This is a genomic window from Salibacterium lacus, from assembly GCF_042684865.1.
Lineage (GTDB): Bacteria > Bacillota > Bacilli > Bacillales > Marinococcaceae > Salibacterium > Salibacterium lacus.
Map to the genome: position 1 here is coordinate 1 of NZ_JBHUML010000008.1, position 55646 is coordinate 55646.

At 48.4% G+C, this 55646-nt stretch carries 70 protein-coding genes and 2 other annotated features (1 of these 72 running past the window's edge); of the genes, 2 read left to right on the plus strand and 68 right to left on the minus strand.

The features are described from left to right. Window positions 1-423 precede the first annotated feature (423 nt). Complete coding sequence (pdaB, locus tag ACFSUB_RS17570; protein WP_380714590.1) at window positions 424-1191, plus strand: polysaccharide deacetylase family sporulation protein PdaB; 768 nt, start codon at window positions 424-426, stop codon at window positions 1189-1191. Between the two features lie 44 nt (window positions 1192-1235). Here pdaB and ACFSUB_RS17575 read toward each other — a convergent pair whose 3' ends face one another. After that, window positions 1236-1847 (minus strand): KinB-signaling pathway activation protein, encoded by a 612-nt coding sequence (locus ACFSUB_RS17575; protein WP_380714591.1) that lies wholly within the window; start codon window positions 1845-1847, stop codon window positions 1236-1238. Between the two features lie 163 nt (window positions 1848-2010). On the opposite strand from ACFSUB_RS17575, the gene gerD reads away from it, so the two are divergent. Next, window positions 2011-2613 carry a spore germination lipoprotein GerD gene (gene gerD, locus ACFSUB_RS17580; protein ID WP_380714592.1) on the plus strand — a complete coding sequence of 201 codons (603 nt, stop codon included), beginning with the start codon at window positions 2011-2013 and terminating at the stop codon, window positions 2611-2613. Window positions 2614-2672: 59 nt separating this feature from the next. On the opposite strand, the gene ACFSUB_RS17585 is transcribed toward gerD, so the two are convergent. The 67 genes from ACFSUB_RS17585 to ACFSUB_RS17915 form a co-directional block, all read right to left on the minus strand. After that, window positions 2673-3737: an Mrp/NBP35 family ATP-binding protein gene (locus ACFSUB_RS17585; RefSeq protein WP_380714593.1), complete on the minus strand. Its 1065-nt coding sequence runs from the start codon at window positions 3735-3737 to the stop codon at window positions 2673-2675. 81 nt (window positions 3738-3818) lie between these two features. After that, window positions 3819-4535 (minus strand): N-acetylmuramoyl-L-alanine amidase CwlD, encoded by a 717-nt coding sequence (gene cwlD, locus ACFSUB_RS17590; protein ID WP_380714594.1) that lies wholly within the window; start codon window positions 4533-4535, stop codon window positions 3819-3821. 74 nt (window positions 4536-4609) lie between these two features. After that, window positions 4610-5056 (minus strand): DUF2521 family protein, encoded by a 447-nt coding sequence (locus ACFSUB_RS17595; RefSeq protein WP_380714595.1) that lies wholly within the window; start codon window positions 5054-5056, stop codon window positions 4610-4612. A 639-nt stretch (window positions 5057-5695) separates the two neighbouring features. Then, the gene (gene rpsI, locus ACFSUB_RS17600; RefSeq protein ID WP_380714596.1) at window positions 5696-6088 is read right to left on the minus strand and encodes a 30S ribosomal protein S9; all 393 of its coding nucleotides are present in this window, start codon (window positions 6086-6088) and stop codon (window positions 5696-5698) included. Between the two features lie 21 nt (window positions 6089-6109). After that, entirely contained in the window at window positions 6110-6547 is a 438-nt protein-coding gene (gene rplM / locus ACFSUB_RS17605; RefSeq protein ID WP_380714597.1) for a 50S ribosomal protein L13, read from the minus strand. 177 nt (window positions 6548-6724) lie between these two features. Continuing rightward, window positions 6725-7465 (minus strand): tRNA pseudouridine(38-40) synthase TruA, encoded by a 741-nt coding sequence (truA, locus tag ACFSUB_RS17610; protein ID WP_380714598.1) that lies wholly within the window; start codon window positions 7463-7465, stop codon window positions 6725-6727. Window positions 7466-7477: 12 nt separating this feature from the next. After that, window positions 7478-8275: an energy-coupling factor transporter transmembrane component T family protein gene (locus tag ACFSUB_RS17615; RefSeq protein WP_380714599.1), complete on the minus strand. Its 798-nt coding sequence runs from the start codon at window positions 8273-8275 to the stop codon at window positions 7478-7480. Then, on the minus strand, window positions 8268-9140 hold the full coding sequence (locus ACFSUB_RS17620) for an energy-coupling factor transporter ATPase (RefSeq protein ID WP_380714600.1): 873 nt from the start codon (window positions 9138-9140) through the stop codon (window positions 8268-8270). The genes ACFSUB_RS17615 and ACFSUB_RS17620 overlap by 8 nt, the downstream gene beginning before the upstream one ends. Continuing rightward, window positions 9137-9946, minus strand: a complete 810-nt coding sequence (locus ACFSUB_RS17625; protein WP_380714601.1) for an energy-coupling factor transporter ATPase — start codon at window positions 9944-9946, stop codon at window positions 9137-9139. The genes ACFSUB_RS17620 and ACFSUB_RS17625 overlap by 4 nt, the downstream gene beginning before the upstream one ends. 212 nt (window positions 9947-10158) lie before the next feature. Continuing rightward, window positions 10159-10524: a 50S ribosomal protein L17 gene (rplQ, locus tag ACFSUB_RS17630; RefSeq protein ID WP_380714602.1), complete on the minus strand. Its 366-nt coding sequence runs from the start codon at window positions 10522-10524 to the stop codon at window positions 10159-10161. A gap of 43 nt (window positions 10525-10567) precedes the next feature. Then, the gene (locus tag ACFSUB_RS17635) at window positions 10568-11512 is read right to left on the minus strand and encodes a DNA-directed RNA polymerase subunit alpha (protein ID WP_380714603.1); all 945 of its coding nucleotides are present in this window, start codon (window positions 11510-11512) and stop codon (window positions 10568-10570) included. A gap of 182 nt (window positions 11513-11694) precedes the next feature. Further along, the gene (gene rpsK, locus ACFSUB_RS17640; protein ID WP_380714604.1) at window positions 11695-12087 is read right to left on the minus strand and encodes a 30S ribosomal protein S11; all 393 of its coding nucleotides are present in this window, start codon (window positions 12085-12087) and stop codon (window positions 11695-11697) included. Between the two features lie 22 nt (window positions 12088-12109). Beyond that, window positions 12110-12478 carry a 30S ribosomal protein S13 gene (gene rpsM / locus ACFSUB_RS17645; protein ID WP_380714606.1) on the minus strand — a complete coding sequence of 123 codons (369 nt, stop codon included), beginning with the start codon at window positions 12476-12478 and terminating at the stop codon, window positions 12110-12112. Window positions 12479-12498: 20 nt separating this feature from the next. Beyond that, window positions 12499-12612: a 50S ribosomal protein L36 gene (gene rpmJ, locus ACFSUB_RS17650; protein WP_026702374.1), complete on the minus strand. Its 114-nt coding sequence runs from the start codon at window positions 12610-12612 to the stop codon at window positions 12499-12501. Between the two features lie 88 nt (window positions 12613-12700). After that, window positions 12701-12919 (minus strand): translation initiation factor IF-1, encoded by a 219-nt coding sequence (infA, locus tag ACFSUB_RS17655; RefSeq protein ID WP_026702375.1) that lies wholly within the window; start codon window positions 12917-12919, stop codon window positions 12701-12703. A 3-nt stretch (window positions 12920-12922) separates the two neighbouring features. Next, on the minus strand, window positions 12923-13228 hold the full coding sequence (locus tag ACFSUB_RS17660) for an RNA-binding protein (RefSeq protein ID WP_380714607.1): 306 nt from the start codon (window positions 13226-13228) through the stop codon (window positions 12923-12925). Window positions 13229-13246: 18 nt separating this feature from the next. After that, window positions 13247-13993: a type I methionyl aminopeptidase gene (map, locus tag ACFSUB_RS17665; RefSeq protein ID WP_380714608.1), complete on the minus strand. Its 747-nt coding sequence runs from the start codon at window positions 13991-13993 to the stop codon at window positions 13247-13249. Beyond that, window positions 13990-14643, minus strand: coding sequence for an adenylate kinase (locus tag ACFSUB_RS17670; RefSeq protein WP_380714610.1), 654 nt, complete (start codon window positions 14641-14643; stop codon window positions 13990-13992). The genes map and ACFSUB_RS17670 overlap by 4 nt, the downstream gene beginning before the upstream one ends. Before the next feature lie 74 nt (window positions 14644-14717). Next, window positions 14718-16007, minus strand: a complete 1290-nt coding sequence (gene secY / locus ACFSUB_RS17675; RefSeq protein WP_380714612.1) for a preprotein translocase subunit SecY — start codon at window positions 16005-16007, stop codon at window positions 14718-14720. Beyond that, a complete protein-coding gene (rplO, locus tag ACFSUB_RS17680; RefSeq protein WP_380714614.1) occupies window positions 16007-16447 on the minus strand; it encodes a 50S ribosomal protein L15 in 441 nt (146 codons plus the stop codon). Before rplO ends, secY begins: the two co-directional genes overlap by 1 nt. Window positions 16448-16478: 31 nt before the next feature. Then, window positions 16479-16667 carry a 50S ribosomal protein L30 gene (gene rpmD / locus ACFSUB_RS17685; protein ID WP_380714616.1) on the minus strand — a complete coding sequence of 63 codons (189 nt, stop codon included), beginning with the start codon at window positions 16665-16667 and terminating at the stop codon, window positions 16479-16481. A gap of 13 nt (window positions 16668-16680) precedes the next feature. After that, window positions 16681-17178 (minus strand): 30S ribosomal protein S5, encoded by a 498-nt coding sequence (gene rpsE, locus ACFSUB_RS17690; protein ID WP_380714617.1) that lies wholly within the window; start codon window positions 17176-17178, stop codon window positions 16681-16683. 19 nt (window positions 17179-17197) lie between these two features. Next, the gene (gene rplR, locus ACFSUB_RS17695) at window positions 17198-17560 is read right to left on the minus strand and encodes a 50S ribosomal protein L18 (RefSeq protein WP_090927751.1); all 363 of its coding nucleotides are present in this window, start codon (window positions 17558-17560) and stop codon (window positions 17198-17200) included. Between the two features lie 36 nt (window positions 17561-17596). Continuing rightward, window positions 17597-18133: a 50S ribosomal protein L6 gene (gene rplF / locus ACFSUB_RS17700; protein WP_380714618.1), complete on the minus strand. Its 537-nt coding sequence runs from the start codon at window positions 18131-18133 to the stop codon at window positions 17597-17599. A gap of 31 nt (window positions 18134-18164) precedes the next feature. Further along, window positions 18165-18563, minus strand: coding sequence for a 30S ribosomal protein S8 (rpsH, locus tag ACFSUB_RS17705; RefSeq protein WP_093338620.1), 399 nt, complete (start codon window positions 18561-18563; stop codon window positions 18165-18167). A gap of 29 nt (window positions 18564-18592) precedes the next feature. Continuing rightward, window positions 18593-18778: a type Z 30S ribosomal protein S14 gene (locus ACFSUB_RS17710; protein ID WP_090927748.1), complete on the minus strand. Its 186-nt coding sequence runs from the start codon at window positions 18776-18778 to the stop codon at window positions 18593-18595. Window positions 18779-18807: 29 nt separating this feature from the next. Next, entirely contained in the window at window positions 18808-19347 is a 540-nt protein-coding gene (gene rplE / locus ACFSUB_RS17715; RefSeq protein WP_380714619.1) for a 50S ribosomal protein L5, read from the minus strand. A gap of 30 nt (window positions 19348-19377) precedes the next feature. Then, window positions 19378-19701, minus strand: coding sequence for a 50S ribosomal protein L24 (gene rplX / locus ACFSUB_RS17720; RefSeq protein WP_380714620.1), 324 nt, complete (start codon window positions 19699-19701; stop codon window positions 19378-19380). Window positions 19702-19737: 36 nt separating this feature from the next. After that, window positions 19738-20106 (minus strand): 50S ribosomal protein L14, encoded by a 369-nt coding sequence (gene rplN / locus ACFSUB_RS17725; protein ID WP_090927745.1) that lies wholly within the window; start codon window positions 20104-20106, stop codon window positions 19738-19740. A 35-nt stretch (window positions 20107-20141) separates the two neighbouring features. Beyond that, entirely contained in the window at window positions 20142-20405 is a 264-nt protein-coding gene (gene rpsQ, locus ACFSUB_RS17730) for a 30S ribosomal protein S17 (protein ID WP_380714621.1), read from the minus strand. A gap of 25 nt (window positions 20406-20430) precedes the next feature. After that, window positions 20431-20634: a 50S ribosomal protein L29 gene (gene rpmC, locus ACFSUB_RS17735; protein ID WP_090927743.1), complete on the minus strand. Its 204-nt coding sequence runs from the start codon at window positions 20632-20634 to the stop codon at window positions 20431-20433. Further along, the gene (gene rplP, locus ACFSUB_RS17740; RefSeq protein WP_090927742.1) at window positions 20624-21058 is read right to left on the minus strand and encodes a 50S ribosomal protein L16; all 435 of its coding nucleotides are present in this window, start codon (window positions 21056-21058) and stop codon (window positions 20624-20626) included. Before rplP ends, rpmC begins: the two co-directional genes overlap by 11 nt. Window positions 21059-21061: 3 nt before the next feature. Further along, entirely contained in the window at window positions 21062-21721 is a 660-nt protein-coding gene (gene rpsC, locus ACFSUB_RS17745) for a 30S ribosomal protein S3 (RefSeq protein WP_380714622.1), read from the minus strand. 3 nt (window positions 21722-21724) lie between these two features. Beyond that, window positions 21725-22066, minus strand: a complete 342-nt coding sequence (rplV, locus tag ACFSUB_RS17750) for a 50S ribosomal protein L22 (protein ID WP_090927740.1) — start codon at window positions 22064-22066, stop codon at window positions 21725-21727. A 20-nt stretch (window positions 22067-22086) separates the two neighbouring features. Continuing rightward, a complete protein-coding gene (rpsS, locus tag ACFSUB_RS17755; RefSeq protein WP_090927739.1) occupies window positions 22087-22365 on the minus strand; it encodes a 30S ribosomal protein S19 in 279 nt (92 codons plus the stop codon). Between the two features lie 55 nt (window positions 22366-22420). Continuing rightward, window positions 22421-23260, minus strand: a complete 840-nt coding sequence (gene rplB / locus ACFSUB_RS17760) for a 50S ribosomal protein L2 (RefSeq protein WP_380714623.1) — start codon at window positions 23258-23260, stop codon at window positions 22421-22423. A gap of 26 nt (window positions 23261-23286) precedes the next feature. Next, window positions 23287-23577, minus strand: coding sequence for a 50S ribosomal protein L23 (rplW, locus tag ACFSUB_RS17765; RefSeq protein WP_380714656.1), 291 nt, complete (start codon window positions 23575-23577; stop codon window positions 23287-23289). Then, window positions 23574-24197 carry a 50S ribosomal protein L4 gene (gene rplD / locus ACFSUB_RS17770; protein WP_380714624.1) on the minus strand — a complete coding sequence of 208 codons (624 nt, stop codon included), beginning with the start codon at window positions 24195-24197 and terminating at the stop codon, window positions 23574-23576. The genes rplW and rplD overlap by 4 nt, the downstream gene beginning before the upstream one ends. Before the next feature lie 25 nt (window positions 24198-24222). Then, window positions 24223-24852 (minus strand): 50S ribosomal protein L3, encoded by a 630-nt coding sequence (rplC, locus tag ACFSUB_RS17775; RefSeq protein WP_380714625.1) that lies wholly within the window; start codon window positions 24850-24852, stop codon window positions 24223-24225. 28 nt (window positions 24853-24880) lie between these two features. Next, a complete protein-coding gene (gene rpsJ, locus ACFSUB_RS17780; protein ID WP_380714626.1) occupies window positions 24881-25189 on the minus strand; it encodes a 30S ribosomal protein S10 in 309 nt (102 codons plus the stop codon). Between the two features lie 483 nt (window positions 25190-25672). Further along, a complete protein-coding gene (tuf, locus tag ACFSUB_RS17785; RefSeq protein WP_380714627.1) occupies window positions 25673-26863 on the minus strand; it encodes an elongation factor Tu in 1191 nt (396 codons plus the stop codon). Window positions 26864-26985: 122 nt separating this feature from the next. After that, window positions 26986-29064 (minus strand): elongation factor G, encoded by a 2079-nt coding sequence (fusA, locus tag ACFSUB_RS17790; RefSeq protein ID WP_380714629.1) that lies wholly within the window; start codon window positions 29062-29064, stop codon window positions 26986-26988. A 63-nt stretch (window positions 29065-29127) separates the two neighbouring features. Next, window positions 29128-29598 carry a 30S ribosomal protein S7 gene (gene rpsG / locus ACFSUB_RS17795; RefSeq protein WP_090927732.1) on the minus strand — a complete coding sequence of 157 codons (471 nt, stop codon included), beginning with the start codon at window positions 29596-29598 and terminating at the stop codon, window positions 29128-29130. Between the two features lie 36 nt (window positions 29599-29634). Beyond that, window positions 29635-30048 (minus strand): 30S ribosomal protein S12, encoded by a 414-nt coding sequence (gene rpsL / locus ACFSUB_RS17800; RefSeq protein WP_380714630.1) that lies wholly within the window; start codon window positions 30046-30048, stop codon window positions 29635-29637. A gap of 107 nt (window positions 30049-30155) precedes the next feature. After that, window positions 30156-30407, minus strand: a complete 252-nt coding sequence (locus ACFSUB_RS17805; protein WP_380714631.1) for a 50S ribosomal protein L7ae-like protein — start codon at window positions 30405-30407, stop codon at window positions 30156-30158. 77 nt (window positions 30408-30484) lie between these two features. Continuing rightward, window positions 30485-34102, minus strand: coding sequence for a DNA-directed RNA polymerase subunit beta' (gene rpoC / locus ACFSUB_RS17810; RefSeq protein ID WP_380714632.1), 3618 nt, complete (start codon window positions 34100-34102; stop codon window positions 30485-30487). Between the two features lie 100 nt (window positions 34103-34202). Further along, window positions 34203-37739, minus strand: coding sequence for a DNA-directed RNA polymerase subunit beta (gene rpoB / locus ACFSUB_RS17815; RefSeq protein WP_380714633.1), 3537 nt, complete (start codon window positions 37737-37739; stop codon window positions 34203-34205). Between the two features lie 367 nt (window positions 37740-38106). Beyond that, a complete protein-coding gene (locus ACFSUB_RS17820; RefSeq protein WP_380714634.1) occupies window positions 38107-38706 on the minus strand; it encodes a class I SAM-dependent methyltransferase in 600 nt (199 codons plus the stop codon). Window positions 38707-38840: 134 nt separating this feature from the next. Further along, window positions 38841-39203, minus strand: a complete 363-nt coding sequence (gene rplL, locus ACFSUB_RS17825) for a 50S ribosomal protein L7/L12 (protein WP_380714635.1) — start codon at window positions 39201-39203, stop codon at window positions 38841-38843. A gap of 60 nt (window positions 39204-39263) precedes the next feature. Continuing rightward, window positions 39264-39761, minus strand: coding sequence for a 50S ribosomal protein L10 (gene rplJ / locus ACFSUB_RS17830; RefSeq protein ID WP_380714636.1), 498 nt, complete (start codon window positions 39759-39761; stop codon window positions 39264-39266). 37 nt (window positions 39762-39798) lie between these two features. Further along, window positions 39799-39938, minus strand: a sequence feature (ribosomal protein L10 leader region). Between the two features lie 61 nt (window positions 39939-39999). Continuing rightward, window positions 40000-40698: a 50S ribosomal protein L1 gene (gene rplA, locus ACFSUB_RS17835; protein WP_380714637.1), complete on the minus strand. Its 699-nt coding sequence runs from the start codon at window positions 40696-40698 to the stop codon at window positions 40000-40002. 116 nt (window positions 40699-40814) lie between these two features. Continuing rightward, the gene (rplK, locus tag ACFSUB_RS17840; RefSeq protein ID WP_090927723.1) at window positions 40815-41237 is read right to left on the minus strand and encodes a 50S ribosomal protein L11; all 423 of its coding nucleotides are present in this window, start codon (window positions 41235-41237) and stop codon (window positions 40815-40817) included. Window positions 41238-41479: 242 nt separating this feature from the next. Next, on the minus strand, window positions 41480-42013 hold the full coding sequence (nusG, locus tag ACFSUB_RS17845; RefSeq protein ID WP_380714638.1) for a transcription termination/antitermination protein NusG: 534 nt from the start codon (window positions 42011-42013) through the stop codon (window positions 41480-41482). A gap of 57 nt (window positions 42014-42070) precedes the next feature. Then, window positions 42071-42265, minus strand: coding sequence for a preprotein translocase subunit SecE (gene secE, locus ACFSUB_RS17850; protein ID WP_380714639.1), 195 nt, complete (start codon window positions 42263-42265; stop codon window positions 42071-42073). Between the two features lie 365 nt (window positions 42266-42630). Beyond that, window positions 42631-43332, minus strand: a complete 702-nt coding sequence (gene sigH, locus ACFSUB_RS17855) for an RNA polymerase sporulation sigma factor SigH (protein ID WP_380714640.1) — start codon at window positions 43330-43332, stop codon at window positions 42631-42633. 34 nt (window positions 43333-43366) lie between these two features. Then, the gene (locus ACFSUB_RS17860; RefSeq protein ID WP_380714641.1) at window positions 43367-43879 is read right to left on the minus strand and encodes an NYN domain-containing protein; all 513 of its coding nucleotides are present in this window, start codon (window positions 43877-43879) and stop codon (window positions 43367-43369) included. Between the two features lies 1 nt (window position 43880). Continuing rightward, window positions 43881-44630, minus strand: coding sequence for a 23S rRNA (guanosine(2251)-2'-O)-methyltransferase RlmB (rlmB, locus tag ACFSUB_RS17865; RefSeq protein ID WP_380714642.1), 750 nt, complete (start codon window positions 44628-44630; stop codon window positions 43881-43883). Beyond that, window positions 44627-45043 carry a Mini-ribonuclease 3 gene (locus ACFSUB_RS17870; protein WP_380714643.1) on the minus strand — a complete coding sequence of 139 codons (417 nt, stop codon included), beginning with the start codon at window positions 45041-45043 and terminating at the stop codon, window positions 44627-44629. The genes rlmB and ACFSUB_RS17870 overlap by 4 nt, the downstream gene beginning before the upstream one ends. Beyond that, a complete protein-coding gene (cysS, locus tag ACFSUB_RS17875; RefSeq protein ID WP_380714644.1) occupies window positions 45040-46443 on the minus strand; it encodes a cysteine--tRNA ligase in 1404 nt (467 codons plus the stop codon). The genes ACFSUB_RS17870 and cysS overlap by 4 nt, the downstream gene beginning before the upstream one ends. Further along, window positions 46444-47109 carry a serine O-acetyltransferase EpsC gene (gene epsC / locus ACFSUB_RS17880; protein WP_380714657.1) on the minus strand — a complete coding sequence of 222 codons (666 nt, stop codon included), beginning with the start codon at window positions 47107-47109 and terminating at the stop codon, window positions 46444-46446. Window positions 47110-47170: 61 nt separating this feature from the next. Beyond that, window positions 47171-47404, minus strand: a binding site (T-box leader). Between the two features lie 4 nt (window positions 47405-47408). Beyond that, window positions 47409-48869, minus strand: coding sequence for a glutamate--tRNA ligase (gltX, locus tag ACFSUB_RS17885; protein ID WP_380714645.1), 1461 nt, complete (start codon window positions 48867-48869; stop codon window positions 47409-47411). Window positions 48870-48937: 68 nt separating this feature from the next. Beyond that, window positions 48938-49417 carry a 2-C-methyl-D-erythritol 2,4-cyclodiphosphate synthase gene (gene ispF / locus ACFSUB_RS17890; RefSeq protein ID WP_380714646.1) on the minus strand — a complete coding sequence of 160 codons (480 nt, stop codon included), beginning with the start codon at window positions 49415-49417 and terminating at the stop codon, window positions 48938-48940. Further along, window positions 49414-50112 (minus strand): 2-C-methyl-D-erythritol 4-phosphate cytidylyltransferase, encoded by a 699-nt coding sequence (gene ispD, locus ACFSUB_RS17895; RefSeq protein WP_380714647.1) that lies wholly within the window; start codon window positions 50110-50112, stop codon window positions 49414-49416. Before ispD ends, ispF begins: the two co-directional genes overlap by 4 nt. Window positions 50113-50270: 158 nt before the next feature. Continuing rightward, complete coding sequence (locus tag ACFSUB_RS17900; protein WP_380714648.1) at window positions 50271-51368, minus strand: PIN/TRAM domain-containing protein; 1098 nt, start codon at window positions 51366-51368, stop codon at window positions 50271-50273. Window positions 51369-51574: 206 nt separating this feature from the next. Continuing rightward, a complete protein-coding gene (gene radA, locus ACFSUB_RS17905; protein WP_380714649.1) occupies window positions 51575-52969 on the minus strand; it encodes a DNA repair protein RadA in 1395 nt (464 codons plus the stop codon). Window positions 52970-53076: 107 nt separating this feature from the next. Next, window positions 53077-55533, minus strand: coding sequence for an ATP-dependent protease ATP-binding subunit ClpC (gene clpC, locus ACFSUB_RS17910; RefSeq protein ID WP_380714650.1), 2457 nt, complete (start codon window positions 55531-55533; stop codon window positions 53077-53079). 27 nt (window positions 55534-55560) lie between these two features. Further along, window positions 55561-55646 carry the 3' end of a protein arginine kinase gene (locus tag ACFSUB_RS17915; protein WP_380714651.1) on the minus strand. 994 nt of this gene lie beyond the right edge of the window, so 86 of the gene's 1080 nt are visible here — the last part of the coding sequence; its start codon lies off the right edge, out of view; its stop codon occupies window positions 55561-55563.

Below are 55646 nucleotides of genomic sequence, written 5' to 3' on the forward strand. Positions count from 1 at the left end.
CTTATCTGTAATGATCCAAAAGATCATTTGAATTGACAGACGCTTGACTTTCATTCAATTTTCAAAGGGCATTTTGTATCTGCCGCTTAATCAGCGACTTATTCATAATATCACTCAACGAAAACAAAGTCAACAACAGAATGTGATTTTTCGTTGAAATGTCCGCCTCTCTCGATGGCGCATTTAATAATTTAACACGCAGGGAAAGTACGGTCAATCCTTTTCTGCAAAAAATTTAATTTCTTCTTCATTTGTTTCGCCATCCTCTCTGCATGACTATCAGGGGACTTCTTCATTCCAGCCTATGATATGTCATTCTTTTTCGTGTATAAGAATGAATGTTTCAACGATTCGTTCTGTCATATCTTGTCCTGTAAGGAATATAGTTAGGACAGGACTACCTGAGGAAAGGAGACGAACGCGTTGCCCAGAAAAGTTTGGATTCTCAGCAGCCGTCGCATGCGTATGTACATCCTGACAGCTACCGCTTTATTCATTGTAATCGGAGGGGCTTGGATGAACCGTTCCGTTCTTCCTGTTTTCTCAACGGAGGAAGGCCCTTCTGCTTTTTACCGGGCTGACATTGATGAGAAAAAAACAGCCTTAACGTTCAATATCAGCTGGGGGGAAGACCGGGCTCTTCCTATTCTTGATATTTTAAAAGAAAAGGAAGTGGAAGCAGTGTTCTTTGTTTCCGGGGCGTGGGCGGAACGTCATCCCGATATCATGGAACGGATGATGGAAGACGGTCATACGATCGGCAGTCACGGTTACAGGTATGACCATTATCCGAACATGGATGAAGAGGAGATCATAAGGGATCTGAATTTGAGCCATAAAAAAATCAATGATGTTACCGGTCTCGATGTGGAGTATTTCCGTCCGCCGCACGGCGATTTCACTCCTTCTGTTCTGGAAACAATCACCAAGTCCGGATATACAACGGTACATTGGAGTGTTGGCGGGGACGACTGGGAAAATCCCGGAGTGAATCAGATCGTATCGGATATAACCGGCGCACTACAGCCGGGTGACGTTATTATGCTTCACGCTTCCGATTCTGCCAGACAGACAGGTGAAGCGCTCCCTGTGATTATTGAGGACCTCCGGGAAAAAGGATATAGTTTTGCCTCACTTGATGAGCTCATTTCCCAGGCGGAAACAGACGTAGAGGAGCTGGCTGCGCCGTAAGATTTCCGGCGCCCCGCCTGCTCCTGATCAAACGTTTGTTTAACTCAGGAAACTTTCTTCCGGCCGTCCCCTGTCAAACGATGCAAAAGAAGCAGCTGCCAAGTGTTGGCGGCAAGGAGCGGGGTGACATAAATCCAGAGCCATTTCGTATCATTAACAACATCAACCGTTAACGCGGGAACCCACTCAATTGTCGTCACTACAAACATAAAAAACAGAGCTGGTACAAATGTTTCTTTGTTCGTCTCCCGCCGTTTCCAAAACGCAATCACCGCACTGTATGCTAAAAGCAGAAGCGGCATCACCATATAACCAGCGAGTGTTTCCCCTGCTTCGGCAAATGAAATATACCGGAGATAAACCAGATCAAACAAAACAAACAAAATCAGTACCACTTGGATACGGTTCCAAAGTGTCACCGATTTAAACAGTCCCAAAGCGAGCCGTTGCAGGGTAAGGTAGGCAAAGTACCCCATCTGCGCAACCAGACTAATCGCAGCGCTCACCCCGAACATCCAGAGCAGACCGAAAAAGAAATTAAGAAAACCGCCGCCGAAGTATGTATCCGTATCAAGCAGTATTCCGATCACAGCACCGCTTGAGGCTCCGATCAGCAGAGTGGAAAAAAACAAGTAAACAAGCTTTCGTGTGTTCAACGCTATCGCGCTCCTCTGTATGAATGAATCATTTCCGTACTGATTTTACCAACCAATCCAGCAAAAAGCTACACAGCCTCTACTATATGCATAATTTTTTCATATCTGAGGCACGTTAATCAAAACACTACTGCATTCATGTCATGGAAAGGAGCGTGGATTCATGCCGACGCTGCTGAAAAAAATCACGTTGTCTTTATTTTTCTTCTTATTATTGGCCGGCTGTGCTCAGGCTGCCGAAGATCAGGGAAGCCCCAAATACGAAGAAACCAAAAAAATGCTCGTTGATTTGTTGAAGTCTGATGAGGGGAAACAGGCAATAAGTGACATCATGAGTGACGAAAAGATGCGCGAAAAAATCGTCATGGACCAGGAGATTCTTAAAAAAACCGTGGAAGATACGTTGACCGCTGAAAAAGGAAAATCCTTCTGGCAGGAAATGCTGAAAGATCCGAAGTTCTCCAAAACCTTTGCTGACAGCATGCAGAAGAATAATGAAAAGATGCTGAAAAGCTTAATGAAAGATCCGGAATACCAACAGATGATGATGGATGTGATGAAAGACCCGGAGATGGAAAAAGCGACACTGGAATTGATGAAAGGGAAAGAATACCGGCAGCAGGTTATGACAATCATGAGTGAAGCGATGGAAAGTCCGCGGTTCAAAACCAAAATCACCAAGATTCTTGATAAAGTAGCGGAAAAGCAGATGAGCAAAGAAGGCGGCCAGAGCGGCGGTTCTTCTTCCGGCGGAGGAGGCAGTTAACCACCGCGTGTGCCCTTGTTTAAAAAACCACCCTGAACAGTTGTCCAGGGTGGTTTTCCTTACTTGCCGATCTTTTCCATGATACGGCTCGTGATATTGTTGTATATTTCTCCGATTGGATGGTCGGATTCATACACGGATGGAGCGAAGTCTTCTTTTTCCGTATCCGGCTGGCCGAGTGGAATCCGGCCGAACATTTCTGTTTTCAGCTCTTCTGTCAGACGATCGCCGCCGCCTTGTCCGAAAATGTACTCTCGTTCCCCGGTTTTTTTGCTTTCAAAGTAGGCCATGTTTTCGATGACACCGAGAATCTGATGGTTCGTCTTGATCGCCATGGCGCCGGCGCGGGCTGCGACAAAAGCAGCGGTTGCGTGCGGCGTCGTCACGACAAGCTCTTTACATTCAGGCAGCATCGTGTGCACATCAAGTGCCACATCTCCTGTTCCCGGCGGCAGGTCCAGAATCAGGTAGTCGAGATCTCCCCACTCGACCTCATTGAAGAAGTTGTTCAGCATTTTGCCGAGCATTGGTCCTCTCCAGACGACGGGAGCATTATCCTCCACGAAAAAGCCCATGGAAATCACTTTGACGCCAAAGCGTTCCACCGGGTAAATGGTTTCCCCCTGCACAGTTGGACGGTCTTCAATGCCCATCATGTCCGGCACACTGAAACCATAGATATCTGCATCAATAATGCCGACTCTCTTTCCGGATTTGGCGAGGGATGTTGCGATATTGACGGAGACTGTGGATTTGCCGACCCCGCCTTTTCCGCTTGTCACAGCAATAAACTCGACCGGGTTGTTCTCTGAGAGAAGGGAAGGTTTTCCTTCTTCTTCCTCTTCCTCTTCTTCCGCTCCCCCCATTTCTCTCACTTCTTCATCTGACAACGTATCAAAACGCAGGCCGACTGATTCAGCGCCTGCTTCTTTTACTATCTGTACAATGTTTTGCTGCACCTGCATCTGCTCGGCTGTACCGGTTTTGGCAAGCGCGATTTTAAGACTGACGTTGTCTTCTTTTATTTTTATCTCCCGGACTCCTCCGGTTTCCACGATGCTTTTATGAAGATCCGGATCCTGGATTTTCTCGAGAGCCTCGCGGATTTGTTCTTCGGTTAACAAATCGGACACCATCCTTTTATAACGCTGTATGCTTCTCTTACAGCATACCGTTTTTACGGCATCATTTTCAAACGTTTGCAACTACAGAGCTTCAGGTTCTTCTCCTCCGTAGTACCGAAGAATTCCGCGGTAAATCGAAACCGCGATCTTATTCTGATGTTCTTTTTTCCCAAGACGCCGCCCTTCCTCGGGATGCGACAGAAATCCAGCCTCCACGAGCACTCCCGGAATATCCGCCCGGTTCAGCAGAAAAATTTCCCGGATCCCTTTCGTCTCACGGGTTGTCCGCTCCAGCACCTCTGTCATCTCCATTTGAATGAATCTGGCCAATGTCTCATTTTCCGGAACACTCGGCTGATAAAACGTCTGCGCTCCACTCCAGCGGGTGGAAGGAACAGCATTCAGGTGTAGGCTGAGAAATAAATCTCCTCCGCTTTCGTTCACAATATCGAGGCGTTTATGGAGATCTTCCGTTTTACGGCGGCTGTACCCTTTCACATCGCTGCCGGCTAAATCGTAGTCCCCTTCGCGTGTCATCAATACAAGAGCCCCTGCTTCCTGCAGATAATCACGCAGCATAAAACTGATGGAAAGCGCTACATCCTTTTCCAACACTTCCTCCCCCCGGGTGGAAGCACCACCGTCCACGCCGCCGTGACCCGGATCCAGAATGATTACTTTTCCTGATAATGGTGTGTTCCACGAAGTGACTGTCTGCGGCGTCATCCAGCTCTGTATAAGCCAGCCCGACGCTGCTAATACTATGAACAGAATGGCAATACCAAGCCATTTTTTCATAAAACGCCCGCTCCTTTATCGATAACCCAGCTTGTTTTATTTATATGAGGGGGCGGGTCATTTATTACAGAACATTATCGCTTTCGAAAATCCGTGGACTGCTTTCGCACTCCGGTTTCAAGGCCTCGTTTCCACCAGTACATAATAAAGGAGTCGACCGCTTCTTTCATCTCTTTATAGTAACAACCCGGGTCGTCTTCCACCCAGCACTGCATAAATTCATACAGCTCTTCGGCAATCCCGCCGGCTGCCGCGGCTGCCTGCAGCTGAAACGTGAAAGGCAGTGCCCGGTTTTCCACATACCGGCTGAATTTCCCCCCGGATAGAAAAGCTTCCAGAGCAAGATCCATGCAGGCTTCCTCCAAAAAGGAATACGAAAACTCAAACCGGTGAAACACCGGTGTAAATACTTTTTCCGCCGTTGCTTTTACTTCCTGCGCGTCAAGATCCTGCAGGAGGCGCTTTTCTTCCTTCCATTCCTTTTGGATGCGGTGCGGCTCCAGTGATATGACAATCCCCATCTGACCTCCCCCTTCACGTTGTAGTATGTGATGGATACGTGCTGCCATACTAACGGTATATGCCAGTTCTGCAACAAGACGTTTAGCAGACCCGCAGCCGTTACAGGTGACCGGGTTTTCAATCTTCAAGTGCGCTTCGCTTTTTTTGGGTGGATGGACACTAAGTGCTCGAAGATTGAACTTAGTGTCCGTCAAAACTGTTTTTATGGACACTGTGCTTCCTTTTCGAGCTGTTAATGGCCACAGACGTTCCGGGATGAAAAAGGCTGGGGATTCCGCAAAAAAGCACGCTCTGCACCAGGGAAAGTCGGCTGCGGTGTCTAAGTGGTTAATTGGAGTGCCGGAGGAGGGATAAACGGTCGATAAACACTCTCTATCGACCAATCCCAGAAAAAAACGCCGCAAAATGGGTTCCTGGAAGCTCCCAGGGACTGTTTCCCTCCAGCTCCACCGGGCAATCGGCTCCTGGAACCGATCTACTGACCACTTCGGGCAGTTCTTGAATATAGATTGGTCGATAAGCCGGCAGTCCCCCTGAAAAATCAAAGCACCTCTCTGCCCTGTTTTCGCACAACAAAAAAGCCCTCTCTGCTCCAGCAAGGAACAAAGAGGGCTCGAACCCAATGTATAAAGGGAATCTTAACGCTTCGAGAACTGTGGTGAACGGCGTGCGGATTTGAGGCCGTACTTTTTCCGTTCTTTCATTCTGGAATCGCGGGTCAGATAACCAGCGTCTTTCAGCGTTTTACGGAAATCAGGATCTACGTCCAGCAGAGCGCGGGAAAGACCGTGGCGGATTGCGCCGGCCTGACCAGTAAAGCCGCCGCCGTCGACGTTGACTTTCAGGTCATACTGTCCTTCTGTTCCTGTTTCTGCAAGCGGCTGCTTTACAACAAGCTTCAGTGTTTCCAGGTCAAAATACTCGTCAATGTTTCTGTCATTAATGGTAATGTTTCCGTCGCCTGGTTCAACAAAGACACGGGCTACGGAATTTTTACGGCGTCCGGTGCCGTAATATTGAACTTGTGCCAAATGAATACCCTCCCTTTTGTTTTATCCGCGAAGTTCGTACTTCTCCGGTTGTTGTGCTTCGTGTTTATGATCCGAGCCGGCGTAGACGTGAAGCTTTTTCGCCTGCTGGCGGCCGAGGGATCCTTTTGGAAGCATTCCTTTTACAGCCAGTTCAAGCATACGCTCCGGCTTGTTCTGGCGCATATCCATCGCGCGGGTCTGTTTCAGTCCGCCCGGATACTGGCTGTGACTGTAGTAATACTTGTCCTCAAGCTTGCTTCCGGTGAGCTTAATACCCGATGCATTAATCAAAATGATGTTATCACCTGTGTCAATATGCGGGGTATACTGCGGCTTATGCTTGCCGCGGAGAAGTGTCGCTACTTCACTGGCAAGACGGCCGAGTGTTTCGCCTTCCGCGTCAATCACGTACCACTTTCGTTCTACTTCACCAGGCTTTGCCATGTAAGTTGTACGCATTGTTTTCCCTCCTGATCCTGTATCATGTACGTTTCGTTTATTTGGTTGCACTCATCTTCATCGTTTTCATTTCTGATCCCGGGGCTAGTGGGATTTGAAATGCCAAACTATATCATATAATATCGACATGCTTATGTCAATGCCTGCAACGCACGGATTCGTTGTTTGTATATTATTTCACTCATAACGGACTTCCAACAGGTATAAGGCATGGCCCGGCGCCGTGTTTCCGGCGGATTCCCGCTGCTTCGCTTCTATAACAGCCGGCATATCCTCCGGATGGCGCAGCCCTTTTCCGACTTCAAGCAGCGTACCTGTCATAATTCGTACCATGTTGTACAAAAAGCCGCTTCCACGGAAGGTGAAAAGAAGCTCATCTCCGCGTTCTTCCACACCCACCTCATGCACCGTGCGGACCATATCTGTCACATCGGTACGGGAGGAACAGAAGGAAGAAAAATCGTGGGTGCCGGTAAGGTGCGGAGCGGCCCGTTTAATATCCTCCACACTGATCGGATAAGGATAAAAATACACATAATGACGTCTGAAAATATCTCTTTCTTTCGTGAGGTGCACCCGGTACTGGTACGTTTTTTCAAGTGCATCAAAACGGGCGTGAAAAGAAGAATCCACAAAGGCTGCCTTCGTAACCTGGACGTCCGCTGCGAGCAGCTGGTTCAGAGCTTTCGGCCATTTTTCTTCCGGAACAGCAAGCGGCGTATCAAAATGGATCACCTGGCCGAGCGCGTGGACCGAAGAATCCGTTCTCCCGGAAGACACCACCGGCACATGCTCTCCTTTATGAATCTTTGTGAGCACCCGTTCCATCTCCAGCTGCACCGTCCGCTTACCGGGCTGCACCTGCCACCCTGAAAAGTGTGTTCCATCATAACGGACGACTGCTTTTACTCTCTGCATGAGTATCTCTCCTTATTTTCCAAACACAATCAAGAAGACACCCAGCGCTGCTGTGAACAAACAGGCCGTTGTGTCACGCCAGCCCCATACCAGCTGCCTGAGCTTCGTACGGCCTGCTCCACTGTTATAGCCTCTTGCCTCCATCGCAAGCGCCAGATCTTCCGCACGCTTAAAGGCCCGCATAAAGAGCGGCACGAGAAGCGCTGTAAAAGCCTGTGCGCGCTTTTTTAACGGTCCTTGATGAAAGGATGCCCCTCTGGACATCTGGGCCTTCACGATCTTCTCCGTTTCCTGCAGGAGGGTCGGAATAAATCGTATGGCAATAGACATCATCATGGCAATGTCCCGTGCCGGCAAACCAAAACGCTGAAACGGGCGGAACAGCTGCTCCAGTGCATCAGTTAAATCCATCGGATTGGTCGTCAGTGTCAACAGCGAGGCAATAAACACGAGCATAAGCAACCGCAGAGCGATGAACAAGCCTTGCTCTACTCCACCGCTGTATAAGGTGAAACCCCAGACACTTATCCATGCCTCCCCTTCACGGGTGAACAGAGCATGCAGCAAAAATGTAAACAACACTAAAAGAAAGACCGGAAACATTCCCTTGCGCATATAACGCAGTGACACTCCGGATATGATGAACGCTGCGGCGGCAGTGCTGCAGAGCGCTCCATACGCAAACCAGGTATCCACCATGAAAACTGTACACACAAACAAAAATACGGACAGCAGCTTTGCACGTGCATCCATCCGGTGTAAAAAAGAATGACCGGGAAGGTACTGGCCGACAACTACATGCTCAAACATCCGTTTCCCTCCCCGGCTGATGCCTTTTCATTTCTTCCAGCGCTTCTTCCGGGGAAAGAGAAAGGGACGAAAACGTTATGCCGGTTTGTGCTTCGATCCGCTGTAACACCTTCGTCCGCTCCGGAAGATCCAGATCCAGTTCTGTGAGCTCTGCCTCTCTCTTATAGATCTCTTCCGGGCTTCCTTCCATGCAAATTCTTCCGTTCTCCATTACTATCACATTGTCCGCCAGCGCAGCTGCTTCTTCCATTTGGTGCGTGATCATGATAATCGTCGTTCCGTTCTTTTGCTGCCAGTGCTCAAAGAGATTCAGCATATCCTGCCGTCCCTGCGGGTCCAGTCCGGCAGTCGGTTCGTCCAAAATCAAGAGAGACGGTTCCATCGCAAGAACACCGGCGATGGCCGTTCGGCGCATCTGTCCACCGCTCAGATCAAACGGAGAACGAGGCAGGAACGATACCTCCAGCCCTACTTTTTCAAGAAGTTCCGGTAGTATCTCCTGCACTTCTTCCCTCGAATATCCCAAATTAAGCGGGCCGAACATGATATCCTTTTCCACCGTTTCCTCAAAAAGTTGGTGTTCCGGATATTGAAATACCATACCAACTTGTTTTCGCAGGGACGCGATTTCTTTTCGCTTTATTTTCGGATGGATGCGGTGTCCACCAACCTCCGCCCCGCCCGACGTCGGTTTTAAAAGACCATTCAGGTGCTGCACAAGCGTAGATTTACCGGATCCTGTTCTGCCGATGACAGCCGTCACGGAACCATTTGGCACCTCAAAGGAAACGTCCCGCAGGGCATGGGTTTCAAGCGGGGTTTTTGGCATGTATACATGGTTCAGGTGCTGTACCGACACGTTCATTCCACCGCCTCCCGGATGGCCTGAAGCCACAGCGGGTCCAGGTTTTCGGCCGTCTGGGCCTGCTTTAGAAGGGCAAACGAATAAGGGAGAGGTATATTCAGTTCCTCCAGCCACTCCGGATGCTTGCGGATGTGGGACGTACGACGATCGTGTAAGAGACGTCCTTCTTCCATATACCATACTCTATCTGCCTCCATGGCTTCATGCAGACTGTGTGTAATGGACAGCACGGTCATGCCCTCTTCTTTGTGAAGATCCCGGACCGTCTCCATGACTGCCTTCTTTCCGGCTGGATCGAGCATGGAAGACACCTCATCCAGAATCATAATATCCGGCTGAAGAGCAAGCACGCCGGCAATGGCCGCACGTTGTTTCTGACCGCCGGAAAGCCGGTGCGGTTCTATATCAAGAAGGTGGTGGATTCCTGTCTGTTCCGCCACTTTCTGAATCCGGCGTTTCATCTCGGCTCTTGCCACGCCGGCATTTTCCATTCCGAATGCGATATCATCCCGCACAGTCGGTGCTGCAAATTGATGATCCGGATTCTGAAAAACCATCCCCACCCGGCGGCGTATGCCGGATAGAGCAGCATCGTCTTTCGTAGGTGCTCCGTAAACGTTCACTTCCCCGCTTGAGGGAAGAAGAAGGCCGTTACACAGACGGGCCAGCGTAGACTTCCCGGAGCCATTCGGCCCGATGACTGCTGTCCACTCCCCGTCGTTCACCCCGGCATCAACATCCACCAGTGCCGGCGTATCTGTTTCCTTATAGTGATACGTTACCCGTTTAAATTGAATTGCGGTCATTTTTACCCCTCACTGCTGTCATTATCGCTCTTAAAATGTTAACACATTTACGATGTAAGGTTAACAATAAAGCCGAACTTCCAGCAGAAGGGGGAACGGACGTCTTCAAGGGAATAAAAAAAGGGCACAGACGTCTCCCTGTATCAGGTAGTCCTGCCCTTGCAACCCTATTTATACGCTTTACCACGAAAAGAAAGCATAAACGCGTACGTTTATACAAATTCAATAATCGCCAACTCAGCCGAATCGCCGCGGCGGGGGCCTACTTTCAGAACTCTCGTATAACCTCCCTGGCGCTCTTCATAGCGTGGAGCAACGTCATCGAATAGTTTCTGAATGGCATCCTGGCTGCCGTTTTCATCTGCCGATTCTTTACGGATAACCTGAGCTGCCTGACGGCGTGCATGCAGGTCACCACGTTTCCCGAGTGTTACCATTTTCTCAACGATGGGGCGCAGTTCTTTTGCTTTTGCTTCCGTTGTTTCAATACGCTCATTGATGATGAGGTCTGTGACCAGATCACGGAACAATGCTTTACGTGCGGAACTGTCGCGTCCTAATTTTTGATATGCAGACATGTATATTTCCCTCCTTTTTCCGGGACACTAAGGTTACATTGGGTTAGTCTTCTTTGCGAAGGCCAAGCCCAAGTTCTCCTAGTTTTTCCTGTACTTCTTCAAGCGACTTGCGTCCGAGATTACGAACCTTCATCATATCCTCTTCAGACTTCTGCGTCAGCTCCTGTACGGTATTAATACCGGCGCGTTTCAGGCAGTTATAGGAACGAACCGAAAGATCCAGTTCTTCGATCGTCATTTCCAGAACTTTCTCTTTTTGATCTTCTTCCTTCTCTACCATAATTTCCGCATTTTGAGCCTGGTCCGTCAGTCCGATGAAGATATTCAGATGTTCATTCATAATTTTAGCGGCGAGCGAAATAGCTTCTTCCGGACGGATACTTCCATCTGTCCATACATCCAAGGTCAATTTATCATAATTGGTGATCTGTCCGACACGTGTGTTTTCCACCTGGTAATTGACACGGTCCACCGGAGTATAAATGGAATCCACCGGAAGTACACCAATCGGCAGGTCATCGCTGTTATTACCTTCCGCCGGCACATAACCGCGGCCGCGCTGTGCGGTCATACGCATATGAAAGTTGGCACCTTTGGTCAGCGTTGCGATGTGCAGGTCCGTGTTCAGGATATCGACATCACTATCGTGGGTGATATCTTTTGCGGTGACGACACCTTCGCCCTGCGCGTCAATCTCCAATACTTTCTCTTCATCGGAGTATATCTTCAGAGCCAGCTTCTTCAGGTTCAGGACAATCGTGGTTACGTCTTCGACAACACCTTCGATGGTGGAGAATTCATGAAGAACGCCATCAATCTGAACCGTAGTGACAGCAGACCCTGGAAGGGAGGATAAAAGGATTCGACGCAAGGAGTTTCCCAATGTAGTACCATAACCGCGTTCGAGCGGATCTACGACAAACTTGCCGTACTTGGCATCCTCGCTTAATTCAACCGTCTCGATATTAGGCTTTTCGATTTCGATCATTCTGGTATATACCCTCCTTCAAAACGTCCACACCCAAGAGCTGTATTTCAGCATCCCGGGATGTTGCAATAGGCAGTTCCCGACTATATGACACACCTTTTTCGTCAATAATAAGCAGGAGTTCCGTTTTCAAAGCCTTACCCATTATTGACATTTCAGGGAAAACTAATACCTCTCTCGGGTTACACTCTACGACGTTTCGGTGGACGGCAGCCATTATGAGGGACCGGAGTCACATCGCGGATGACGCTCACCTCAAGACCTGCTGCCTGCAGGGAACGTATTGCCGCTTCACGACCGGCTCCCGGGCCTTTCACCGCTACTTCAACGGATTTGAGACCGTGCTCCATACCGGTTTTTGCAGCTGATTCTGCTGCCATTTGAGCCGCAAAAGGAGTGGACTTACGGGATCCCTTAAATCCAAGAGCCCCTGCACTTGCCCACGCCAGTGCATTTCCCTGTGGATCCGTGATTGTAACAATCGTATTGTTAAACGTGGAGCGGATATGGGCAATCCCGGACTCTATATTTTTACGCTGGCGGCGTTTACGGGTGTTTGTTCTGGTTTTAGCCATAATACATTACCTCCTTTACTTGTTATTTCCGTTTGTTCGCTACCGTACGGCGCGGACCTTTACGGGTACGGGAATTGTTTTTCGTTTTCTGTCCTCTTGCCGGAAGTCCTCTACGGTGACGGATACCTCGGTAGCTTCCGATCTCAATAAGACGCTTGATGTTCAGGGACTGATTCCGGCGGAGATCCCCTTCCACCAGATAGTTGTCATCAACAATTGAACGGACGCGGCCGAGTTCTTCTTCGGTCAAGTCGCGCACGCGGGTACTTTCATCAATACCAGCTTCCTGTACAATCTGTTGACCGAGGGACTTTCCGATACCGTAAACGTAAGTTAGTGAAATGGGAAGTCGTTTATCACGTGGAATATCAACACCTGCGATACGTGCCATTTTCGCTGCACCTCCTTTTCTTAGCCTTGTTTTTGTTTGTGTTTCGGATTGGAGCAGATCACCATGACCGTACCTTTACGGCGGATGACCTTGCACTTTTCACAAATTGGTTTGACTGATGGTCTCACCTTCATGTTTGTTTACCTCCTTAACTGTGCGGAGTACATGCGAGAGCATACCCAAATACAGATCTGTTTTCCAGGCTGCACAGTCCGTCAGCATTTATTTATAGCGGTACGTAATCCGTCCACGGGACAAATCGTACGGCGAAATTTCAACAGTTACCTTATCTCCGGGAAGGATACGGATAAAGTGCATCCGAATTTTGCCGGATACGTGGGCGAGAATCTTGTGCCCGTTCTCCAGTTCCACCCGGAACATTGCGTTTGGAAGCGGCTCAATTACGGTCCCTTCCATTTCAATAACGTCATCTTTGGCCATGCATTACTCTCCTTCCTTCAGCAATTGCGGCTGTTCCTGCGCACTGCTTAAAGCAAACCTTAATTTTGCATTGGTAACACGCCCGGTTTCCTCAATACTTCGTTTGACTTCTTTGGAAACATGCGGAGTAACCTCCACATGGCTGATATTTTTCTTCTTAGCCCGGTCGAATTTGCGTTTTTCCCCATCTGCCAACAGCAGAAAACGCTCATTCACTACTCCAATGACAACCGCGTAGTTGCCGGTCTCCCGCCCCTGTACGATACGGACGACCCGGCCGACTCCGGGCGGCGATTCAGCATCATTCATCCTCGCATCACCTTTACATCAGACTTTCGTTAAAATCTCAAAGCCTGTATTGGTTATTGCAATGGTATGCTCAAAATGAGCACAGTTTCTGCCATCGGTTGTTACAACTGTCCAGTTATCCGGAAGTGTATGAACGTAACGCCCGCCTGCGTTAACCATTGGTTCTACGGCCAATACCATTCCGGGTTTCAGGCGCGGGCCCTTCCCCGGCGGACCGAAATGAGGAATTTGAGGGTCTTCATGCAGATCCTGGCCGACACCGTGTCCGACATACTCCCGTACAATCGAAAACCCGTGTGGTTCCACATACGTTTGTACTGCATTGGAGATATTGGAAAGACGTTCTTTCGGCTGTGCTTCGTTCAACCCTTCAAAAAGGGAGGCTTCGGTCACATCAAGCAGACGCTGGTCTTCTTTTGAAATATCTCCAACCGGATACGTCCAGGCAGAATCTCCGTGGTATCCATTGTAATCTGCTCCGATGTCAATGGAAATGATGTCGCCGTCTTTGAGCTTACGGCTGCCCGGAATTCCATGTACCAATTCTTCGTTTACTGAGACGCATATGCTGCCGGAGAAACCTCCATAGCCTTTAAATGACGGGATTGCTCCGTGATCACGGATGAATGCGTCGGCAATGTCATTCAGCTGCTGGGTCGTGATGCCCGGCTGAATATGCCTGCGCATTTCTTCATGGGTCAGCGCGACAATTTTACCCGCTTCCCGCATTATACCGAGTTCTCGATCGGTTTTACAAATAATCATGCATGAAGTCCTTTCAACAGTTCTTCAATGTCCTGAAATACTTTGTCAATGTCCTGATCTCCATCGATATTGCGAAGATAACCTTTTTCGTTATAGAAATCAATCAAAGGCTGCTGCTGTTCAATGTTTACATCAAGTCTTTTGCGGACGGTTTCAGGCTTATCATCATCTCTTTGGATGAGCTCACTTCCATCCACATCACAGATGCCTTCCTGCTGCGGCGGATTAAATTCGATATGGTACGTTCTTCCGGTAGTCGGGGAGACGCGCCGCCCTGTCAATCTTCTTTCCAGTTTGTCCTTTTCCACTTCAATGTTAAGGACATAGTCCAAAGATGTATTCAGATCTGAAAGAATGCCTTCCAGCGCTTCTGCCTGCGCGACGGTCCGCGGAAAACCATCCAGTAGAAACCCTTCACTGCAGTCAGCTTTCCCGAGTCTCTCCCGGACAATACCAACCGTCACTTCATCCGGCACAAGCTCTCCGGCATCCATATATGATTTTGCCTGTTTACCAAGTTCCGTTTCATCTTTAATAGCAGCGCGAAACATATCTCCGGTGGAAATATGAGGGATGCCGTGTTTCTCTACAATACTTTCGGCTTGCGTGCCTTTACCGGCACCGGGCAGCCCCATTAATATCAAATTCATGATATCTCCTCCATTGCTCCGATTTCAGCCGGGGAAGAAACGCTGCAGGACAGCTTCCTTTCCCTCACCTATCTTTACTTAATAAACCCTTTGTAGCTTCTTTGAATAAGCTGGCTTTCGATTTGTTTCATCGTATCAAGCGCCACGCCTACAACGATAAGCAGTCCGGTGCCGCCGATCTGAATCGACTGCGGCAGACCCAGCTGCGCAATGAAAAAGACAGGAATGATCGCAACAACTGCCAGAAATAAAGCACCGACAAACGTCAACCGGTATAAAATCCGGCGGATGTAAGTCTCTGTTGTTTTACCAGGCCGGATACCCGGAATGTATCCTCCCTGCTTTTTCAGATTATCTGCCATCTGTTCCGGGTTAACCTGAACAAATGTGTAAAAGTACGTGAAACCGATGATCAAAGCCGCATAAACAACCATTCCAACAGGCTGTGTGTAATCGAAGTTCTGGATAACCCACTGCGCAGCAGCATTATCCTCCCCGACAAACCCGGCTACCGTTGGAGGGAATATAAATAAGGATAGAGCAAAAATCACCGGAATAACGCCGGCCGAGTTCACTTTTAATGGAAGATGGGTCGACTGCCCGCCAGCCTGACTCCGCCCTACCAGACGCTTTGCGTACTGAATCGGGACTTTCCGCAGAGCCTGCTGAACATAAATAACGCCGACGATAATGGCAAGGACCCCGAGAGCCAGGAAAAGCACCGTTACAATACCGGTGAAAAGCCGGTCGGCATCCTGAATCTGAGTGGCATACAGCTGGTTAATTCCACTTGGAATACCGGCAGCAATACCTGCAAAGATTAAAATCGAAATCCCGTTACCGACACCTCTGGCTGTAATCTGTTCCCCAAGCCACATAAGAAAAGTGGTTCCAGCCGTCATAACAATAGCAATAAAAATATACTTTGGAATGCTCGGATCAGGAATTAAACCCGAAAAGATGTTGTTAAATCCTATCGACATTCCAAGACCCTGCAAAAAAGCAAGCACGACAGTGAAATACCGTGTGAACTGGGCCATCTTCTTACGTCCGGCCTCACCCTGTTTCGCCCATTCCGTAAATTTCGGCACAACGTCCATCCTTAAAAGCTGGACGACGATTGATGCCGTGATATAGGGCATAACACCCATGGCAAAAATCGAGAATTGAGACAGCGCGCCGCCTCCGAACGTATTCAGAAAGCCGAACGCGTTCGCCTGATCCGCAAAATTCAACACTTCATTGTTAGATCCCGGTACCGGAATGAAACTCCCGATCCGGAAAATAACCAACATGGTAAGTGTGAAGAGAATTTTGTTTCGCAGATCTTTCACGCGAAAAATATTGGAAATTCCGCGAAACATTAGATCACCTCTGTTTTTCCGCCTGCCGCTTCAATTGCTTTTTCTGCGGAAGCAGAGAACTTGTTTGCTTTAACAGTGAGTTCTTTATCGACACTGCCGTTACCAAGAATCTTAATGCCGCTTCCGGCGTTTTTCACAACGCCTGTTTCAATCAGCAGTTCCGGCGTGACTTCCGTCCCCGCGTCAAAACGGTTGAGCTTATCTACATTTACAATCGCATACTCTTTGCGTGTTGGATTAGTAAAACCACGCTTTGGCAGACGTTTGTAAATTGGGTTTTGACCACCCTCAAAGCCTGGACGGACACCACCGCCGCTGCGGGAATTCTGACCGTGCTCTCCACGTCCGGCCGTATTACCTTTTCCGGAACTTTGTCCACGTCCCACACGCTTGCGGGATGTGTTTGGACCGTGAGACGGCTTCAACTCATGCAGTTTCATGATGACACCTCCCTATCACAGAAATCTTACGTTACGCGTTCAGTTCTTTTACTGTCAATAAATGAGATACTTTATTAATCATACCGCGGATAGCAGAATTGTCTTCTTTCACAACGGAATGATTAACTTTTCGAAGACCCAGCGCCTCTACCGTATCACGTTGTTCCTGCGGTCTTCCGATTAAGCTGCGGCTGAGGGTGATTTCCACTTTATTGGCCATATTCTTTCCCTCCTTATCCTAACAATTCTTCAACGCTTTTACCACGTAGTCTGGCAACCTGCTCTGCTGTTTTCAGTTCAGTCAGACCTGTAATTGTAGCGCGTATCATGTTGATCGGGTTGTTGGAACCAAGAGATTTAGAAAGAATATCCTGCACACCTGCAAGCTCAAGTACAGCGCGGACCGGTCCGCCTGCAATGATTCCGGTACCTTCAGAGGCCGGTTTCAACAGGACATTCCCGGCGCCGAAATGACCGACAATTTGGTGTGGAATGGTTGTTCCGCTGATCGGAACCTCAACCAGATTCTTTTTGCCGTTATCTACAGCTTTACGAATCGCTTCCGGTACTTCAACGGCTTTACCCATGCCGAACCCAACGTGTCCGTTACGGTCACCTACAACTACAATAGCTGCGAAACGAAAACGGCGGCCGCCTTTAACAACTTTAGCTACACGATTTATCGCTACAACTCTTTCTTCAACATCAAGTTTACTGGCATCAATCTGCATGTGTTTCCCTCCCATCATTTTAGAAATGTAGTCCGTTTTCGCGTGCTGCATCAGCCAGAGCCTGCACACGTCCGTGATAAACAAAACCGCCACGGTCAAATACAACGGTCTCGTATCCTTTTTCAGATGCGCGTTTAGCTACAACTTCACCAATTTTGCTTGCTGCTTCTTTGTTGCCGCCGTTCTCCACATCCATACCATTTTCCATCGTCGAAGCAGATGTGAGGGTAACCCCTTTTTCATCATCAATAAGCTGTGCATAGATGTGCTTGGAAGAACGGAATACGTTTAAACGCGGACGCTCACTGGTGCCCTTGATTTTCTGCCGGATACTTGCGTGGCGCCTTTTCCGGTTTGCATACTTTTTGGATTTTGTTGTCATGCTGCGTTCCTCCTTTCATGACGATTAGCGGAAACGTTACTTACCAGTCTTACCTACTTTTTGACGGACATGTTCGTTTTCATAACGGATGCCTTTGCCTTTGTAAGGTTCTGGAAGTCTCACAGAACGGATGTTGGAGGCCGTGGCTCCGACACGTTCCTTGTCAATTCCTCTAACCACTATTTTGGTGTTCGATGGCACTTCCAGTTCGATTCCTTCTTCCGGTGCTACTTCAACCGGATGGGAATAGCCGACGTTCAATACCACTTTTTCCCCGGATTTACTTGCGCGGTAACCGACACCGACAAGTTCCAGACTTTTTTCGAATCCGTTTTTGACACCTTCCACCATGTTGTTTACAACACTGCGGGTTGTGCCGTGAAGAGAGCGGTGCTGCTTATTATTACTTGGACGCTCAAATGTGATCTCTTCTTCACCGACATTTACTTTGATTTCAGGATGAAGATTACGGGTCAATTCCCCTTTTGGTCCTTTTACCGTAATTGTGTTTCCCTCCAGCGCTGCCGTTACATCACTTGTGAGCTCAATAGGTTTTACACCAATACGTGACATTCATTACACCTCCGTTCTGACTCAGTTTTCATTACCAAACGTAAGCAAGTACTTCGCCGCCGACCTGTTTTTTCCTTGCTTCTTTATCGCTCATCACGCCGTTGGATGTTGAAATAACGGCAATTCCCAGTCCGCCGAGAACACGAGGGAGTTCCTCTGCTTTGGCGTAAACGCGGAGTCCGGGTTTACTGATTCGTTTAAGTCCTGTGATAACACGTTCATTCTCCGCCCCGTATTTCAAAAAGATGCGGATGATTCCCTGTTTATTGTCTTCTACAGACTCCACATCGCGGACAAAGCCTTCCTGCTTGAGGATATTGGCAACTTCACTTTTCAGGTTCGATGCCGGAAGTTCAAGCTTCTCGTGGCGGACCGTGTTCGCATTCCGGATGCGGGTCAGCATATCTGCTATTGGATCAGTCATGACCATATCGATTTACCTCCTTCCCTGTCTCGGGCTTACCAGCTGGCTTTTTTAACGCCTGGAATTTGTCCTTTATAGGCTAACTCGCGGAAACAAATCCGGCAGAGTTTAAATTTACGCATAACGGAGTGAGGACGTCCGCAACGCTCGCAACGCGTATACTCGCGCACTTTGAACTTTTGAGGACGTTGCTGTTTGGCGACCATCGATTTTTTTGCCAAGGTCCATTTACCTCCTTTACATGTTCAATTTATTTTTTAAACGGCATGCCCATCTGGTCGAGTAGCTCATAAGCTTCTTCGTCCGTCTCAGCTGATGTTACGATAACTATATCCATGCCGCGTACTTTATCTACTTTATCGTATTCGATTTCCGGGAAAATCAATTGCTCTTTCACACCAAGCGTGAAATTGCCGCGGCCGTCAAAGGCTTTGTTCGAAACACCGCGGAAGTCACGTACACGAGGAAGTGAAACGTTAATCAGCTTCTCCAGGAACTCATACATTCTTGGTCCGCGAAGAGTGACTTTGGTACCGATCGGCATACCCTGACGTACCTTAAATCCTGCAATAGATCTCTTTGCTTTGGTGATAAGTGGTTTTTGACCACTGATAAGTGACAGTTCTTCCACTGCTTTATCAAGGGCTTTCGGGTTCTGCACTGCATCGCCGATTCCCATGTTAATTACGATCTTTTCGACCTTGGGCACTCCCATTACGGAAGAGTATTCGTATTTATTGTGCAGATGAGGCACAATATCGTTTTTGAATTTTTCTCTGAGCGCGTTCATTAAAGGGACCTCCTTTCCTCAACGACTTACTTAATCAAGGGCTTCGCCGGATTTTTTGGCGATACGGATTTTTTTGCCGTCTTCTATTTTAAATCCGACTCTTGTCGGTTCATTCGTACTTGGATCCAGCGGCATCACATTGGAGACATGAATCGGTGCTTCCTGATTGGATATACCGCCCTGTGGATTTTCCTGAGAAGGCTTTTCGTGTTTTTTAACAACATTTACACCCTCAACCAGTACACGGGACTGGCTTGGAAATGCCTTAAGGATGACGCCTTCGCTGCCTTTATCTTTTCCTGTGATGACTTTGACTTTATCGCCTGTTTTCACATGGAGTTTCGGTTGACTCATGATCGCACCTCCTTCATCGGGCCATACTGGCTTTTATTAAAGAACTTCCGGGGCGAGGGAAACAATCTTCATATATTGCGAACTGCGTAGTTCCCGTGCTACTGGTCCGAAAATACGTGTTCCGCGGGGACTTTTGTCGTCCCGGACAATAACGGCTGCATTTTCACCGAAACGGATATAGGAGCCATCCGGACGGCGCGCACCGCTTTTTGAACGTACAATGACGGCACGAACCACTTCGTTTTTCTTGACAACGCCACCTGGTGTTGCCTGCTTCACAGAACATACAATCATGTCACCGATATTGGCTGTTTTACGTCCGGAGCCACCCAGTACTTTAATCGTTTTAATTTCACGGGCGCCGGAGTTATCAGCAACTTTCAACATGGTTTCTTCTTGAATCATAGACGTTTAACCTCCCTTCTTCCACAAAAGATTGTTTAGATAATAACGGATTCCTCAACAACTTCTACAAGACGGAAGCGTTTATCTTTAGAAAGCGGGCGGGTTTCCATGATTTTAACAATGTCTCCATGCTTTGCTGCATTGTCTTCATCATGCGCCTTAAATTTCTTCGAATCTTTAACACGCTTGCCGTAAAGGGAATCTTTTTTATACGTTTCGACGTAGACCGAAATTGTTTTATCCATTTTGTCGGAAACAACACGGCCGATATAGACTTTCCGCTGGTTACGTTCAGCCATTTTATGCCAAACCTCCCCTCTTGTTTTATGCTTTGTTCAGACCAAGCTCACGTTCACGCAACACTGTCTTAGCGCGTGCGATGTCCTTGCGGACATTGCGAAGGCGGGCAGGATTTTCAAGTTGTCCGGTTGCCAGCTGAAATCGGAGATTAAAGAGCTCTTCTTTCAGGGTCTGTGTCTGTTCTTCTATTTCTGTTGAGGTCAAGTCTCTGAATTGATTAGCTTTCATTTGCCTCACCACCCACTTCTTCACGTTTTACAAACTTCGTTTTCACTGGAAGTTTGTGAGACGCAAGTCTAAGTGCTTCCCGGGCAACTTCTTCGGAAACACCTGCGATTTCAAACATAATTTTTCCTGGCTTTACTACAGCCACCCAGCCTTCAGGAGAACCTTTACCGGAACCCATCCGTACTTCAAGCGGCTTCTGTGTGTAAGGCTTATCCGGAAAGATCTTAATCCAGACTTTACCTCCACGCTTCATATAACGGGTCATCGCGATACGGGCTGCTTCAATCTGACGGTTGGAAACCCATGCCGGATCCAGTGCCTGCAGACCGAATTCACCAAAAGAAACTTCTGTTCCGCCTTTTGCACGGCCTTTCGTTCTTCCACGGTGTTCGCGGCGGAACTTTACGCGTTTTGGCATTAACATAACTTATTCTCCTCCTTCCTCGTTGTTCGAACCTTTCGATGGAAGGACTTCTCCACGATAAATCCAGATCTTCACACCAAGTTTACCGTACGTTGTGTCAGCTTCCGCTGTACCATAATCAATGTCGGCACGCAGTGTGTGGAGTGGAACAGTACCTTCATTATAACTTTCGTTACGGGCGATATCAGCACCGCCGATACGTCCGGATACTTCTGTTCTGATACCCTGTGCGCCGGCACGCAGTGTGCGTTGAATGGACTGTTTCATGGCACGGCGGAAGGATACACGGTTTTCAAGCTGGCGTGCGATGTTGTCAGCGACCAGTCTGGCATCCAAGTCTGGATTTTTCACTTCAGAAATGTTGATGTGAACTCTTTTTCCAGTTAGTTCATTTAGTGCTTTGCGGAGAATTTCCACTTCTGAACCGCCTTTACCAATAACCATTCCCGGTTTTGCAGTGTGAATGGTAATGTTCACACGGTTGGCTGCCCGTTCAATTTCAACGGTGGAAACAGCAGCATCCTGCAGACGGTTTTCGATATATTCACGGATTTTTATATCTTCGTGCAACAGCGTTGCATAATTGTTTTCTGCGAACCATTTGGAATCCCAGTCACGGATGACTCCGAGTCTAAGTCCTACTGGATTTACTTTTTGCCCCACTCATTATCCCTCCTTCTTTTCTGATACCACTACTGTAATGTGGCTGGTACGTTTGCTGATTCCGGTAGCGCGTCCCATAGCACGGGGACGGAAACGTTTCATCGTGACGCCTTCATCTACAAAAATTTCACTCACATACAAATCTTCCGGTTCCATTTCATAATTGTGTTCCGCGTTTGCCACTGCGGAGTTCAGAACCTTTTCGACAATCGGTGAAGCAGCTTTCGGCGTATTTTTTAAGATGCCGACGGCTTCGCCGATTTCTTTGCCCCTGACGAGGTCAACAACTAACCGTGCTTTGCGGGGGGCAATGCGGACTTGTTTCGCGACTGCTTTAGCTTGCATTTTCAGAACCTCCCCTCTTCTTACCGTCTTGTTTTCCTGTCGTCGTTTTTGTGGCCTTTGAACGTTCTGGTGGGAGCAAATTCCCCAAGTTTATGGCCAACCATATCTTCAGAAACAAATACAGGTACGTGCTTTCTTCCGTCATATACAGCAAATGTGTGTCCTACGAACTGCGGAAATACTGTAGAACGGCGGGACCACGTTTTAATTACCTGCTTATCGTTCTTTTCGTTCAAGTTCTCAACCTTTTTTATTAAATGGTCATCGACAAAAGGTCCCTTTTTTAGACTGCGAGCCATGAGGAAACCTCCTTTCGTTTTTTATGCTGCGGCATATTCTGCGCGCGCTGTGAATTTATTTCTTTTTCTTTTTACGTCTACGGACGATATATTTATCGGAGTCTTTGTTCTTCTTACGTGTCTTGTAACCAACAGCAGGTGTGCCCCAAGGTGATACCTGAGTCGTACGGCCGATTGGAGCGCGTCCTTCCCCGCCGCCGTGCGGGTGGTCCGCAGGGTTCATCGCAGAACCGCGTACAACCGGGCGTTTGTTGAGCCAGCGGCCGCGGCCGGCTTTTCCGATAACAACAAGTTCGTGTTCAATGTTGCCTACCTGACCGACAGTTGCTCTGCATGTTGCAAGGATAAGGCGGGTTTCACCTGAGCGGAGACGCACAAGTACATACTTGCCTTCCTTACCAAGAACCTGCGCTTCAGCGCCGGCAGAACGAACGAGCTGCGCTCCGCGTCCTGGTTTCAACTCGATATTGTGAACAACGGTACCTACCGGGATATCCGAAAGTGCCAGCGCATTTCCTGTTTTAATGTCTGCTTCCGGTCCGGAGACAATTTCTTGTCCTACACGAAGGTTTTTCGGTGCGAGAATATAACGCTTTTCTCCATCTTTATAGTGGATGAGAGCGATATTGGCTGAACGGTTCGGATCGTATTCGATCGTCGCTACACGGCCCGGTACTCCATCCTTATCGCGTTTGAAATCGATGAGCCGGTACTGTTGTTTATGACCGCCGCCCTGATGACGAACCGTAATACGGCCATGGTTGTTACGTCCGCCTTTTTTGTGCTTTGGTTCAAGCAGCGTCCGTTCCGGTTTATCTGTTGTTACTTCCGTATTCTTGTTAATAGACATGAAACGCTGACCATTAGTAATGGGTTTCGTTCTTTTAATAGCCATCCTTTTTTCCCTCCTTCACTATTGATTTATGCTCCTTCGAAGAATTCGATTTCTTCGCTGCCTGGAGTCAATGTCACTACTGCTTTTTTCCGGTCTGGCTTATAGCCGGTATAACGGCCGAAACGACGGAATTTGCCTTTGTAGTTCATGGTGTTGACTTTGGCTACCTGGACGTCAAAGATTTCTTCCACAGCTTTGAGAATCTGTGTTTTGTTTGCCTTTACGTCGACTTCAAACGTATATTTCTTTTCTTCCATTAAATCAGCAGACCGTTCGGTAATAACTGGGCGCTTGATCACATCGCGTGCTTCCATTATGCGAGCACCTCCTCTACCTTCTCTACTGCTCCCTGCGTAATGATGAGTTTGTCATGCTTCAAAAGCTCAAGTGCATTCGCATCGTTGACAGTAGCAAAAGTAACTCCTTCAATATTGCGTGCGGACAGGGCTACCTGCTCATTGTAATCAGCGGTTACAACAAGTGCTGTCTCTTCTACGGAAAGACTGGAAAGAATCTTGATCATATCCTTCGTCTTTGGAGCTTCCAGCTGAATATCGTCAACAACGATCACTTCATTGTCTTTCACTTTACTGGAATAAGCGGATTTAATCGCAAGTCTGCGGACTTTCTTTGGAAGTTTGTAGCCGTACTGTCTCGGAGTAGGGCCAAACACAATTCCACCTTTAACCCACAGCGGTGAGCGGATTGAACCATGACGCGCACGTCCTGTGCCCTTCTGGCGCCAAGGCTTAGCTCCGCCTCCCTTTCTTTCAGAACGGTTTTTTGTTTTATGCGTGCCCTGACGCTGGGAAGCCTGCTGCATCACAACAGCATCATGAAGCACATCTACATTCGGTTCTATACCAAAAACAGCATCAGAGAGTTCGATGTCTCCTACTTTAGAGCCGTTTTGATTCATAAGATCTATTGTCGGCATAATGGAGCCTCCTTTCTATAAAACGTTACTTCGCTGTTTTGACAGCGGATTGTAGAGTTACGTAGCTTTTACGCGGGCCGGGAACATTCCCTTTAATCAAAAGAAGATTACGTTCGCTGTCCACTTTGACGATTTCAAGATTCTGCACCGTCACAGTGCCGCCGCCCATGCGTCCAGGAAGTTTCTTTCCTTTCAGGACATGATAATGCCCCATTGCACCCATGGAACCGGGGCTGCGGTGGAAATGAGAACCGTGTGTCATTGGTCCGCGTGCCTGGTTATGACGCTTGATAGCTCCAGCGAATCCTTTTCCTTTGGATGTTCCTGTAACATCCACAAGCTCTCCGGCTTCAAACGTATCTACTTTGACTTCCTGACCAACTTCGTAATCTCCTTCTACGTTGCGGAGTTCACGAGTGTAGCGCTTGGGAGCAGCGCCGGCTTTGTCTGCATGACCTTTTTCCGGCTTGTTTGCGTTCGTGCTCTTTTTATCATAAACGCCCAGTTGAACAGATTCATAACCATCCGATTCTGCCGTTTTCTTTTGAAGAACAACGTTTGGTTCAGCTTCAATCACGGTAACCGGAAGTAGTTCGCCCTGCTCATTAAACAGCTGGGTCATCCCGATTTTTTTACCCAAGATTCCTTTGGTCATTCGTCACACCTCCTAAATAATGATGGTTTTATAATTTTATTTCGATATCGACACCTGACGCCAGGTCTAGACGCATGAGCGCATCGACCGTCTGCGGTGTCGGATTGACAATATCAATCAAACGCTTGTGCGTACGCATTTCGAACTGTTCACGTGCATCTTTAAACTTATGTGTTGCACGAAGAATCGTGTACACCGATTTTTCCGTCGGCAGCGGGATTGGTCCTGATACTCCCGCACCGGAACGTTTCGCTGTGTCGACAATCTTTTCTGCAGATTGGTCCAGCACCCGGTGGTCATAAGCTTTCAAACGAATGCGGATCTTTTCATTTGCCATTATAAGCCCTCCTTTATCGCCCGATTTTTACAGACATACTCCGTGAAAATTTCCCACACCCCCAACCATGGCAAAGGGTCCGGGTGTGTCGGCAACCTTTCACATCATCGCCTGGATCATAAGCGCAGTCTGCACTAAAACGTGTCTAACGCTTTTTAATGCATTAACTACAAGCCCATGGTCACACTTTATCTATTATAATGATTCGAGTTTCTGAATGCAAGGACTTATAAAAAGAAATTCAACATTTCTTCTTGATTTTTTTGCAGCGAAGAATAGCAGCAATGTGCCGAATGTAGATAATTTGATAAAAAACATCCGTTTTGTATTATCATAAAACGGTTTTGCACCATGAATGTTTTTGTACAGTGTTTCGAGCGTCCGGCGCAAAAACCCATTGGCAGCGTCTCCCTGCAGGCTGAATATTCTCTGCTGCAAAAAAAGGATCCTGTCCATGGACAGGATCCTTCTACATTATCCGGCTTACTTTTCGATCTTAGCAACCACGCCGGCGCCGACAGTACGGCCGCCTTCGCGGATAGAGAACTTCGTTCCTTCTTCGATCGCAATCGGCTGGATGAGTTCTACTGTCATTTCAACGTTATCGCCGGGCATAACCATTTCTACACCTTCCGGCAGTTGGATAATGCCGGTAACGTCTGTAGTACGGAAGTAGAACTGCGGGCGGTAGTTTTCAAAGAAAGGAGTATGACGACCGCCTTCTTCTTTGGAAAGAACATAAACTTCCGCCTGAAACTTTGTATGCGGTGTGATCGAATTCGGCTTCGCAAGCACCTGGCCGCGTTTGATATCTTCACGGTTTACACCGCGGAGAAGGGCGCCGATGTTGTCGCCGGCTTCTGCATAATCAAGAAGCTTACGGAACATTTCCACTCCGGTAACCGTTGTTTTACGCTTGTCTTCAACGATCCCGATGATTTCGACCTCGTCACCAACGTTAAGCATACCGCGTTCAACACGGCCGGTCGCAACAGTACCACGGCCGGTGATCGAGAATACGTCCTCAACAGGCATCATGAATGGCTTATCTTTGTCACGGTCCGGTGTCGGAATGTAGTTGTCTACTGCTTCCATGAGTTCAACAATAGCCTGCTCATGTTCTTCTACACCTTCGATTGCCTGAAGGGCGGAGCCTTTAACAACCGGTGTGTCGTCACCGTCAAAGTCATACTCGCCAAGAAGCTCACGTACTTCCATTTCTACGAGTTCAAGAAGTTCTTCGTCGTCCACCATGTCTGTTTTGTTCAGGAATACAACGATGGATGGTACGCCAACCTGACGGGAAAGCAGAATATGTTCGCGGGTCTGCGGCATTGGGCCGTCAGCTGCGGACACAACGAGGATCGCTCCGTCCATCTGCGCAGCACCTGTGATCATGTTCTTCACATAGTCCGCGTGTCCCGGGCAGTCCACGTGTGCATAGTGACGGGTTTCTGTTTCGTATTCTACGTGTGCAGTAGAGATTGTGATTCCACGTTCACGCTCTTCCGGAGCGTTGTCGATGGTATCGTATGCTCTAGCTTCACCAGTACCGGAGTTCTTGTTGAGTACTGTAGTGATAGCAGCTGTGAGTGTTGTTTTACCATGGTCTACGTGTCCGATAGTACCAATGTTCGTATGCGTTTTGGAACGATCAAACTTTTCTTTAGCCATTGTGAATTTCCTCCCTTTAATACAGGTTAATTATATGGAAGCCAAAAAGGTGTATCACCACTAGAGAATCACCTTTTTCAGCTTACATTAAAACAAATGCAGAGACAATCATTTACACAAAATTATTCTCCGGTGTTCTTTGAGACAATCTCTTCCGAAATAGATTTTGGTACTTCTTCGTAATGATCAAAGAACATCGTGTAGTTGCCGCGTCCCTGTGTGATGGAACGCAGATTGGTTGCATAACCGAACATTTCGGAAAGTGGAACAAAGGCCTTGATTGCCTGGGATTTACCGCGTGCTTCCATGCCTTCGACACGTCCGCGCCGTGCAGTAATATCGCCCATTACATCTCCCATGTAATCTTCCGGCATAACAACCTCTACACTCATCAACGGTTCAAGAAGAACCGGTTTACAATGATTTTTTGCTTCTTTCAGAGCCAGGGATCCAGCCACTTTAAACGCCATTTCGTTGGAGTCTACATCGTGGTAGGAACCATCAAACAGCGTGGCCTTCACATCAACCATTGGATATCCTGCAAGAAGACCATTGTCGAGCGCTTCTCCGATACCCTGCTGAACCGAATTGACGTATTCTTTTGGAACAACGCCGCCGACAATTTTGTTAACAAATTCGTATCCTGCACCTTCGTCGTTAGGTTCAAACGTCACCCAGACATGACCGTACTGGCCGCGTCCGCCGGACTGACGTACAAACTTCCCTTCAACATCGGCTGACTCGCGGATAGTTTCACGGTAGGCCACCTGCGGAGCACCTACTGTGGCATCCACTTTAAATTCGCGTTTCAGACGGTCAATGATGATATCAAGATGAAGCTCACCCATTCCTTTAATGATGGTCTGGCCGGTTTCTTCATCTGTCTCCGTCTGAAATGTCGGATCTTCTTCAGCCAGCTTGCCAAGAGCAATACCCATTTTGTCATGGTCGGCTTTTGATTTAGGTTCCACAGAAAGGTTGATAACCGGTTCCGGAAAGTCCATGGATTCCAGGATAACTCTGTCTTTTTCACCACAGAGTGTATCACCGGTGCCTGTATCTTTCAGGCCGATACCACCTGCGATATCACCGGAGTAGACGGTTGAAATCTCTTCACGGGAGTTGGCATGCATCTGAAGGATACGGCCGACTCTTTCCCTTTTATCTTTCGTGGAATTCCGAACGTAAGATCCGGCATCAAGTCTGCCTGAATATACCCGGAAGAACGTAAGCTTCCCGACATAAGGGTCTGTTGAGACTTTAAATGCAAGCGCGGAAAACGGCCCTTCGTCGTCTGCTGATCTTTCCACTTCCTCTTCGGTGTCCGGAAGGAAACCTTTGATAGCAGGCACATCAAGCGGGGACGGAAGATAGTCGATTACAGCGTCAATCATAAGCTGTACGCCTTTGTTTTTAAAGGCGGATCCGCACAGTACCGGATAGAATTCAACATTCAGGGTACCCTTACGGATTGCTTTTTTAATCTCATCCGTGGTGACTTCTTCTCCCTCGAGGTACTTCATCATCATATCTTCATCAAATTCAGCAACAGCCTCAATCAGAGATTCGCGGTATTTTTCCGCCTGTTCCCGATATTCCTGCGGAATCTCACGTGCTTCCGCGCGTGTACCTAGATCATCCATGTAGTAAAATGCCTGCATGTTGATCAAGTCGATGATTCCCTCAAAGCTGTCTTCTGCACCAATCGGAAGCTGAATCGGGTGGGCATTCGCATCAAGACGATCTGTTAATGTAGAGCAGGAATATAAAAAGTCCGCTCCAACCTTATCCATCTTGTTTACAAAAACAATACGCGGAACGTGGTAGGTTGTAGCCTGACGCCACACAGTTTCGGTCTGCGGCTCCACTCCGGACTGCGCATCCAACACTGCGACAGATCCGTCCAGTACACGAAGGGAACGCTCCACTTCTACAGTGAAATCGACGTGTCCCGGCGTGTCAATAATATTAATTCTGTGATCTTTCCACTGTGCTGTTGTTGCAGCGGAGGTGATTGTAATTCCGCGTTCCTGTTCCTGAGACATCCAATCCATCTGAGAAGCACCTTCGTGTGTTTCCCCGATTTTATGGATACGTCCTGTATAATACAGAACACGTTCTGTGGCTGTAGTCTTACCGGCATCAATGTGAGCCATGATCCCGATATTACGAGTTTTTTCTAAGGAGAATTCTCGTGCCATGAACTTTCAATTTCTCCTTTCTTCCATAACTAATTAATTAGTAGGGTGTTAGATAGCTGCTTATTACCAGCGGTAATGAGCGAATGCTTTGTTTGCTTCAGCCATACGGTGCGTGTCTTCACGCTTTTTCACAGCGGATCCTGTATTGTTGGAGGCATCCAGAATTTCATTGGCCAGACGTTCCTCCATAGTTTTCTCCCCGCGGAGACGGGCATAACTGACAATCCAGCGGAGTCCGAGAGTTGTACGGCGGTCCGGCTTCACTTCAATAGGAACCTGGTAGTTAGCACCGCCGACACGGCGTGATTTAACTTCCAGAACCGGCATAACATTTTTGAGCGCTTGATCAAATGCTTCCATCGGATCGTTTCCTGATCTTTCTTCGACAAGGGTGAACGCTTTGTAAAGAATGTTCTGCGCCTTCCCTTTCTTTCCATCCAGCATAATCCGATTGATCAGTCTCGTTACAAGCTTGGAATTATAAAGCGGGTCCGGCAGGACATCTCTGCGTGGTACTGGTCCTTTACGAGGCATGAGTCAACTCCTCCTTTCCTGTTGTTTAAAGGTTATTTATTTTTTGGCACGCTTGGTACCGTATTTTGAACGGCTTGACTTACGGTTCTGGACACCAGCGGTATCAAGAGCACCGCGTACGATATGGTAACGCACACCCGGCAGGTCCTTCACACGGCCGCCCCGTACAAGAACAACACTGTGCTCCTGAAGATTGTGGCCGATTCCCGGAATGTAAGCCGTTACTTCAATCTGATTGGTCAAACGTACACGGGCATATTTACGCAGCGCCGAGTTCGGCTTCTTCGGTGTCATTGTTCCGACACGGGTGCAGACACCACGTTTTTGAGGTGAGTTCTGATCCGTCGGAATTTTTCTGTAACTGTTATACCCTTTATTCAGCGCGGGTGAGTCCGATCCTTTTGTCTTCATCTTACGGCCTTTCCGCACCAATTGGTTCATTGTCGGCATTATTCTGCCTCCCTTCTTTTCTGGTTTTTAAGACCACCGTTCCAGGTGGTTCGTTGGAAAGCAAAAGTAAAGTTTTTGCCGGCAGACAGAGCCTGCCAGCAAAAACGTCATTGCTTTTTCAGTGCAACCGAAGCTGCCCCCACATCAATTCCACAGACTGTTCCAAGTCTGCGCATGGAATCCACTGTATAAACAGGAACTCCTTTTGATTCAGCGGTCAGGATAACCTTGCTGATAACCCTGTTTTCAGCGTCCCCTGCTACGATCACTTCTTTGACGAAGTTTGCTTCCAGCGCTTTGAGCGTTTGCTTCGTACCAATTAAAACCTCATCCGCCTGTGAAACTTTTTCATAAGACATTCTGCATCCTCCAAAGCACAGGGTGTTAGGCGCACTTTGACAGCATATCACCGCGGTGGAAAGATGTCAACACTGTTTTAGTTCTGCGGTACCGTCTCTTCATCGGTTTCCACAACTTGGGCTTCCTGCTCCTCCGGTTTATCCATTTCAAGCGACCGGTAACGCTGCATTCCGGTTCCGGCTGGAACAAGCTTACCAAGGATGACATTTTCTTTAAGACCGAGTAGTTCGTCACGCTTTCCTTTAATGGCGGCATCTGTAAGCACTCTTGTTGTTTCCTGGAACGAGGCAGCTGAAAGGAACGAGTCCGTCTCAAGAGATGCCTTGGTGATTCCAAGAATAATTGGGTGACCGACTGCCGGCCGACCGTTATTTTCAAGTACCTTCTGATTGGCATTATCAAAGTGTTGGATTTCCACCATGGTACCCGGCAGAACTTCTGTGTCACCGGGATCAGCAACTCTGATTTTCTTAAGCATCTGGCTGACCATGACTTCAATGTGCTTATCGCTGATTTCAACCCCCTGCATACTGTACACTTTCTGCACTTCTTTCAGGAGATAACGCTGCACTTCCTGCACTCCGGTATAACGTAGAAGTTCTTTCGGATCAATCGACCCTTCCGTCAGCGGCTCTCCGGATTTTACCTTGTCGCCGACATCGACTTTCAGGCGCGCACCATACGCAGTAGTATAGCTTCTGTTCTCCAGACCACCCTGAACAGTGATCTCTTTTTTGCCCTGCTGCTCTTTAATATCTACTATTTCACCCTCGAGTTCTGAAATAACCGCCTGCCCTTTCGGATTCCTTGCTTCAACAAGTTCCTGGATACGCGGCAGCCCCTGGGTGATGTCGTCTCCAGCTACACCGCCTGTGTGGAATGTACGCATCGTCAGCTGGGTACCAGGCTCACCGATTGACTGCGCTGCAATGATGCCGACAGCTTCGCCGACTTCCACATCCGAGCCTGTAGCAAGGTTCTTTCCGTAACATTTTTTACAAACGCCGTGGCGGCTGTCGCAGGTGAAGACAGAGCGGATTGTTACTCTTTCCACGCCTGCTTCTTCAATTTCTTTTGCTTTTTCTTCATCTACTAAGTTCCCTTTTTTAACCAACACTTCTTTTGTTTCCGGATGACGGACAGTCTTGAAAGCGACTCTTCCTACCAGGCGGTCCTGAAGTTTTTCAATAACTTCGGTGCCTTCCTGAAGAGGTGCAACTTCCAGGCCGCGGTCCGTGCCGCAGTCATCCTCACGTACGATAACATCCTGTGCCACGTCCACAAGACGGCGGGTGAGATAGCCCGAGTCCGCTGTCTTAAGGGCGGTATCGGCAAGTCCTTTACGTGCACCGTGAGTGGATATGAAGTATTCAAGCACTGTCAGACCCTCACGGAAGCTTGATTTAATCGGAAGTTCGATAATCCGTCCAGATGGGTTTGCCATCAGACCGCGCATCCCGGCAAGCTGCGTGAAGTTTGAAGCGTTACCGCGGGCTCCGGAATCACTCATCATATAAATCGGGTTCATCGTGTATAAGGATTTCAGGAGTTTATCCTGAATGACTTCTTTTGCGTCACTCCAGATGGAGATGACATTATTATACCGTTCTTCATCGGTAATAAGACCGCGCCGGAACTGCTTCATGACCTGGTCGACCTTGCTCTCAGCGTCTTCCAGAATATCCGGTTTGTCTTCAAGAACCACGATGTCTGAGATCCCTACGGTGATACCCGCCTTCGTTGAGTAATAGAAACCGAGGTCTTTCATGCGGTCCAGCATTTTGGAAGTTTCGATAATCTGGAACTTCTTAAACACTTCCGCAATAACGTCACCGAGAAATCCTTTCTTAAACGGCGGCACCAGCTCACGCTTTTTATACTCTTCGGCTACATTGGTTGTTTTATCGACAATATACTGCTCCGGAACGGCAACTTCCAGGTTTGTTCCCGTCGGTTCATTCACATACGGGAAGGACGTCGGCAGAATTTCGTTAAAGATGATTTTGCCGACCGTTGTCAGAAGCAGTTTGTTATTCTGTTCTTCTGTGAAGTTGGTTTTCCCAAGGCTGGATACCGGAAGCGCTATTCTCGTATGAAGGTGGATATAGCCGCTGTGATAAGCCTGCAGTGCTTCGTTTGGATCTTTGAAAATTGACCCTTCACCGGTAGCTGCTTCACGTTCAAGCGTAAGGTAATAGTTCCCAAGCACCATGTCCTGCGACGGCGTAACAACTGGTTTTCCGTCCTTTGGATTCAGGATGTTTTGGGCGGCAAGCATCAGGACGCGTGCTTCAGCCTGCGCTTCTGCTGAAAGCGGTACGTGAACCGCCATCTGGTCTCCGTCAAAGTCCGCGTTATACGCTGTGCAGACGAGCGGATGAAGTTTTACCGCGCGGCCTTCCACAAGTGTCGGCTCAAATGCCTGTATGCCGAGGCGGTGGAGGGTCGGTGCCCGGTTAAGCAGTACCGGATGCTCTTTAATCACTTCTTCAAGAACGTCCCATACTTCATCATGGACTCTTTCCACTTTGCGTTTTGCGCTTTTGATATTGTGTGCAAGACCACGGCTGACCAGTTCTTTCATGACAAACGGTTTAAACAGTTCAAGAGCCATTTCTTTTGGAAGTCCGCACTGATACATTTTCAGACTCGGACCGACAACGATAACAGAACGTCCGGAATAGTCAACACGTTTTCCGAGAAGGTTCTGGCGGAAACGTCCCTGCTTTCCTTTCAGCATGTGGGAAAGGGACTTCAGGGGACGGTTTCCCGGTCCTGTTACCGGACGGCCGCGGCGCCCGTTATCGATAAGCGCGTCAACTGCTTCCTGCAGCATCCGTTTTTCGTTTTGAACAATGATATTCGGTGCTCCAAGATCAAGCAGGCGCTTCAGCCGGTTATTACGGTTAATAACGCGGCGGTACAGATCGTTCAGGTCCGACGTTGCAAACCTTCCACCGTCAAGCTGTACCATCGGGCGGATTTCCGGCGGAATAATCGGAAGAACATCGAGAATCATCCAGGCTGGATCGTTACCGGAATGACGGAAAGATTCGAGTACTTCAAGCCGTTTGATAGCTCTTGTACGACGCTGGCCCTGAGCGGTTTCCAGCTCATCTTTCAGCATTTTAACCTCTTTTTCCAAATCAATGTTCTGAAGGATTTTACGGATGGCTTCCGCGCCCATTTTAGCAGTGAAACTGCGCCCGTATTTGTCATAATAGGAGCGGTATTCGCGTTCAGAAAGCAGTTGTTTGTATTCCAAAGGGGTGTCACCGGTATCGGTCACTACATAAGAAGCAAAATAAATCACTTCCTCCAGTGAACGTGGAGACATATCCAGCACCAGACCCATACGGCTTGGGATACCTTTGAAGTACCAGATATGGGAAACCGGCGCTGCCAGTTCAATGTGGCCCATCCGTTCCCGTCTTACTTTGGAACGGGTTACTTCTACGCCGCAGCGGTCACATACAACACCCTTGTAGCGCACACGTTTATACTTCCCGCAGTGGCACTCCCAGTCTTTTGTAGGACCGAAAATTCTTTCACAGAAAAGACCGTCTTTCTCCGGTTTCAATGTACGGTAGTTGATCGTTTCCGGTTTTTTCACTTCTCCACGGGACCATGAACGCATTTTATCCGAGGATGCGAGACCAACTTTCATATATTCAAAATTATTCACATCTATCAAGGGGTCAACCTCCCTTTCGAAACTTTGGGATAGCGGCATTCAGCAGGGTTGGAAGAGGTGCTTCATCCATGCACCTCTTCTTTGTTTCTTAGAATCCGCTTCAGCCGTTTTCGCTGGATTCCAGTTTCAGGTTCAACGTGCCGCTGGACTCTTCTTCATCATCCAGTTCCTTCATATCAATTTCTTCTTCTGTACTGGACAGCATTTTTACGTCCATCCCGAGGCTCTGAAGTTCTTTTATCAAGACCTTAAACGATTCAGGCACACCCGGTTCAGGTACGTTTTCCCCTTTTACAATAGCCTCGTACGTTTTTACACGACCAACGACATCGTCCGATTTTACGGTAAGGATTTCCTGAAGCGTATAAGCCGCACCATAAGCTTCCAGTGCCCAGACCTCCATTTCACCGAAACGCTGTCCGCCGAACTGCGCTTTTCCGCCGAGCGGCTGCTGGGTAACAAGGGAGTATGGTCCGGTGGAACGGGCGTGAAGTTTGTCATCAACCATGTGTGCCAGCTTGATCATATACATCACACCTACGGAAACACGGTTGTCAAACGGCTCACCGGTACGTCCGTCATAAAGAACTGTCTTGCCGTCTCTTGCAAGACCGGCTTCCTGAATAGTTTCCCAGACGTCTTCTTCGCGGGCGCCGTCAAATACCGGAGTAGCCATGTGTACGTTCAATTCACGGGCAGCCATTCCAAGGTGCAGTTCCAGCACCTGACCGATGTTCATACGGGATGGAACACCGAGCGGGTTCAACATAATTTCAATCGGCGTTCCGTCCGGAAGGAACGGCATATCTTCTTCGGGCAGGATTCTTGAAATAACACCCTTGTTTCCGTGACGTCCCGCCATTTTGTCGCCTTCATGAATCTTACGTTTCTGCACAAGATAAACCCGGACGAGCTGGTTAACACCCGGAGGCAGTTCATCGCCGTCGTCACGGTTGAATATTTTCACGTCAAGCACAATGCCGTCTGCACCATGAGGAACCTTCAGCGAAGTATCGCGGACTTCCCGCGCTTTTTCTCCAAAGATGGCGTGCAGAAGACGTTCTTCCGCGCTCAGTTCAGTCATTCCTTTCGGAGTGACCTTGCCGACCAGAATGTCTCCATCTTTCACTTCCGCACCGACCCGGATAATACCTCGGTCATCCAGATCTTTCAGCGCATCTTCGCTGACGTTTGGTATATCCCTTGTGATTTCTTCAGGACCAAGCTTGGTATCACGGGCTTCAGATTCGTATTCTTCGATATGGACGGACGTATAGACGTCGTCTTTCACGAGGCGTTCACTGAGAATCACTGCATCCTCATAGTTGTAACCTTCCCATGTCATGAAGCCGACCAGGATATTACGTCCAAGCGCCATTTCTCCGTTTTCCATGGATGGACCGTCACCAAGAACTTCGCCTCTCTCTACGCGGTCACCTTCGTTGGCAATCGGACGCTGATTGTAGCTGGTTCCCTGGTTGGAACGAATGTGTTTGGACATTCTATACTTATCAAGATCTGTTTCGACTTCTTTTCCGTCGACATCTTCCAGACGGCGGATCCAGATTTCGCGTGCAGTCACACGCTCTACTACGCCCTTATTTCGTGCGACAATCGCTGCTCCGGAGTCTCTTGCAGTGACGTGTTCCATGCCGGTTCCAACAAGCGGCGCTTCCGGTTCAAGCAGCGGAACAGCCTGGCGCTGCATGTTCGATCCCATCAGTGCACGGTTGGAGTCATCATTTTCAAGGAACGGAATACACGCGGTTGCTGCAGACACAACCTGTTTCGGAGAAACGTCCATGTAGTCGATTTTTTCTTTTGCAACGTGCGTGTTCTCCCCGCGGAAACGGGCAATGATATTGTCTTCGGCAAACCTTCCGTCTTCGGTAAGAGTTGCGTTTGCCTGGGCAACGATATAATTGTCTTCTTCATCCGCTGTGAGATAGTCGCATTCCTCTGTTACAATACCTGTCTCGTGGTCCACCCTCCGGTAGGCAGTCTCGATAAACCCGAATTCATTCACTTTCGCGTAGCTGGAAAGGGAGTTGATCAGACCGATGTTCGGCCCTTCCGGTGTTTCAATCGGACACATACGGCCGTAGTGGGAATAATGGACGTCACGTACTTCAAAGCCGGCTCTTTCCCTGGTTAAGCCGCCGGGCCCGAGTGCGGAAAGACGGCGTTTGTGGGTCAGCTCCGCCAGCGGATTTGTCTGGTCCATAAACTGTGAAAGCTGAGAGCTTCCGAAAAACTCTTTAATCGAAGCGATAACCGGACGAATATTAATTAATGCCTGCGGTGTAATGGAACTTGGATCCTGAATAGACATCCGTTCACGCACCACACGTTCCATACGGGAAAGCCCGATTCTGAATTGATTCTGGAGCAGTTCACCAACAGAACGAAGGCGGCGGTTACCGAGGTGGTCAATGTCATCGGTCAATCCTACACCGTGGAGCAGGTTAAAGAAGTAATTAATCGTTGAAACAATGTCTTCCGGTGTAATATTTTTTACATCACGGTCGATATTACCGTTGCTTATTACCTGAATTGCTTTGTCTTCTTCCTGTTCTTCAGGAGGATAAATCTTAATGGACTGCACATCCAGGTCCGCTTCTTCTAAAACCCCGCCGGCTACAGTGTACCGTTTGAACCCGATATCGTTTTCCAGATATGGAAGCAGACGGTCAAGTGTACGCCGGTCCAGCAGATCACCGTCAGATGCCAGAACTTCTCCTGTTTCCGGATCAGCAAGTGTTTCAGCCAGACGCTGATTGAAAAGGCGGTTCTGGATATGAAGTTTCTTATTTGCTTTGTAACGGCCGACGTTGGCAAAGTCATAACGTTTTGGATCAAAAAACCTAGTGTTTAACAGACTCTTGGCGCTGTCAACAGTCGGGGGCTCGCCAGGGCGCAGACGCTCATAAATCTCAAGCAGTGCTTTTTCACTGCCCTCCGTATTATCTTTTTCAAGGGTATTGCGAAGATACTCATCTTCCCCAAGCAAGTCAATGATCTCTTGATCAGACCCGAACCCAAGTGCACGGAGCAGCACGGTGACCGGTACTTTCCTGGTACGGTCGATTCTGACGTACACAACATCCTTGGCATCGGTCTCCAGCTCCAGCCAGGCTCCGCGGTTCGGAATAACCGTAGCGGTATGGCCTTTCTTCCCGTTCTTGTCCAGTTTCTCGTTAAAGTACACACTCGGGGAGCGGACCAGCTGGGAAACGATGATACGCTCAGCCCCATTAATAATGAATGTACCGATATCGGTCATTAACGGGAAGTCACCCATAAATACTTCCTGTTCCTTCACTTCACCCGTTTCCTTGTTCATCAAACGGACTTTCACCCGTAAAGGTGCAGAAAAGGTTACGTCCCGTTCTTTGGATTCTTCCATAGAATACTTAGGTTCACCAAGGTTGTAATCGATGAATTCAAGCACGAGATTCCCTGTAAAATCCTCAATTGGAGAAATGTCCTGAAACATCTCCCGGATACCCTCATCAAGAAACCATTGATACGACGCGGTCTGGATTTCAATAAGATTCGGAAGATCCAGCACCTCGTTGATACGGGCATACGTTCTTCTTTGGCGGTGGCGTCCAAACTGAATAAGTTGACCTGTCAACTGAGTCACCCCTTAAATATCACATAATGTCAACCTGTTACCACAGGCTAAAGTAACCCTACGGCGGCTGCTAAAATTATAGAAACATAAGCGCCTGAAATCACCGGAGAACTGCGTCGTCCGTGAAGGCTTATTATGTTATCATTCTTTCAGTGCCTGACCTCTCCCACAAAGAAAAAAATAGTATCTCCTTCACGAAAGAACCACTATTTTCCACATGTCAGACTGATTATATTATTTTTCCCTACCCTTGTCTCTCCTATACGTGGTACAATGATAAAAAATAAAGAGAGAACATGTTTAACGGCATGCAGAAACAAGGATACTTATACGCATTAAACAATATTAACACAACGATCCGTTGTGGTCAATTCTTTTTTGCGCAAAAAATATAGTATCCCTTTTTTCTGGCTTCAATATCCACGCTGTCAAACACCGTCTTGAGTTTTTCTTTTGCAGAGGGCGCTCCCTGTTTTTTCTGAAGTACGGTCCAGAACGTCCCTTTGCTGCAAAGGTGGTCATACGCTTTTTCAAAGAGGGCGTGCACGGTTTCTTTGCCGGCTCGGACCGGCGGGTTCGAAATCACTGATGCAAACTTTTCCCCCTCCAGCGCCTCAAACAGGCTGCTCTTCATAATCCGGGTGTTAGAAAGCCCGTCTTTTTCTGCATTCTGCGCGGCAAGGCTTAAAGCCCGCTCATTTACATCTGTCATCCAAATTGTGCGGTCTGCCTCGGCAGCAAGCGTAAGTCCAATAGAACCATATCCGCATCCGATATCAAGAATATCTCCTTCCATCTCCGGAAACCGATAAACTTCCAGAAGCATGCGGGTACCGTAATCCACTTCGCTTTTGGAAAATACACCGTGATCACTGTGAAACGACATCCGCTTCCCGCGGAGCTGCGCCGTCACTACTCTTTGCTCACTTTTACGTTCCGGGCTTTCATCAAAATAGTGGCCTGCCATCTATTCACACCCTTTTACATCGTTCGACCATTTTAACAGATCTCCTGTGTTTCCTCAAACAACTCTTCCTTGACAGACTTATAATGAAAAAGAGCTTCCTCTATTGGAAGAGAAAGCTCTCGGTCTTGCCCGGCTTACTTCAGTTCTACTGTCGCACCTGCTTCTTCAAGCTGGCCTTTCAGCTGTTCAGCTTCTTCTTTTTCTACACCTTCTTTAAGTGTATCCGGGGTTCCGTCAACCAGTGACTTCGCTTCTTTCAGGCCAAGGCCTGTGATTTCACGAACGACTTTGATAACGTTAACCTTGGAAGAACCTGGGTCAGCAAGGATAAGGTCGAAGTCAGTCTGCTCTTCTTCTGCTTCAGCAGCTTCGCCGCCGCCGACAGCAACCGGTGCTGCCGCAGTTACACCAAATTCTTCTTCAATAGCTTTTACAAGATCGTTCAGTTCAAGAACGGACATTTCTTTAATTTCTTCAATAATTTGTTCTTTACTCATTGTAGATCCTCCTTTAATAAATATCTGTTTTCAGGACGGGGAACCATCCCGTGTTTTCGTTTACGCGCCTTCTTCTTTTTGATCAGCAACTGCCTTGGATGCCAGAGCAAAGTTGCGGATCGGAGCCTGAAGTACGTTAAGCAGCATGGATACAAGTCCTTCGTGGGAAGGAAGACTTGCAAGTTCCTGAATTTCTTCCAGGGAAGCCACACGGCCTTGAATGACACCGGTTTTAATCTCCAGCGCCGGGTGTTCTTTAGCAAAGTTGTTGATGATTTTCGCAGGCGCTACAATATCTTCTGTACTCGTCGCGACAGCGGTCGGTCCGAGAAGAAACCTGTCAAGTTCCGTAAGATCGGTTTTCTCTGTAGCACGGCGGACCATTGTGTTTTTATACACCTTGAAGTCCACTCCCGCTTCGCGCAGCTGCTTCCGAAGTTCTGTAGCTTCTTCCACGTTCAGGCCGCGGTAATCAACAACCACGGTAGATACACTGTTTTCCAGTTTATCCGTAATTTCCTGAACAACCTGCTGTTTCTGTTCAATTACTGCACTCATCCTTTACACCTCCTGCTCTCATTGTGGACCACAGACGAAAAATATTAAAAAACCTTCATGTCCACAGACATGAAGGCGGTCAGTCTCAATCCATCCCGGGAGGATGTCCAAAACTACCTCGGCAGGAAATTAAGCACGGTGTGCACCTGCTGTCTGCGGTAATATCCATATATTTTACTTGCCAGTACATTTCATACCGTTTATAAGTGTAACGGTTTTTCCCCCGGCAGTCAATTCATTATTTCAAGTTGAGCGTGGAAGTACTGATTGTCACACCTGGTCCCATTGTGGAAGCCACAGCTGTACCTCTTACGTACGTTCCTTTTGCCGCTGCCGGCTTTGCCTTAACAAGGGCATCCACCAACGCCTTGAAATTTTCAGCCAGTTTTTCTGTCTCGAACGAAATTTTCCCGATCGGCGCATGGATATTGCCGGATTTATCGACCCGGTATTCCACCTTACCAGCTTTTACTTCTTCGACCGCTTTGGTTACATCCATTGTTACCGTACCGGTCTTAGGGTTCGGCATAAGTCCTTTAGGACCAAGGATCTTACCAAGCTTACCAACCTGGGCCATCATGTCCGGAGTTGCGATGACAACGTCAAAATCAAACCAGCCCTGCTGTACTTGGTTGACGAGGTCTTCCTCTCCTACAAAGTCGGCACCGGCCTGCTCTGCTTCCTGTGCTTTATCACCCTTGGCAAATACAAGCACGCGCTGGGTTTTCCCTGTTCCGTGCGGAAGGACAACGGCTCCGCGGAGCTGCTGGTCGTTTTTACGCGGGTCCACGCCGAGACGGACAGCAGCTTCTACTGTCTCATCAAAGTTTGCGATAGATGTCTTTTTCACTAGTTCAATGGCTTCTTCAGTATTATATACCTGTTCTTTATCAATCAGCTTGACAGCGTCTTGATATTTTTTACCTCTTTTAGCCAATGCTATTCCTCCTCATTTGTGGTTTTAACGGTTAGACCTCCCACTTTTAAAGGTTGCGAACAGGTATCCTTTCCGGCTGGGAAAGGAAGTCGCAACCTTTGGCAAGGCAATGTGTTTTATTCTACGTTAAGCCCCATACTGCGGGCCGTTCCTTCAACCATACGGATCGCTGCATCCAGATCAGCCGCATTCAAGTCAGGCTGTTTTGTTTCAGCGATTTCGCGTACCTGATCACTCGTAACCGAACCTACTTTATTCACATGCGGTTCACCGGAACCACTTTCAATGCCGGCTGCTTTCTTCAAGAGAACGGCAGCGGGCGGAGTTTTTGTAATGAAAGTAAAAGAACGGTCTTCGTATACAGAGATTTCAACAGGAATAATCATACCTGCTTCATCTGCCGTGCGAGCGTTGAATTCTTTACAGAATCCCATGATATTCACGCCTGCCTGACCGAGCGCCGGACCAACGGGCGGTGCCGGATTTGCTTTGCCGGCAGGAATCTGCAACTTTACTACTTTCTCGACTTTTTTAGCCACGCACATACACCTCCTTAGTCCGTGATGTGGTTGATCGGGCGGGAAACGCCCTCCCACTCTATGGAAGAACACGCAGAGTATCTCTCTGCTGTTCTTTCCCATTATCAATTCCAAACATTAAAATCTTATCACTTCACACCATGTTCCGCAAGGTTTTTTTATAAAGGGACGAAACTTTATGGATTTCAGCTTTTGCTGAAGTCCGGAACCGGCCTCCGCCCAACCGGGGACAGGCGCTTTTTCTATAACTTTTCCACCTGGGTGAATTCAAGCTCCACCGGTGTTTCACGCCCAAACATGTTGACGTGGACTTTGATTTTCTGTTTTTCCGCGTTGATATCTTCGATTGTACCTGTGAAGTCGGCGAACGGACCCTCTGTTACTTTCACCGATTCCTGCAGTTCAAAATCTGTTTCAGCTTTCGGCTCCTGTTCCCCTGCCTGACGGAGAATATGCTCCACTTCTTCAGGAAGAAGCGGAGTCGGTTTTGAACCAGCTCCGGTAGACCCGACAAACCCTGTCACTCCAGGCGTATTACGCACAACGTACCAGGAATCATCTGTCATAACCATCTCCACAATGACATATCCGGGAAATATTTTGCGCATAACCTGTTTTGTCTTTCCGTTTTTCACTTCAGTTTCTTCTTCGACCGGTACAAGCACCCGGAAAATTTTATCCGTCATCTCCATTGAGGCGACGCGTTTTTCCAGGTTCGTTTTCACTTTATTCTCATAACCGGAATAGGTGTGAACCACATACCAATTCATTTCCATGATTTACTGGACGGTCCGTCCTTCCCTCCTTTTATTCGGAGCCTTCTGCTCATGCCGTTACTCAAGAATAATTCGAACCAGCTCTGACAACCCGAGATCCACGACCGCAAAGAAAATAACAAAGAACGTCACAGTCACTAAAACAACAATGGTGTATTTTGTCAGTTCTCTTCGTGTCGGCCAGGTGACGCGCTTCATTTCTTTTCCTACTTCACGTAGAAACTTCACCGGGCTTTTTGTTCCGTCAGCCATACAGCCACCTCCAAACCAGCTGAACCGCCTTCCATAGACGGCTGCCTTTCTCCTCTGATCCAACTATGTGTCTATCTTTTTTGTGCACAAATAAAAAAACAACCGCCCTCAGCTTCTTCCATCCGTTCCATGCGGTTTGTTTCTGCCGATTATTCCGTTGTTTCCCAAAAACACGTAGGCTATTCTTTCAACTGCCACTCAAAGTATCTAATGGACATACATTCTGCATACGCTAGGTCACTTTATCATAAAAAAAAGAGCATGTCAATTTACGTTGACATGCTCTACAGCCGGGAAGAAACACTGCAGCGCAGTGTTTGAAAACGCTTACCTTCATTATTTAAAATTGAAGGTCTCCTCATTCATTAAGAACCGACACCCTTTACTTCGACACACTTCTCTAATTTACGTTTTACGCGCTGCAACGCATTATCAATAGATTTTACATGGCGCTTCAGCTCTCCTGAAATCTCCTGATACGACCTCCCATCCAGATATAACAGCAGCACTCTCTGTTCCAGATCACTAAGAACTTCACCAATCCGGCCTTCAATATCATGCAGTTCCTCACGGTTTACGAGAAGCTCCTCCGGGTCACTTCCACTCGATTCACAGAGCACATCCAGAAGCGTCCGCTCCGACTCTTCATCGTAAAGAGGCTTGTCCAGGGACACGTAAGAATTAAGCGGCATATGTTTCTGCCGGGTGGCTGTTTTTATAGCAGTAATGATCTGACGTGTGATACACAGTTCCGCAAAAGCGCGGAAAGATGATAACTTGTCCCCCTGATAGTCACGGACCGCTTTGTACAGACCAATCATTCCTTCCTGTACAATATCCTCCTGATCACCGCCGATCAAAAAGTAGGATCTGGCTTTGGCCCGGACAAAGTTCTTGTACTTGTTGATAAGAAATTCCAGCGCATGACTGTCCCCGGAGTGAACATGCCTGATAAGCAGTTCATCTTCTGTTCTTCCGGTATACTGATGTCCATTTTCTTTGAGGTCAAGACCCAATACAACCCCTCCGCCCTCGACTGATTGTAGATTGCAGGAATATATAGCCATATTATATAGGAATTTTTATGAAGGCGTCAACAGCTCAACGGCCGCCTCGACGCCATTTTTCAAAAATTTCAGCTATTTCGCGTGGAAGGGGGAAATTCGACATATGTTCCTGTCTCGCCTGTTCAGTCACATCCCGTGATATGTTCTGTTCCACCATTTCCATTTCTACCCGGAGTTCACGTGCGGACTTGCGCAGGGCTCCGCTGCCGAAAGTAAATGACTGCTCCGCATAATCCGAAGTGGCAACGTGGACCCTTGTTTCCACATTCTTTAATTCTCCTGTCAATTTTTCAATCCGATCATCCGCTGTTTCGTTTTCTTTTGTAAAAATAACATCCACCAAATACTTTTGATACAAGCGCCCTGCTCCTTCCACCATATGAGCATCAAAAATCACTTTGATATCCCAGCCCTTGTAGGCCCGGTATTCGGCCATCTTCTGCACAAGCCGGTCTCTTGCCTCTTCCAGATTTTTGTCCCGTAATTCTTTTAATTCCGGCCAGTCTCCAATTATGTTGTATCCGTCCACGAGCAGTATATCTTTCATGCTAGACGCTTCCTAACGGAGAGCGGCGGCGGTAAACTTCGTACATAAGAAGAGAAGCTGCTGCTGAAACATTTAACGAAGAAACTTGTCCGGCCATGGGAATTGACAGCAGAAAATCACACTTTTCCTTTACGTTGCGGCTCATTCCTTTTCCTTCGTTCCCAACGACAAGGCCGACAGGGACCGACGCATCCAGCGTCCGGTAATCGTCTGTCTCCTCTCCTGCGGTGCCGGCCAGCCACAATCCTTCTTTTTTCAGTTCTTCCATCGTCCGTGCCATATTGGTCACCCTGGCTACCGGCACGTGGGCCGCAGCACCGGCAGATGATTTGAAAACGGTATCGGTCAGTCCTGCAGAACGTCGTTTTGGAATAATGACTCCGTGGGCACCGGATGCATCTGCCGTACGGATAATGGCACCGAGATTGTGGGGATCCGAAATTTCATCCAACAGTACAAAAAACGGCTTTTCCTGCTTTTTCTCTGCGGCGGCAAACAAATCTTCCACCGCTGCATAGGACACGGCAGGTACGGAAGCCAGCACCCCTTGATGCGCCGTCGTTCCGGAAAGATCATTCAGCTTGTTCCGCGGTACCGTCTGCACGACAATGCCCTGCTCTTTTGCCAGTTTCTGCACGTCCCGGCTCTGGCCCTTCACAGAACCTTCAGCGAGCCAGACTTTATGAATCGGCTGTTCGGCGCGCAGGGCTTCCAGTACAGCATTCTTTCCGTATATCCACTCGTCTTTCATTCTTTTTCACTCCCTTCTCTTATCTTTACGGCATAAGCAATAAGCTCTTCCAGTCTTTCCTCATGGCCGCGGAAGTACACGTATCCGATCAACGCTTCAAACGCCGTGCTGTATCGATACGTATTTTGATCTGTATTCTTCGGCACCGAGCCTGATTTTGCATTCCTTCCGCGTCTTGCGGCGGCTGCCTCCTCACCGGATAAAAGATCCTGCTGCAAAAGAGCATGCATGACGTCAGCCTGGGCTTCGGCGGAGACGTAGGTGACCGCGCTCCGGTGAAGCTGGTTCGGCCTCACACTTCCCGACGCGATAAGATAGTGGCGGATATGAAGGTCATACACCGCATCCCCCATATAGGCAAGCGCAAGAGCATTTAACTGTCCTGCATCTACGTACTGATTTTTTCCTGTCATGACTGCTCTCTTTTCCAGCGTGTGCCCTGCGGGGTGTCTTCAAGAATGATGCCCTGTTCCTTCAGATAATCCCGGATTTCATCCGCTCTCGCAAAGTTTCTTGCTTTCCGGGCCTGCACCCGTTCTTCCATTAACGCTTCAATCTCCTCATCCAGCATGCCTTCCGAGGTTTCGACCTTGATATCCAGCGCCGAACCGATTTCCCGGATGGTATCCAAAAAGGAACGCAGGACCTCTTTGGATGTCTGCTTCTCCTGAAGATAGCGGTTGGCTGTTTTCACCAGATCAAAAAGGACCGTAATACCGTTGGCGCTGTTAAAATCATCATCCATTTCGCTGATAAAACGCTGCAAATGCTCCGCTGCCGTCTCGATCCAGGGGCCTGATTCTCCAAAATCCGCACTCTCCTCGCGGCGGTGCTTCAGATTATTGACGGTCGTCTGAATCCGTTCCAGGCTGTTTTTGGCACTCTCAAGGAGTTCTTCATTGAAATTCAAAGGACTGCGGTAATGCGCCTGCAGCATAAAGAAACGGATGACTTCGGGAGAATGCTTTTGAATAATATCGTGGACAAGCACAAAGTTACCAAGTGATTTCGACATTTTTTCATTATCAATCTGGATGTAGCCGTTATGCATCCAGTAATGCGCCATCTGCTGTTCATTCAACGCTTCCGACTGTGCAATTTCGTTTTCGTGATGTGGAAAAGCCAGATCCTGTCCGCCGGCGTGAATATCAATTGTGTCTCCCAGGTATTTCTTTACCATGGCCGAGCATTCGATATGCCAGCCGGGCCGTCCGTTTCCCCACGGGCTTTCCCAGGAAATTTCTCCTTCTTTAGATGCTTTCCAGAGAGCAAAATCAAGCGCGTTGTTCTTTTTCTCCCCGGGTTCAATGCGGGCACCGAGCTGCAGATCATGGACAGACTGGGAGGATAACTTCCCGTAATCCGAAAAGGAGCGCGTGGAAAAATAAACATCACCGTCCGCTTCATAAGCATATCCTTTGTCTATCAATGCTTTGATAAACGAGATGATTTCAGACATCGTTTCTGTCACACGTGGATGCAGATCCGCCTTATCCACCCGTAGTGCTCCGGTGTCCTCAAAGTATGCCTCGATAAAACGCTCCGCCAGCCGGGGAACCTCTTCGCCGAGTTCGCGCGCGGCTTTTATGATTTTATCATCGACATCAGTGAAGTTTGAAACGTAGTGAACGCTGTACCCGCGGTATTCCAGGTATTTGCGAACCATGTCGAACACAATCGCCGGCCGGGCGTTGCCGATGTGGATATAGTTATAAACGGTCGGGCCGCACACATACATCTTCACTTCCCCGCCGGACATCGGTTTAAAAGGTTCTTTTCGCCGGGTTAACGTATTATACAGTGTGATCCCCATTTATTCATCGGTCCCTTCCTTTGTCGTATTTTTCTTCTGATCCGCAAGCTCTCTTTTCAGCTCCGTAATCTCCTGCTCCAATTCTTTGAACTTATCCGATACTGGGTCCGGCAGCTTATGATGGTCCAGTTCATTGCGTTCCACTTTCACCCCGTCCTGGACGACTACTTTACCCGGAATACCGACCACCGTCGAGTTGGGAGGAACTTCTTTGAGCACGACTGACCCGGCACCGATGTTGGAATGCCGGCCGATTGTCATCGATCCGAGAATTTTGGCCCCAGTGGCAATAAGTACATTTTCTTCAATCGTCGGGTGGCGCTTTCCCTTTTCTTTTCCGGTCCCGCCGAGTGTCACGCCTTGATAAATCGTCACATTATCTTTAATCTCACATGTTTCACCGATTACGACGCCCATGCCGTGGTCAATAAACAAACGCTGGCCGATGACAGCTCCCGGATGAATTTCAATTCCCGTAAAAAAGCGGCTGATCTGGGAAAGCAGACGTCCGAGAAAATACATTTTCTTTTTCCAGAGCAGATGGGCCATCCGGTGGGACCAGATAGCGTGCACACCGGCATAGGTGAATACTACTTCGAGCCTGCTTCTGGCAGCGGGATCCTGTTCAAATACAACATCCATATCATTTTTTAACGTCTTCCACATAGTATATTCCACTTCCCTCCCCCGGGGTGTAGTAAAAAAGCGTCTCCGTGCATGTTTTCTGCACAGAGACGCTTGTGTTCAAACGCGGTTCCACTCTGTTTAAAAGAAACATCCACGCAGGATATTTCTCTTCTCTTTCTGGATAACGGCACTGCTGCCGCCCCCGCCTACTGCTGTTTCAGCGGGAGGCTCAGGGATGCATGTTCAGCAGGGTTCTTCCAAAATCACTCTCAGCCGCGGTGACTCTCTCTGTCTGGACGAAGCGCCTCCTACTTTTTCCCTTCTTCGCTTTCATTCTTCTATTGTGCCGCTGCGTGAGTGAGACGTGCCTGTACCGTTTCTTCTCCAAGCAGCGCGATCGCCTGCGGAAGTTCCGGACCGTGTGTCTGTCCGGTCACCGCCGCCCGGATCGGCATAAACAGCTTCTTGCCTTTTTGTCCTGTCGCTTTCTGCACGGACTTGATGGCGGCCTTTATTTCATCCGGTTCAAAGGCCTCAAGAGCCTCCAGTTCTTTTGAAAACTGCTCCAGAACCTCCGGCACCTGCTCTTTGGATAACACGTCTTTGGCATCTTCATTATAATCGATGCTGCTTTGGAAAAACAACTCTGTCAGCTTGGTAATTTCCGCGGCATAGTGCATCTGTTCCTGATAAATGGAAACGAGCCGTTTCGTCCACTCATACTGCGTTTCACTTAATGAATCAGGCAGTTTATCTTCTTTTTGAAGATAAGGAACAGCAAGTTTGGTGAGACGGTCCAGGTCCGCTTCTTTTACATACTGGTTATTCATCCAGGCTAACTTGTCGTTGTCAAAAACCGCCGGTGCTTTAGAAACACGCTCCAGCGAAAACTGCTCTTCCAATTCTTCAAGAGAAAACAGTTCTTCCTCTCCAACAGGCGACCAGCCCAGCAGCGCCAGAAAGTTCACCAGTGCTTCCGGAAGATAGCCGAGCTCCTGGTACTGTTCCACAAACTGCATGATGGATTCATCCCGCTTACTCATCTTCTGGCGGTCGGGATTGAGGATAAGGGAGGCGTGGGCAAACATTGGTTTTTCCCAGCCGAATGCTTCAAAAACCAGAGCCTGTCTCGGGGCGTTGGACAAATGTTCCTCCCCGCGGATGACATGCGAGATGGCCATCAGATGATCGTCTACGACGACCGCGAAGTTATATGTTGGAATCCCATCTTTACGAGCAATGACGAAATCACCGATATCGTTCGTTTCAAACGTAACATCCCCCCGCACCTGATCCGGTACGTGTACACTTTTATTTTCAGGAACACGAAAACGCACGACCGGCTGGATTCCCTGATCTTCGTAAACTTTTCTCTGCTCCGGTGTCAAATCACGGTCTCGTCCGCTGTATTTCGGAGCTTCTCCGCGGGCAAGCTGTTCTTCACGCTCTTTTTGCAATTCTTCTTCGGTCATGTAATCATAGTATGCTTTTCCTTCATCCAGAAGCTGCTGCAGGTATTTTTCATAAATATCGATCCTGTCCATGCAGCGGTAGGGAGCGTACGGACCTCCCTTGTCCACACTTTCATCCCAGTCGATACCGAGCCATTTCAGGCTGTCCATCAGTTTATCCGTGGCGTCTTCTACGTTTCTTGCCTGGTCTGTGTCTTCAATGCGGACAATAAATTTTCCGCCCTGACTGCGGGCGAACAGAAAGTTAAACAACGCAGAACGCGCTCCGCCGATATGAAGATGTCCTGTCGGGCTTGGCGCAAACCGGACTCGTACTTCGCTGCTCATAATCCTCCACCTTCCATAATAATTAATTCCGTTTTTTTATTATACGTGCTTTGGGCCTTCCTCTGCTTCTACTCTGCTCTGGTCTCAAGCAGAACGACAGCATGGGCGGCGATACCTTCTTCTCTTCCCGTAAATCCCAGCGTCTCGGTTGTCGTTGCTTTAACGTTAACCTGGGAGATAGGATTTTCAAGCACACGGGCTATGTTGTTTCGCATGTCATCAATATAAGGTGCCATCTTCGGCTTCTGCGCAAGAATTGTACCATCTATATTAACCAGTTGGCACCCCTTCTCCCGCACCAGTTCGTAAACCTGCTCAAGCAGCAGTAAAGAATCCATGTTTTTATAGGCAGGATCCGTATCCGGAAAATGAGCACCGATATCCCCGCCTCCGACAGCACCAAGCAGCGCATCCGCCACAGCGTGCAGCAGAACATCGGCGTCGGAATGTCCGTCCAGTCCTTTCGGGTTAGGGATGGTCACCCCTCCCAGTATAAGCGGGCGTCCTTCTGTCAGCCGGTGCACATCAAACCCATGTCCTATTCTCACTGCCCTTTCCCCCTTCGCTTTTTCAGGATCGCTTTTGCGACGACCATATCTTCCGGGGTAGTCAGTTTAATATTATCATAACCGCCTTCCACGATATGTACCGGAACGTTCATCCGTTCCACAAGGCTGGTGTCATCCGTCCCCCGGAACTGGTCTTCTTCGGCTTTTTGATAGGCATCATAAACAACGGAAAATCGAAAGGCCTGCGGTGTCTGGACGGACCAGACGCTTGAACGCTCAATCGTTTCGGTTACTACACCATCAGCCACCTTTTTCACTGTATCTTTCATGCGGAGACCGATTACTGCTGCCCCCTGCTCCGACGCTTTGAGGACCAGCTCGTGTATATGGCCTTCCGTCACAAACGGCCGCGCTCCGTCGTGGACCAGAACAATCGCGTCATCTGTGCCGTCTGCCTTCTTCAGTCCTTCAAACACACTATCCTGTCTTTCCTGACCGCCAGTCACAATATATTCGACTTTGCGGACGTTCCATTTCTTGAACAGCGTGTTCATCGGGCCGGTTTCATCATCATTGGCGACGACAATAATCCGTTCACACCACGGGTCCTGTTCAAAAACAGAGACGGTATGAACGATTAAAGGCCGGTCCTCGAGCATCAAAAACTGCTTATTATGACCGGCTTTCATCCGCTTGCCCTGTCCCGCCGCCGGTATCACGACTGTATATTTCATATTACCTCTCCAATAACTGAGCTCGCTTTAAAATCAGGCTCTTTTATCATAACTTGAAAGCCCGCACGTCGCAATAAGAAAAGCGCAGGGCACCCCAGGCGGAATGTCCTCCTTCATCAAGAAACCCCCTGCCTGCATGAGACAGAGGGGCTCTTCGTTTATAAGGCTTTTTCCATCAGTTTTGGTTTGGCAAATATCATACGGCCCGCACTTGTCTGAAGGACGCTGGTTACGACAACCTGAATTGTTTTGCTGATGTACTCACGTCCGCCTTCCACCACAATCATCGTTCCGTCATCAAGATAGGCGACACCCTGACCCTGTTCTTTGCCGTCTTTGATAACCTGCACATTCATTTCTTCCCCGGGGAGCACGACTGGTTTGACTGCATTGGCGAGATCGTTGATATTAAGCACTTCCACACCCTGCAGATCGCATACTTTATTAAGGTTAAAATCATTCGTAACAACCATACCTTCGCGGACTTTCGCCAGTTTTACCAGTTTGCTGTCCACTTCATGGATGTCTTCAAAATCCCCGTCATAAATCTCCACGTTGACAGGAAGCTCTTTTTGAATCCGGTTTAAAATATCCAGACCCCGGCGGCCCCTGTTTCGCTTCAACACATCGGATGAATCCGCTATGTGCTGCAGTTCCTCCAGCACAAATTCCGGAATGACCAGTGTTCCCTCAATGAAACCGGTCTGGCACACATCTGCGATACGTCCGTCTATAATAACACTTGTATCCAGAATTTTTACTTTAGCCCTTTCTTCTACAGGTACTGTTTCCTCTTTTTTCTTTGCTGCAGAAGCAGCACGCCCGGCCGGAAGCAGATTTTTAAGTTCCTCACGTTTCTTGAAGCCGAACTGAAAACCAAAATACCCAAGAAAAAACGTGATAAAGATTGGTAAAACCGAGTTAACGACCGGCAGATACAGAGAATCCAGCGGCAGACTGATGAGAAACGCCACCACTAGACCGAATACAAGACCAAATGTCCCAAAGAGCACATCGGTCACCGGGGCTCTCACAATCTTTTCTTCCAGCGCCCGCATTCCATTAACAATATGGTCTGCCACCCAGAACGTTGCCGCAAATACAATAACTGCACCGAGAAGTGCACTTACGTATGGACTGCCGAGCCAACCGGGTATCGAGCTATAATTTAGTAAAGATATTAATGCCGGTATAAAGATAACACCCAGCGTGCCTCCAGCCAAAATAAAAAATAATTGTACAATACTTTTCAGCACACTCTCTCACCTCCTTCTCATCATTATGGACAATATTCTTATTTTCAAACCCTCCTGCCGAATTTCTTTATATCTTCCATCCAGCAAAGGGGTTTTAACTTAAATGTAGCAAATTTCAAGCTGATTGTCACAGGTTTTTGAAATTTTTCATTGTATCGTGAACGAATTGTAATTCAAGTGTCACATTCTACAACAAGTTACATTTTTCACCATTGAAGAGAAGAATGTTCAAGACATACTTCCAATGCTTCTTCGAGCGTCGATACTCCAACGACTTCAATATTTTCCGGGTAAGTCCAGCCTTCCAGGTTTTTCTGCGGTACAACAGCCCGTTCAAAACCAAGCTTGGCTGCTTCATATATTCTGTCTTCCACCCGGGCCACCCGTCGTATTTCTCCGGTTAAACCAACTTCCCCCACAACGACATCCGCCGGGTTGGTGGCATGATTACGGAAACTCGAAGCAATACATACAGCCAGACCAAGGTCAATCGCCGGCTCATCCAGTTTCACGCCGCCCGCGACATTCATATAGGCATCCTGATTCTGCAGCAGCATCCCCAGGCGCTTCTCAAGGACGGCCATTAAGAGAGCTATCCGATTGTGATCCACTCCGGTTGCGGTTCTTTTCGGATTGGAAAAACTGGACGGGGCAATGAGTGCCTGAATTTCGACAAGGACCGGCCGGGTTCCTTCGAGCGAGGCGACTACAATGGATCCTGCGCTCCCCTGTGTTCTTTCTTCCAGGAAAATCTCCGATGGATTTTTCACCTCTTTCAAACCCATTTCCTTCATCTCAAAAATGCCGATTTCATTCGTTGATCCGAAGCGGTTTTTTACGGCGCGGAGGATACGGTACGTATGGTGCTGTTCCCCTTCAAAATAAAGGACGGAGTCGACCATATGTTCCAGCATTTTCGGGCCGGCTATTGCTCCCTGCTTCGTTACGTGACCGACGATAAACACAGCAATACCTCTCGACTTCGCGATTTTCATGAAAGTGGAAGTGGTTTCGCGTACCTGGGACACGCTCCCGGGAGCAGAAGAGATGCTGGACTGATGAACGGTCTGGATGGAATCAATCACCACCATTGTGGGCTGAATCTGATGAATCGCCTGTTCTATCAAATCCATGTCGGTCTCTGCGAATACAAATAGTGTATCAGCGTGGACCCCCAGGCGGTCGGCCCTCAGTTTTGTCTGTTTCACCGATTCTTCCCCGGAAATATACAGCACACTGTGATTCTGCTCGGCCAGTACCGACGTCAGCTGCAGAAGAAGGGTGGATTTTCCTATACCCGGATCCCCGCCTACCAATACGAGTGAACCCGGCACGATTCCACCACCGAGTACGCGGTTCAACTCCGGCAGAGATGTATCTATTCTCGGTTCTTTTTCTCCAGCGACTTTCGTTATTGGTTCCGGCTTTTTCGATGCTTCTCCGCTCTGCTGAAACGAACGTTTCGCGCCGGAACTGTTTGCGGATGTCTCCATTTCCTCAACGAGTGTGTTCCATTCGCCGCATCCCGGACAGCGCCCCATCCATTTCTGTGATTCATACCCGCAGTCCTGACAGACAAATTTCGATTTTTGTTTTGGCATCAAGCGTCCCCCGCTTTATGTTCGAGTTCATTTTTGATATAAAACAGCTGTTCGCAAAAGGCCTGAGCCTTTTACAAACAGCTGATGCTATTCAGATATACTGTCTTTTACGTTTTGGCTCCGGATTTCGTTTCAACAACGTACTCTCCGTCTTTTACATCGATATATGCTGTGTCTCCGTCTTTAATCGAACCGCGGAGGAGTTCTTCAGAAAGACGGTCTTCCACCTGGCGCTGCAGGGCGCGGCGCAGTGGACGTGCTCCGTATTCCGGATCAAAACCTTCGTCTGCGATTTTGTTCTTGGCCGCCTCACTGAGGTCAAAGTCAATACCCTGCTCTGACAGCCGTTTTTTCAGCTGTTCGGCCATCAGACCAACAATTTCTTTGATGTGATGCTTCTCGAGACTGTGGAAGACGATGATTTCATCCAGACGGTTCAAAAACTCCGGCCGGAACGTATTTTTCAGTTCGCCCATCACTTTATCCCGCATGTCTTTGAAGTTTTCCCCTTCATCAGTATTGGTGGTAAAACCTGCATAGTTATTTTTGCGGAGCAGGTTGGCACCTACGTTTGAAGTCATAATGATGGCCGTGTTTCTGAAATCCACGCGGCGGCCTTTCGAATCTGTCAGGAAACCGTCTTCGAGAACCTGCAGGAGGATGTTAAAGACTTCCGGATGGGCCTTTTCCACCTCGTCGAGCAGAATCACAGAGTACGGATTACGGCGGACTTTTTCTGTAAGCTGACCGCCTTCTTCAAATCCTACATATCCCGGCGGGGAACCAACCAGGCGGCTGGTGGCATGACGTTCCATGAATTCAGACATGTCAATGCGGATGATGGATTCTTCATCTCCAAACAGCGTTTCTGCGACAGCTCGTGCCAGTTCTGTTTTACCAACACCGGTTGGTCCAAGGAATATGAAGGAACCGATAGGGCGTTTAGGATCCTTCAGCCCGGCACGGGCACGGCGCACAGCCTGGGACAGGGATTTCACTGCTTCATCCTGGCCTATGACACGGTTATGCAGAATCTCTTCCATACGAAGGAGCCGTTCGGTTTCTTCTTCGGCAATTTTTGAAACTGGAATGCCGGTCCAGCTTGCTACAACCTGGGCGATATCTTCGGCTGTCACTTCTGTATTTTCCTGACCCTGCTTTTCTTTCCACTCGTCTTTCATATTCTCGACTTCTTCGCGCAGACGCTGTTCGCTGTCACGGAGCGAAGCCGCTTTTTCAAATTCCTGGCTCTGGACGGATGCATCTTTTTCCTTGCGGGTCTCTTCCAGCTTTTGTTCCAGCTCTTTCAAGTTAGGCGGAGCTGTGTAAGAGCGGAGTCTTACTTTTGAACCTGCTTCATCAATCAAGTCAATGGCTTTGTCCGGAAGGAAACGGTCGGAAATGTAACGGTCCGAGAGTTTAACAGCTTCCTCGATGGAAGCATCCGGAATGGTGACACGGTGATGGGCTTCATAGCGGTCGCGAAGTCCGGCAAGAATCTGAATCGACTCTTCCGTGGTTGGTTCATCCACTTGAATCGGCTGAAAACGGCGCTCCAGCGCTGCGTCTTTTTCGATATACTTCCGGTATTCATCGAGCGTGGTAGCACCGATGCACTGCAGCTCACCTCTGGCAAGTGACGGCTTCAGAATGTTGGAGGCGTCAATGGCCCCTTCTGCACCGCCGGCTCCGATAAGGGTGTGAAGTTCGTCAATAAAGAGGATGACATTACCGGCCTGCCGGATTTCTTCCATCACTTTTTTCAGCCGGTCTTCGAATTCACCACGGTATTTGGTCCCGGCGACGACCGTACCCATATCAAGTGTCATAACCCGCTTGCTGCGGAGAATTTCCGGAACTTCATTGAAAATAATAGACTGTGCCAGACCTTCGGCAACTGCCGTTTTACCGACGCCGGGTTCACCGATAAGTACCGGGTTGTTTTTCGTCCGGCGGCTCAGCACCTGAATGACACGTTCAATTTCATTGCCCCGTCCGATGACCGGATCAAGCCCCTCTTCTTTCGCCACAGCGGTCAGGTCGCGGGCAAGACTGTCCAGTGTAGGAGTGCTGGCATTGGAGTTCCCGCCGGCGGCCGCAGCCTGCTGCTGGTTACCACCGGAGGATTCATTATTGCCAAGCAGCTGAAGAACCTGCTGGCGTGCTTTGTTCAGGCTGACACCTAAATTATTCAGCACTCTGGCTGCAACACCCTCTCCTTCCCGGATTAAACCGAGAAGAATGTGCTCTGTTCCTACATAGGAATGACCGAGCTTTCTTGCTTCATCCATCGACAGTTCAATAACTTTTTTGGCTCTCGGCGTGTAATGAATCGTTTTCGACCCTTCCTGGCCGGTGCCGATCAGTGATTCCACTTCTTTTTGAATCTGGTCCGAACCGAGGTTCAACGCCTGCAGTGCTTTGGCTGCGATACCCTCTCCCTCCCGGATTAAACCGAGAAGAACGTGTTCTGTGCCTATATTATTATGGCCAAGCCGGATAGCTTCTTCCTGCGCAAGCGCCAGCACTTTTTGAGCTCTTTCTGTAAAACGTCCAAACATCATCTATGCGCACCTCCACTTTTAAATAACTTACTCACCGTTTTGTTTCTCCAGTTCCATTCTCTCACGAATCAGCGCTGCACGTCTTACGTCACGCTCATCCGCCCGCAGTTCTT

What these genes read in the sequence shown, in the direction of transcription:
- rpmC (WP_090927743.1), bottom strand. Translation starts at nt 20,634, where the DNA reads ATGAAAGCTAATCAATTCAGAGACTTGACCTCAACAGAAATAGAAGAA.
- tuf (WP_380714627.1), bottom strand. Translation starts at nt 26,863, where the DNA reads ATGGCTAAAGAAAAGTTTGATCGTTCCAAAACGCATACGAACATTGGT.
- rplM (WP_380714597.1), bottom strand. Translation starts at nt 6,547, where the DNA reads ATGCGTACAACTTACATGGCAAAGCCTGGTGAAGTAGAACGAAAGTGG.
- gerD (WP_380714592.1), top strand. Translation starts at nt 2,011, where the DNA reads ATGCCGACGCTGCTGAAAAAAATCACGTTGTCTTTATTTTTCTTCTTA.
- rpmD (WP_380714616.1), bottom strand. Translation starts at nt 16,667, where the DNA reads ATGGCCAATAAAGTGGAAATCACCCTCAGCCGCAGCTTAATCGGAAGA.
- clpC (WP_380714650.1), bottom strand. Translation starts at nt 55,533, where the DNA reads ATGATGTTTGGACGTTTTACAGAAAGAGCTCAAAAAGTGCTGGCGCTT.
- rplV (WP_090927740.1), bottom strand. Translation starts at nt 22,066, where the DNA reads ATGCAAGCTAAAGCAGTCGCGAAACAAGTCCGCATTGCCCCCCGCAAA.
- rplD (WP_380714624.1), bottom strand. Translation starts at nt 24,197, where the DNA reads ATGCCGACAATAGATCTTATGAATCAAAACGGCTCTAAAGTAGGAGAC.
- map (WP_380714608.1), bottom strand. Translation starts at nt 13,993, where the DNA reads ATGATTATTTGTAAAACCGATCGAGAACTCGGTATAATGCGGGAAGCG.
- rplJ (WP_380714636.1), bottom strand. Translation starts at nt 39,761, where the DNA reads ATGAGTGCAGTAATTGAACAGAAACAGCAGGTTGTTCAGGAAATTACG.
- ACFSUB_RS17670 (WP_380714610.1), bottom strand. Translation starts at nt 14,643, where the DNA reads ATGAATTTGATATTAATGGGGCTGCCCGGTGCCGGTAAAGGCACGCAA.
- ACFSUB_RS17620 (WP_380714600.1), bottom strand. Translation starts at nt 9,140, where the DNA reads ATGAACGTGTCGGTACAGCACCTGAACCATGTATACATGCCAAAAACC.
- rplE (WP_380714619.1), bottom strand. Translation starts at nt 19,347, where the DNA reads ATGAACGCGCTCAGAGAAAAATTCAAAAACGATATTGTGCCTCATCTG.
- rpmJ (WP_026702374.1), bottom strand. Translation starts at nt 12,612, where the DNA reads ATGAAGGTGAGACCATCAGTCAAACCAATTTGTGAAAAGTGCAAGGTC.
- rpsM (WP_380714606.1), bottom strand. Translation starts at nt 12,478, where the DNA reads ATGGCACGTATCGCAGGTGTTGATATTCCACGTGATAAACGACTTCCC.
- secE (WP_380714639.1), bottom strand. Translation starts at nt 42,265, where the DNA reads ATGGCTGACGGAACAAAAAGCCCGGTGAAGTTTCTACGTGAAGTAGGA.
- truA (WP_380714598.1), bottom strand. Translation starts at nt 7,465, where the DNA reads ATGCAGAGAGTAAAAGCAGTCGTCCGTTATGATGGAACACACTTTTCA.
- rpsK (WP_380714604.1), bottom strand. Translation starts at nt 12,087, where the DNA reads ATGGCTAAAACCAGAACAAACACCCGTAAACGCCGCCAGCGTAAAAAT.
- rplP (WP_090927742.1), bottom strand. Translation starts at nt 21,058, where the DNA reads ATGTTAATGCCAAAACGCGTAAAGTTCCGCCGCGAACACCGTGGAAGA.
- rpsS (WP_090927739.1), bottom strand. Translation starts at nt 22,365, where the DNA reads ATGGCTCGCAGTCTAAAAAAGGGACCTTTTGTCGATGACCATTTAATA.
- rlmB (WP_380714642.1), bottom strand. Translation starts at nt 44,630, where the DNA reads ATGAAAGACGAGTGGATATACGGAAAGAATGCTGTACTGGAAGCCCTG.
- ACFSUB_RS17870 (WP_380714643.1), bottom strand. Translation starts at nt 45,043, where the DNA reads ATGACAGGAAAAAATCAGTACGTAGATGCAGGACAGTTAAATGCTCTT.
- ACFSUB_RS17625 (WP_380714601.1), bottom strand. Translation starts at nt 9,946, where the DNA reads ATGACCGCAATTCAATTTAAACGGGTAACGTATCACTATAAGGAAACA.
- rplN (WP_090927745.1), bottom strand. Translation starts at nt 20,106, where the DNA reads ATGATTCAAGAAGAAACCATGTTGAAAGTTGCTGATAACTCCGGCGCC.
- radA (WP_380714649.1), bottom strand. Translation starts at nt 52,969, where the DNA reads ATGCCAAAACAAAAATCGAAATTTGTCTGTCAGGACTGCGGGTATGAA.
- rplC (WP_380714625.1), bottom strand. Translation starts at nt 24,852, where the DNA reads ATGACCAAAGGAATCTTGGGTAAAAAAATCGGGATGACCCAGCTGTTT.
- rpsG (WP_090927732.1), bottom strand. Translation starts at nt 29,598, where the DNA reads ATGCCTCGTAAAGGACCAGTACCACGCAGAGATGTCCTGCCGGACCCG.
- gltX (WP_380714645.1), bottom strand. Translation starts at nt 48,869, where the DNA reads ATGAGCAGCGAAGTACGAGTCCGGTTTGCGCCAAGCCCGACAGGACAT.
- ACFSUB_RS17660 (WP_380714607.1), bottom strand. Translation starts at nt 13,228, where the DNA reads ATGAATGATGCTGAATCGCCGCCCGGAGTCGGCCGGGTCGTCCGTATC.
- ACFSUB_RS17635 (WP_380714603.1), bottom strand. Translation starts at nt 11,512, where the DNA reads ATGATCGAAATCGAAAAGCCTAATATCGAGACGGTTGAATTAAGCGAG.
- rpsH (WP_093338620.1), bottom strand. Translation starts at nt 18,563, where the DNA reads ATGGTCATGACTGATCCAATAGCAGATATGCTGACCCGCATCCGGAAT.
- rplX (WP_380714620.1), bottom strand. Translation starts at nt 19,701, where the DNA reads ATGAGTCAACCGAAACTCCATGTGAAAACAGGCGATAAAGTCAAAGTC.
- rplF (WP_380714618.1), bottom strand. Translation starts at nt 18,133, where the DNA reads ATGTCACGTATTGGTGTAAAACCTATTGAGCTCACAAGTGATGTAACG.
- rplQ (WP_380714602.1), bottom strand. Translation starts at nt 10,524, where the DNA reads ATGTCTGCATATCAAAAATTAGGACGCGACAGTTCCGCACGTAAAGCA.
- rpsJ (WP_380714626.1), bottom strand. Translation starts at nt 25,189, where the DNA reads ATGGCAAATGAAAAGATCCGCATTCGTTTGAAAGCTTATGACCACCGG.
- infA (WP_026702375.1), bottom strand. Translation starts at nt 12,919, where the DNA reads ATGGCCAAAGATGACGTTATTGAAATGGAAGGGACCGTAATTGAGCCG.
- ACFSUB_RS17615 (WP_380714599.1), bottom strand. Translation starts at nt 8,275, where the DNA reads ATGTTTGAGCATGTAGTTGTCGGCCAGTACCTTCCCGGTCATTCTTTT.
- rplB (WP_380714623.1), bottom strand. Translation starts at nt 23,260, where the DNA reads ATGGCTATTAAAAGAACGAAACCCATTACTAATGGTCAGCGTTTCATG.
- rpsL (WP_380714630.1), bottom strand. Translation starts at nt 30,048, where the DNA reads ATGCCGACAATGAACCAATTGGTGCGGAAAGGCCGTAAGATGAAGACA.
- sigH (WP_380714640.1), bottom strand. Translation starts at nt 43,332, where the DNA reads ATGGCTATATATTCCTGCAATCTACAATCAGTCGAGGGCGGAGGGGTT.
- epsC (WP_380714657.1), bottom strand. Translation starts at nt 47,109, where the DNA reads ATGTGGAAGACGTTAAAAAATGATATGGATGTTGTATTTGAACAGGAT.
- ACFSUB_RS17820 (WP_380714634.1), bottom strand. Translation starts at nt 38,706, where the DNA reads ATGGCAGGCCACTATTTTGATGAAAGCCCGGAACGTAAAAGTGAGCAA.
- secY (WP_380714612.1), bottom strand. Translation starts at nt 16,007, where the DNA reads ATGTTTCGCGGAATTTCCAATATTTTTCGCGTGAAAGATCTGCGAAAC.
- cwlD (WP_380714594.1), bottom strand. Translation starts at nt 4,535, where the DNA reads ATGAAAAAATGGCTTGGTATTGCCATTCTGTTCATAGTATTAGCAGCG.
- cysS (WP_380714644.1), bottom strand. Translation starts at nt 46,443, where the DNA reads ATGGGGATCACACTGTATAATACGTTAACCCGGCGAAAAGAACCTTTT.
- fusA (WP_380714629.1), bottom strand. Translation starts at nt 29,064, where the DNA reads ATGGCACGAGAATTCTCCTTAGAAAAAACTCGTAATATCGGGATCATG.
- rplO (WP_380714614.1), bottom strand. Translation starts at nt 16,447, where the DNA reads ATGAAACTGCATGAGTTGAAGCCGTCTCACGGTCCAAACACATCCCGC.
- ACFSUB_RS17860 (WP_380714641.1), bottom strand. Translation starts at nt 43,879, where the DNA reads ATGAAAGATATACTGCTCGTGGACGGATACAACATAATTGGAGACTGG.
- nusG (WP_380714638.1), bottom strand. Translation starts at nt 42,013, where the DNA reads ATGGAAATGAATTGGTATGTGGTTCACACCTATTCCGGTTATGAGAAT.
- ACFSUB_RS17595 (WP_380714595.1), bottom strand. Translation starts at nt 5,056, where the DNA reads ATGGGGATTGTCATATCACTGGAGCCGCACCGCATCCAAAAGGAATGG.
- rpsE (WP_380714617.1), bottom strand. Translation starts at nt 17,178, where the DNA reads ATGCAGATTGATGCCAGTAAACTTGATGTTGAAGAAAGAGTTGTAGCG.
- rplL (WP_380714635.1), bottom strand. Translation starts at nt 39,203, where the DNA reads ATGAGTAAAGAACAAATTATTGAAGAAATTAAAGAAATGTCCGTTCTT.
- ispD (WP_380714647.1), bottom strand. Translation starts at nt 50,112, where the DNA reads ATGAAATATACAGTCGTGATACCGGCGGCGGGACAGGGCAAGCGGATG.
- rplR (WP_090927751.1), bottom strand. Translation starts at nt 17,560, where the DNA reads ATGACAACAAAATCCAAAAAGTATGCAAACCGGAAAAGGCGCCACGCA.
- rpsQ (WP_380714621.1), bottom strand. Translation starts at nt 20,405, where the DNA reads ATGGCTGAACGTAACCAGCGGAAAGTCTATATCGGCCGTGTTGTTTCC.
- ACFSUB_RS17805 (WP_380714631.1), bottom strand. Translation starts at nt 30,407, where the DNA reads ATGTCTTATGAAAAAGTTTCACAGGCGGATGAGGTTTTAATTGGTACG.